49 protein-coding genes and 1 tRNA gene (2 of these 50 only partly in view) are annotated in these 57,221 nt (G+C 72.9%); 18 read left to right on the top strand and 32 right to left on the bottom strand.

Annotated features, from left to right (window positions below; translation table 11 throughout):
- On the top strand, positions 1 to 411 hold the 3' portion of the coding sequence (locus tag ABZS77_RS05700; RefSeq protein WP_074316962.1) for a metallopeptidase family protein. It extends 39 nt beyond the left edge of the window; the window shows 411 of its 450 coding nt (coding positions 40–450); its start codon lies off the left edge, out of view; it ends in the stop codon at positions 409 to 411.
- A gap of 35 nt (positions 412 to 446) precedes the next feature.
- On the opposite strand, the gene ABZS77_RS05695 is transcribed toward ABZS77_RS05700, so the two are convergent.
- The 6 genes from ABZS77_RS05695 to ABZS77_RS05670 all read right to left on the bottom strand — a co-directional run bounded on the left by ABZS77_RS05695 (position 447) and on the right by ABZS77_RS05670 (position 7,055).
- Positions 447 to 704, bottom strand: a complete 258-nt coding sequence (locus ABZS77_RS05695) for a WhiB family transcriptional regulator (RefSeq protein WP_007455784.1) — start codon at positions 702 to 704, stop codon at positions 447 to 449.
- Positions 705 to 1,173: 469 nt separating this feature from the next.
- On the bottom strand, positions 1,174 to 1,524 hold the full coding sequence (locus tag ABZS77_RS05690) for a phospholipase (RefSeq protein ID WP_354817771.1): 351 nt from the start codon (positions 1,522 to 1,524) through the stop codon (positions 1,174 to 1,176).
- Positions 1,524 to 2,918, bottom strand: a complete 1,395-nt coding sequence (locus ABZS77_RS05685) for a DUF4331 domain-containing protein (RefSeq protein ID WP_354817768.1) — start codon at positions 2,916 to 2,918, stop codon at positions 1,524 to 1,526. The genes ABZS77_RS05690 and ABZS77_RS05685 overlap by 1 nt, the downstream gene beginning before the upstream one ends.
- Before the next feature lie 52 nt (positions 2,919 to 2,970).
- Positions 2,971 to 3,249 carry a hypothetical protein gene (locus ABZS77_RS05680; protein WP_354817765.1) on the bottom strand — a complete coding sequence of 93 codons (279 nt, stop codon included), beginning with the start codon at positions 3,247 to 3,249 and terminating at the stop codon, positions 2,971 to 2,973.
- Positions 3,250 to 3,410: 161 nt separating this feature from the next.
- Positions 3,411 to 5,954 carry a bifunctional FO biosynthesis protein CofGH gene (locus ABZS77_RS05675; RefSeq protein WP_354817762.1) on the bottom strand — a complete coding sequence of 848 codons (2,544 nt, stop codon included), beginning with the start codon at positions 5,952 to 5,954 and terminating at the stop codon, positions 3,411 to 3,413.
- A 147-nt stretch (positions 5,955 to 6,101) separates the two neighbouring features.
- Positions 6,102 to 7,055 (bottom strand): hypothetical protein, encoded by a 954-nt coding sequence (locus ABZS77_RS05670; RefSeq protein WP_354817759.1) that lies wholly within the window; start codon positions 7,053 to 7,055, stop codon positions 6,102 to 6,104.
- A gap of 98 nt (positions 7,056 to 7,153) precedes the next feature.
- Here ABZS77_RS05670 and cofD point away from each other — a divergent pair, with 98 nt between their 5' ends.
- Complete coding sequence (gene cofD / locus ABZS77_RS05665; protein WP_354817756.1) at positions 7,154 to 8,101, top strand: 2-phospho-L-lactate transferase; 948 nt, start codon at positions 7,154 to 7,156, stop codon at positions 8,099 to 8,101.
- Positions 8,098 to 9,186, top strand: a complete 1,089-nt coding sequence (locus ABZS77_RS05660; RefSeq protein WP_354817753.1) for a coenzyme F420-0:L-glutamate ligase — start codon at positions 8,098 to 8,100, stop codon at positions 9,184 to 9,186. Before cofD ends, ABZS77_RS05660 begins: the two co-directional genes overlap by 4 nt.
- A 32-nt stretch (positions 9,187 to 9,218) precedes the next feature.
- Here the strand turns inward: ABZS77_RS05660 and ABZS77_RS05655 are convergent, their stop codons facing one another.
- Both ABZS77_RS05655 and ABZS77_RS05650 read right to left on the bottom strand, forming a co-directional pair.
- Positions 9,219 to 10,217, bottom strand: a complete 999-nt coding sequence (locus ABZS77_RS05655) for a winged helix-turn-helix domain-containing protein (protein ID WP_354817750.1) — start codon at positions 10,215 to 10,217, stop codon at positions 9,219 to 9,221.
- A gap of 276 nt (positions 10,218 to 10,493) precedes the next feature.
- Complete coding sequence (locus ABZS77_RS05650) at positions 10,494 to 11,540, bottom strand: hypothetical protein (protein ID WP_354817747.1); 1,047 nt, start codon at positions 11,538 to 11,540, stop codon at positions 10,494 to 10,496.
- A gap of 39 nt (positions 11,541 to 11,579) precedes the next feature.
- Between ABZS77_RS05650 and ABZS77_RS05645 the strand changes: the two genes are divergently transcribed.
- Positions 11,580 to 12,197, top strand: a complete 618-nt coding sequence (locus tag ABZS77_RS05645) for an NUDIX hydrolase (protein ID WP_354817744.1) — start codon at positions 11,580 to 11,582, stop codon at positions 12,195 to 12,197.
- On the opposite strand, the gene ABZS77_RS05640 is transcribed toward ABZS77_RS05645, so the two are convergent.
- The gene (locus ABZS77_RS05640) at positions 12,166 to 13,260 is read right to left on the bottom strand and encodes a sugar phosphate nucleotidyltransferase (protein WP_354819546.1); all 1,095 of its coding nucleotides are present in this window, start codon (positions 13,258 to 13,260) and stop codon (positions 12,166 to 12,168) included. The two genes, ABZS77_RS05645 and ABZS77_RS05640, sit on opposite strands and share 32 nt — an antisense overlap.
- A gap of 62 nt (positions 13,261 to 13,322) precedes the next feature.
- Positions 13,323 to 14,468 carry a glycosyltransferase family 1 protein gene (locus ABZS77_RS05635; protein WP_354817741.1) on the bottom strand — a complete coding sequence of 382 codons (1,146 nt, stop codon included), beginning with the start codon at positions 14,466 to 14,468 and terminating at the stop codon, positions 13,323 to 13,325.
- A 154-nt stretch (positions 14,469 to 14,622) separates the two neighbouring features.
- Here ABZS77_RS05635 and ABZS77_RS05630 point away from each other — a divergent pair, with 154 nt between their 5' ends.
- Positions 14,623 to 15,312: a TIGR03089 family protein gene (locus tag ABZS77_RS05630; RefSeq protein WP_354817738.1), complete on the top strand. Its 690-nt coding sequence runs from the start codon at positions 14,623 to 14,625 to the stop codon at positions 15,310 to 15,312.
- Positions 15,313 to 15,398: 86 nt separating this feature from the next.
- On the opposite strand, the gene ABZS77_RS05625 is transcribed toward ABZS77_RS05630, so the two are convergent.
- Together ABZS77_RS05625 and ABZS77_RS05620 are read right to left on the bottom strand one after the other, a co-directional pair.
- A complete protein-coding gene (locus tag ABZS77_RS05625) occupies positions 15,399 to 17,369 on the bottom strand; it encodes an acetoacetate--CoA ligase (protein WP_354817735.1) in 1,971 nt (656 codons plus the stop codon).
- A 143-nt stretch (positions 17,370 to 17,512) separates the two neighbouring features.
- Entirely contained in the window at positions 17,513 to 18,031 is a 519-nt protein-coding gene (locus tag ABZS77_RS05620) for an acyl-CoA thioesterase (protein WP_354817732.1), read from the bottom strand.
- A gap of 23 nt (positions 18,032 to 18,054) precedes the next feature.
- On the opposite strand from ABZS77_RS05620, the gene ABZS77_RS05615 reads away from it, so the two are divergent.
- Complete coding sequence (locus tag ABZS77_RS05615) at positions 18,055 to 18,726, top strand: hypothetical protein (protein WP_354817729.1); 672 nt, start codon at positions 18,055 to 18,057, stop codon at positions 18,724 to 18,726.
- A 31-nt stretch (positions 18,727 to 18,757) separates the two neighbouring features.
- On the opposite strand, the gene ABZS77_RS05610 is transcribed toward ABZS77_RS05615, so the two are convergent.
- Positions 18,758 to 20,038: a multidrug effflux MFS transporter gene (locus ABZS77_RS05610; protein WP_354817726.1), complete on the bottom strand. Its 1,281-nt coding sequence runs from the start codon at positions 20,036 to 20,038 to the stop codon at positions 18,758 to 18,760.
- A gap of 187 nt (positions 20,039 to 20,225) precedes the next feature.
- A complete protein-coding gene (locus ABZS77_RS05605; protein WP_354817723.1) occupies positions 20,226 to 21,395 on the bottom strand; it encodes an acyl-CoA dehydrogenase family protein in 1,170 nt (389 codons plus the stop codon).
- Positions 21,396 to 21,645: 250 nt separating this feature from the next.
- Here ABZS77_RS05605 and ABZS77_RS05600 point away from each other — a divergent pair, with 250 nt between their 5' ends.
- The gene (locus ABZS77_RS05600; protein WP_354817720.1) at positions 21,646 to 23,073 is read left to right on the top strand and encodes a UDP-glucose/GDP-mannose dehydrogenase family protein; all 1,428 of its coding nucleotides are present in this window, start codon (positions 21,646 to 21,648) and stop codon (positions 23,071 to 23,073) included.
- Between the two features lie 150 nt (positions 23,074 to 23,223).
- Positions 23,224 to 28,110 carry a permease gene (locus tag ABZS77_RS05595; protein ID WP_354817717.1) on the top strand — a complete coding sequence of 1,629 codons (4,887 nt, stop codon included), beginning with the start codon at positions 23,224 to 23,226 and terminating at the stop codon, positions 28,108 to 28,110.
- Between the two features lie 84 nt (positions 28,111 to 28,194).
- On the opposite strand, the gene purE is transcribed toward ABZS77_RS05595, so the two are convergent.
- From purE to mca, 6 genes are all read right to left on the bottom strand, one after another.
- Positions 28,195 to 28,686, bottom strand: a complete 492-nt coding sequence (purE, locus tag ABZS77_RS05590) for a 5-(carboxyamino)imidazole ribonucleotide mutase (protein WP_354817714.1) — start codon at positions 28,684 to 28,686, stop codon at positions 28,195 to 28,197.
- A complete protein-coding gene (locus ABZS77_RS05585) occupies positions 28,683 to 29,858 on the bottom strand; it encodes a 5-(carboxyamino)imidazole ribonucleotide synthase (RefSeq protein WP_354817711.1) in 1,176 nt (391 codons plus the stop codon). The genes purE and ABZS77_RS05585 overlap by 4 nt, the downstream gene beginning before the upstream one ends.
- 101 nt (positions 29,859 to 29,959) lie before the next feature.
- A complete protein-coding gene (locus tag ABZS77_RS05580; protein ID WP_354817708.1) occupies positions 29,960 to 32,005 on the bottom strand; it encodes a thioredoxin domain-containing protein in 2,046 nt (681 codons plus the stop codon).
- Positions 32,006 to 32,045: 40 nt separating this feature from the next.
- Positions 32,046 to 34,568 carry a bifunctional diguanylate cyclase/phosphodiesterase gene (locus tag ABZS77_RS05575; protein ID WP_354817705.1) on the bottom strand — a complete coding sequence of 841 codons (2,523 nt, stop codon included), beginning with the start codon at positions 34,566 to 34,568 and terminating at the stop codon, positions 32,046 to 32,048.
- A 179-nt stretch (positions 34,569 to 34,747) separates the two neighbouring features.
- Positions 34,748 to 35,041, bottom strand: a complete 294-nt coding sequence (locus tag ABZS77_RS05570; protein ID WP_354817702.1) for a hypothetical protein — start codon at positions 35,039 to 35,041, stop codon at positions 34,748 to 34,750.
- A 48-nt stretch (positions 35,042 to 35,089) separates the two neighbouring features.
- Positions 35,090 to 35,971 carry a mycothiol conjugate amidase Mca gene (gene mca / locus ABZS77_RS05565; RefSeq protein ID WP_354817699.1) on the bottom strand — a complete coding sequence of 294 codons (882 nt, stop codon included), beginning with the start codon at positions 35,969 to 35,971 and terminating at the stop codon, positions 35,090 to 35,092.
- 201 nt (positions 35,972 to 36,172) lie between these two features.
- Here mca and ABZS77_RS05560 point away from each other — a divergent pair, with 201 nt between their 5' ends.
- Together ABZS77_RS05560 and greA are read left to right on the top strand one after the other, a co-directional pair.
- Entirely contained in the window at positions 36,173 to 36,613 is a 441-nt protein-coding gene (locus tag ABZS77_RS05560) for a DUF4307 domain-containing protein (protein ID WP_354817696.1), read from the top strand.
- Between the two features lie 156 nt (positions 36,614 to 36,769).
- On the top strand, positions 36,770 to 37,267 hold the full coding sequence (gene greA, locus ABZS77_RS05555; RefSeq protein ID WP_354817693.1) for a transcription elongation factor GreA: 498 nt from the start codon (positions 36,770 to 36,772) through the stop codon (positions 37,265 to 37,267).
- Between the two features lie 49 nt (positions 37,268 to 37,316).
- Here the strand turns inward: greA and ilvA are convergent, their stop codons facing one another.
- From ilvA to ABZS77_RS05540, 3 genes are read right to left on the bottom strand one after another with little or no spacing between them, the layout of a single operon-like run.
- Positions 37,317 to 38,537 (bottom strand): threonine ammonia-lyase, encoded by a 1,221-nt coding sequence (gene ilvA / locus ABZS77_RS05550; RefSeq protein WP_354817690.1) that lies wholly within the window; start codon positions 38,535 to 38,537, stop codon positions 37,317 to 37,319.
- A 53-nt stretch (positions 38,538 to 38,590) separates the two neighbouring features.
- Entirely contained in the window at positions 38,591 to 40,000 is a 1,410-nt protein-coding gene (locus ABZS77_RS05545; protein WP_354817687.1) for an amidase family protein, read from the bottom strand.
- A 12-nt stretch (positions 40,001 to 40,012) separates the two neighbouring features.
- Positions 40,013 to 41,155, bottom strand: a complete 1,143-nt coding sequence (locus ABZS77_RS05540) for a cystathionine gamma-synthase (RefSeq protein WP_354817684.1) — start codon at positions 41,153 to 41,155, stop codon at positions 40,013 to 40,015.
- A 67-nt stretch (positions 41,156 to 41,222) separates the two neighbouring features.
- Between ABZS77_RS05540 and ABZS77_RS05535 the strand changes: the two genes are divergently transcribed.
- The 4 genes from ABZS77_RS05535 to ABZS77_RS05520 all read left to right on the top strand — a co-directional run bounded on the left by ABZS77_RS05535 (position 41,223) and on the right by ABZS77_RS05520 (position 44,191).
- Positions 41,223 to 41,645 (top strand): HIT family protein, encoded by a 423-nt coding sequence (locus ABZS77_RS05535; RefSeq protein WP_354817681.1) that lies wholly within the window; start codon positions 41,223 to 41,225, stop codon positions 41,643 to 41,645.
- Between the two features lie 74 nt (positions 41,646 to 41,719).
- Positions 41,720 to 42,382, top strand: a complete 663-nt coding sequence (msrA, locus tag ABZS77_RS05530; RefSeq protein WP_354817679.1) for a peptide-methionine (S)-S-oxide reductase MsrA — start codon at positions 41,720 to 41,722, stop codon at positions 42,380 to 42,382.
- Positions 42,383 to 42,755: 373 nt separating this feature from the next.
- Positions 42,756 to 43,685: a ribonuclease Z gene (locus ABZS77_RS05525; RefSeq protein ID WP_354817676.1), complete on the top strand. Its 930-nt coding sequence runs from the start codon at positions 42,756 to 42,758 to the stop codon at positions 43,683 to 43,685.
- A complete protein-coding gene (locus ABZS77_RS05520; RefSeq protein WP_354817673.1) occupies positions 43,682 to 44,191 on the top strand; it encodes a GNAT family N-acetyltransferase in 510 nt (169 codons plus the stop codon). Before ABZS77_RS05525 ends, ABZS77_RS05520 begins: the two co-directional genes overlap by 4 nt.
- Positions 44,192 to 44,347: 156 nt before the next feature.
- On the opposite strand, the gene ABZS77_RS05515 is transcribed toward ABZS77_RS05520, so the two are convergent.
- Positions 44,348 to 45,718 carry a cystathionine beta-synthase gene (locus ABZS77_RS05515; RefSeq protein ID WP_354817670.1) on the bottom strand — a complete coding sequence of 457 codons (1,371 nt, stop codon included), beginning with the start codon at positions 45,716 to 45,718 and terminating at the stop codon, positions 44,348 to 44,350.
- A gap of 71 nt (positions 45,719 to 45,789) precedes the next feature.
- Positions 45,790 to 46,146, bottom strand: coding sequence for a YkvA family protein (locus ABZS77_RS05510; protein ID WP_139584153.1), 357 nt, complete (start codon positions 46,144 to 46,146; stop codon positions 45,790 to 45,792).
- A gap of 150 nt (positions 46,147 to 46,296) precedes the next feature.
- Between ABZS77_RS05510 and ABZS77_RS05505 the strand changes: the two genes are divergently transcribed.
- The 3 genes from ABZS77_RS05505 to ABZS77_RS05495 all read left to right on the top strand — a co-directional run bounded on the left by ABZS77_RS05505 (position 46,297) and on the right by ABZS77_RS05495 (position 49,494).
- On the top strand, positions 46,297 to 47,349 hold the full coding sequence (locus tag ABZS77_RS05505; protein ID WP_354817667.1) for an SGNH/GDSL hydrolase family protein: 1,053 nt from the start codon (positions 46,297 to 46,299) through the stop codon (positions 47,347 to 47,349).
- On the top strand, positions 47,346 to 48,158 hold the full coding sequence (locus ABZS77_RS05500; protein ID WP_354817664.1) for an SGNH/GDSL hydrolase family protein: 813 nt from the start codon (positions 47,346 to 47,348) through the stop codon (positions 48,156 to 48,158). The genes ABZS77_RS05505 and ABZS77_RS05500 overlap by 4 nt, the downstream gene beginning before the upstream one ends.
- A 73-nt stretch (positions 48,159 to 48,231) precedes the next feature.
- Positions 48,232 to 49,494 (top strand): acetyl-CoA C-acetyltransferase, encoded by a 1,263-nt coding sequence (locus ABZS77_RS05495; RefSeq protein WP_354817661.1) that lies wholly within the window; start codon positions 48,232 to 48,234, stop codon positions 49,492 to 49,494.
- Between the two features lie 2 nt (positions 49,495 to 49,496).
- Here the strand turns inward: ABZS77_RS05495 and ABZS77_RS05490 are convergent, their stop codons facing one another.
- The 4 genes from ABZS77_RS05490 to ABZS77_RS05475 all read right to left on the bottom strand — a co-directional run bounded on the left by ABZS77_RS05490 (position 49,497) and on the right by ABZS77_RS05475 (position 51,782).
- The gene (locus tag ABZS77_RS05490) at positions 49,497 to 49,817 is read right to left on the bottom strand and encodes a hypothetical protein (RefSeq protein WP_354817658.1); all 321 of its coding nucleotides are present in this window, start codon (positions 49,815 to 49,817) and stop codon (positions 49,497 to 49,499) included.
- Between the two features lie 65 nt (positions 49,818 to 49,882).
- The gene (locus ABZS77_RS05485; RefSeq protein ID WP_354817655.1) at positions 49,883 to 50,641 is read right to left on the bottom strand and encodes a Bax inhibitor-1/YccA family protein; all 759 of its coding nucleotides are present in this window, start codon (positions 50,639 to 50,641) and stop codon (positions 49,883 to 49,885) included.
- Positions 50,642 to 50,776: 135 nt separating this feature from the next.
- Complete coding sequence (locus ABZS77_RS05480; protein WP_354817652.1) at positions 50,777 to 51,592, bottom strand: Bax inhibitor-1/YccA family protein; 816 nt, start codon at positions 51,590 to 51,592, stop codon at positions 50,777 to 50,779.
- Positions 51,593 to 51,698: 106 nt separating this feature from the next.
- Positions 51,699 to 51,782: transfer RNA gene (locus ABZS77_RS05475), tRNA-Leu, on the bottom strand.
- Positions 51,783 to 51,884: 102 nt separating this feature from the next.
- Between ABZS77_RS05475 and ABZS77_RS05470 the strand changes: the two genes are divergently transcribed.
- Positions 51,885 to 53,720, top strand: coding sequence for a hypothetical protein (locus ABZS77_RS05470; RefSeq protein ID WP_354817649.1), 1,836 nt, complete (start codon positions 51,885 to 51,887; stop codon positions 53,718 to 53,720).
- Between the two features lie 105 nt (positions 53,721 to 53,825).
- On the opposite strand, the gene ABZS77_RS05465 is transcribed toward ABZS77_RS05470, so the two are convergent.
- The 3 genes from ABZS77_RS05465 to ABZS77_RS05455 form a co-directional block, all read right to left on the bottom strand.
- Positions 53,826 to 55,157 (bottom strand): NAD(P)/FAD-dependent oxidoreductase, encoded by a 1,332-nt coding sequence (locus tag ABZS77_RS05465; protein ID WP_354817646.1) that lies wholly within the window; start codon positions 55,155 to 55,157, stop codon positions 53,826 to 53,828.
- Positions 55,158 to 55,260: 103 nt separating this feature from the next.
- Positions 55,261 to 55,821: a hypothetical protein gene (locus ABZS77_RS05460; RefSeq protein ID WP_354817643.1), complete on the bottom strand. Its 561-nt coding sequence runs from the start codon at positions 55,819 to 55,821 to the stop codon at positions 55,261 to 55,263.
- Positions 55,818 to 57,221, bottom strand: partial view of a DUF58 domain-containing protein gene (locus ABZS77_RS05455; protein WP_354817640.1) — the 3' portion only. The gene runs 15 nt beyond the window's last position; 1,404 of the gene's 1,419 nt are visible here — the last part of the coding sequence; its start codon lies off the right edge, out of view; the stop codon is at positions 55,818 to 55,820. The genes ABZS77_RS05460 and ABZS77_RS05455 overlap by 4 nt, the downstream gene beginning before the upstream one ends.

The following is a 57,221-nucleotide window of genomic DNA, read 5'->3' as shown; positions in this document are numbered from 1 at the left end:
CGTGCGCACCGCGACCGGCACGGGCGCGGCCTGCGCGGACGGCTGGTGCCGGCGACGGTGCCACTGGCCCGCACCAAGGCGGAGGTCTTCGACGATCTGGTCCTGGACACCGTCGAGACGCTGGAGCGGCGGTTCGCCAAGGAGCTGGCCGGTGTCGAGTTCGCCGTCGAGGACGTCCCGCCGGATCTGAACGTCTACGACTCCGACGTCCTGGAGGACGGCGAGGTCCCGTTGGCCCGGCTGCTCCCCGGCCGGCCGGGCCGGCAGGAGGTGCCGCCGCGGATCGTGCTGTACCGGCGGCCTCTGGAGTTCCGGGCGATGGACCGTGAGGACCTCGCCGACCTCGTCCACGATGTGATCATCGAACAGGTGGCGAACCTGCTCGGGGTCGACCCCGACGAGCTGGCCTGAGCCGGGCGGCCCCCACCGCCCCGACCCCGCACCGCTCAGGCGGCCCGCCGCTTCAACTTGCGCCGCTCCCGCTCCGAGAGCCCACCCCAGATGCCGAACCGCTCGTCGTGCCCGAGAGCGTATTCGAGGCATTCGGTCTTGACCTCGCAGCGCGAGCAGATTCGCTTCGCCTCGCGGGTCGAGCCGCCCTTCTCGGGAAAGAACGCCTCGGGGTCGGTCTGCGAGCACAGCGCCCGCTCCTGCCACTCCGGCGCGTTTCCGAGCAGGTCGGCCACCTCAAGCTGGCCGTCCATCAAATGCCTCCTTGTCGCGCACCGGCGTCATCGCCGCTGCAACCCCCCACGCGAAAGGCGTGCTTGTCCGTCCGGTCCCGTTTTGTTGCGTTCCGTGCGAACAACCCCATTCAAATTACACGCGTGTAATGCGTGCGCCGTCAAGCCAAACTTGATAATGGAGTCGCCCTCCCGACACCCCCGGCCGACCACTCAGGTCGTCCAGCCTCGCAACCTGCCCTATCGATTCAGACCCCGGCCGAGTAACGCCCTCTCCGGCGAGTTGCCCGACTTTTCTGCCGTGGCGCGCCTCCGACGAGCCGCCGCCAGAACGGCGCCAGACACATCGGACGCCCCCTCCCGTCAAGCTGATCTTGGTGGGGGACAGGTTAACGCGGCGCGGCGCAGACCGCCCGTCGAGCCCGGCACAGCATTCACGTCCCGCCCACGATGTGGACGGGACGTGATGGTGAACACAGCGCGGTGAGGTTCAGTCGGCCGTCCCGAAACCGCTGGTGGGAAAGACAAACTCGGCAATCGATCCACCATGGACGGACACCGTCCCGGCAGACGTGTCATCGTCCCACCAGACGGTATACATGCCGGCGGGCAGATCCGGATAGACCGCACTGTGGAACGACCCGTCCCGCACCCGGCGTTCGCGCACCGCCGAGTGGACGCGCCGGTCGTCGCCCCGGCTGATCTCGATCTCCCGCCCGTGCAGATCCGGGCCGGTGTAGAGGATCAACGCGCCGGTCTCGCCGCCCAGTTCGAGGACGACGGTCCCGGTCTCCGACGGCCCGTACGTGTGCTCGTGCATCGGCCGCTCCCCCGCCGCCATCAGTGCGCCGCCGGCGGGTTGTTGAACCCGTCGTACGGCGTACCCAGGTAGGGGAAGTTTCCGAAAAACGGCGCGGTCACGTCGGCGGCGCTCAACCCGGGCGTCACCGCCGCGGCGGCCGCGTCCGGGCGGAACGTCCGGTCCACCAACGGGACGGTCAGCCCGGCGATGGCCCGCAACGCGATGCTGACCACGTCGTCGCCGACGCGCCGCCCGTTCGGGAAGCCGGCCAGGTCACCACCGAGCACCCCGAAGCGGTCCGGCCGACGCGTCGGCGGGATCGCCGTGTTCAGCCGCAGCATGTCGGCCTGGACGTCGCCGGTGGCGTTGGTGAAGCCGTCGATCAGCCCGGCCGGCACACCGGTGAGAAGGATCGCCACCAGGTCGGCGCGGGCCTTCTTCGACTTGGTGAGCCGGTCCAGGTTGGGAAAGACGTCCGGGTAGAGCGCCGGCAGCAACGCGGCCAGCTCCGGCTGCTCGACGAACTGGGCGAACCGCTTGTCCTCCGACGGTGGCAACGAGTTCCACAGGTCCTTCTTGGACATCGGCACGATGACCTCGTTGAACAGGGGATTGCCCAACCGGGAGACCTGGGTGAACGGGCCGGTGGCGGTGTCCGCCCCACCCCGGTCGCCGAGCACCCGCACCTGCCGACGCGACGCCGACGTCCACACCCCGATCACCGACGCCCGGTCACCGGCGCCGTACCGGTTGGCACGCCGGCGCACCCGGTTCAGCGGCACCTGCACGGCGAGGCTGTGCACGTTCATCCGGTCGGTGGCGTTTACCGGTTCCCCCTCGGCCTTGAAGATCTTCTTACCGGCCACGTGCAGCTGCTGGAACGGCCGCAGCGTGCCGAGGTCGAAGATCGCCCCCAGGTCGACGAAGAAGCCGTCCGCGCGCTGCCCGGCGAAGACCCGCTCCCCGGTGGAGAGCGAGTAGGTGGCCTGCCGGACCAGGTCGGCGTACTTCGGGGTGGACAGCGGGCCGACGTTGCACGGCGGGCAGGGCAACTTGTGCGCCAGGCGGTGCTCCCGGCCGTCGGCCACCCGGGTCAGGCTGTAGAACTGCCGCCGGTTCCAGGTCTCGCTGTCGAGCGAGTCGATCGGACCGGTGTTGTAGAGAAAGCTGTTCGGATTGGTGATCTCGGTGGTGAATTCGAACCGGTAGGTGACATCCGGACGGCCGTCGCCGTCGTTGTCTATATGGATCTCGTAGCGCACGTCGTCACCGAACTCGAAGAAGTTCGGCCCCCCGGAGGGGAGTTGCAACGGCACGTAGTTGGCGATCAGCGTGACCGTGTCGGGCTTGTCCGGGCTGACGAACGCGTACAGGTCGGAGCTGTCGGCGACCGGATCCTTGGCGATCTCCGGTGCCTCGCGGTGGGAAGACATGGCGGACCAACCTCACTGGGCGGGAGCGGATGGCGGGGTGGGACGCGTCGGGTCAGCGCCGGGCGGCGCGCCGCAGCCGGTCCGCCAGGCCACGGTCACGTACCTCGATCCGGGACTCGCCGACGAAGACGTCGAGCGTTCCGGAGGCGGCGTCCCGCAGGTGCACGACGATCGGCTCGTCGGCACCGGCGCTCGCGCCCGGGGCGTTCTGGGCGGCCGACAGACCCGGCACGGTGAGCGCGGCGGCGCCGAGGGTGGCGCTGGCCGCGGCGGTCAACGTCTGCCTGCGGGTCAGTCGCGGCCACTGCCGCTTCCGCTGATCACTGGTCATGGGCAACCTTTCCGGCTGCGGCGCGAACGCGCCCGCGGTGACGGACGGGTCCGGTGCCGTCTACCGACGCCGCCGGCCCCTCGGGGGACACCGGCGGCGATCCTCGCCGCGACCGCCGCCGGCACCGCTTGGTACGGGTGCCGGCGGGAAAAGGTTCGACCTCAGGGCCGGACGTGACCGTACGCGGTCGACCGCTTGCGCGCCGGTCGCCCGGCTGCCAGGGCGATGGCCCGCAACTGCTCCTCGGTACGCGCCGACCCGTTGTCGGAGCCGGCCATCCGCGAGATGGTCTCCTCCATCAGCGTGCCGCCCAGGTCGTTGCAGCCGCCCTGGAGCATCGCGACAGTGCCCTCGTCGCCCAACTTCACCCAGGAGCACTGGATGTTGTCGATGCGACCGTGCAGCAGCAGCCGGGCCATGGCGTGCGCCACCCGGTTCTCCCGCCAGGTCGGGCCGGGGCGGGCGATGCCGGCCAGGTAGATCGGGGCGTTGGTGTGCACGAACGGCAGCGCCACGAACTCGGTGAACCCGCCGGTGCGGTCCTGCACCCCGGCCAGCACCCGGAAGTGCGCCAGCCACTGCCCGGGATGGTCGACGTGGCCGTACATCATGGTGGAGCTGGACCGGATGCCCAGCTCGTGGGCCGTGCTGACCACGTCGACCCAGGCGGCGGCCGGCAGTTTGCCCTTGGTCAACACCCAGCGCACGTCGTCGTCGAGGATCTCGGCGGCGGTGCCCGGGATGGTGTCCAGCCCGGCCTCGCGCAGCTGGGTCAGCCAGTCGCGGACCGGCACGCCGGCCTTCGCGGCGGCGGTGACGATCTCCATCGGGGAGAACGCGTGCACGTGCATCTCCGGCACGCGGGCCTTGATCGCGCGCACGATGTCCGCGTACCCGGTGACCGGCATCTTCGGATCGATGCCGCCCTGGAGGCACACCTCGCTGGCACCGGCGGCCCACGCCTCCTCGGCCCGGTCGGCGACCTGGTCGACGGAGAGCCGGTAAGCGTCGGCGTCCCGCTCACGCTGGGCGAACGCGCAGAACCGGCAGCCCACGTAGCAGACGTTGCTGAAGTTGATGTTGCGGTTGACCACGTAGGTGACGTCGTCGCCGACCGCGTCGCGGCGCACGTCGTCGGCGAGCCGGCACAACTCGTCCAGCGCCGGCCCGTCCGCCCCGAACAGCGCCAGCGCCGCGTCGGTGTTGCCGGGCTCCAGAAGCGCCGCCGGGTCGTCGGCCGCGAGCCGCAGCCCGGCCGCCAGGTCGCGGTCCGCGCCACCGCCGACCGACACCGGGGGTACGCCGTCGCGGCGCGCCGCCGCCTCGGGCGTGACCTTGCCGGCGACCTCGGACCAGTCACCGTAGACGCTGTCGAAGTCGCCCCGCCGGTCGTCGGTCCGGCCGGTGGTGTCGATGGTGGCGTGCAGGTCCGTCCGCCCGCCGAACACCTCCTCCGGCTCCTGCCAGGGGTGGCCCTGCGGCATCGCCGACTCGACCGCCATGCCGGTTGCCGGGTCGGCGAGGGCGTTCACGTGCGGCGACAGCCGAGGGTCCAGCCACGGGTCGCCGGCCAGCACGTACTCGGGGTAGATCGTCAACCGCTCCCGCAGCGTGAACCCGGCCAGCTCGGTGTGCCGGGCCAACTCCTCGATCTGCGGCCAGGGACGCTCCGGGTTGACGTGGTCCGGGGTGAGCGGCGAGACACCACCCCAGTCGTCGATCCCGGCGCGCAGCAACAGGTCGTACTCGCCGGCGATGAGGTTCGGTGGGGCCTGGATGCGGGCCTTCGGGCCGAGCAGCAGTCGGGCCACCGCCACCGTGGCGGCCAGGTCGTGCAGCTCCGCGTCGGGCATGCCGCGCATCGCCGTGTCCGGCTTGGCGCGGAAGTTCTGCACGATCACCTCCTGGAGGTGGCCGTACTCCCGGTGGGCGCGGCGGATCGCGAAGAGCGCGTCCACCCGCTCGGCCGGGGTCTCGCCGATGCCGATCAGGATGCCAGTGGTGAACGGCACCCCGACCCGGCCCGCGTCATCGAGCACCCGCAACCGGACGGCGGGCTCCTTGTCGGGTGAGCCGAAGTGCGGGCCGCCCGGCTCGGACCAGAGCCGGGTGGCGGTGGTCTCCAGCATCATGCCCATGCTCGGCGCGACCGGCTTGAGCCGTTGCAGCTCCGACCAGGACAGCACACCCGGGTTGAGGTGCGGCAACAGTCCGGTCTCCTCCAGCACCGCCACCGCGCAGGCGCGCAGGTAGTCAAGTGTGGAGTCGTACCCGCGCTCGTCCAGCCAGCTCCGCGCCGCCGGCCAGCGCTCCTCGGGCCGGTCGCCGAGGGTGAACAGCGCCTCCTTGCAGCCCTGCGCCGCGCCCTCGCGGGCGATCGCGAGGACCTCGTCACGGTCGAGGAACGGCGCCGGCAGCCGGTGCGGCACGGTGGCGAACGTGCAGTAGTGGCAGCGGTCCCGGCAGAGCCGGGTCAGCGGGATGAAGACCTTCTTCGAGTACGTGACGACGCCCGGCCGCCCGGCCTCACGCAGCCCGGCGTCGCGGATCCCACCGGCCACCCGGAGCAGCTCGTCGAGGGCGTCACCGCGGGCGGAGAGCAACGCGGTCGCCTCGTCGACGTCGAGGGCCCGTCCGGTCGCGGCCCGGCCCAGCGCCCGCCGCACACTCGCCTCGCTGGGACCGGAGTGGGTGCGATCAACCATCCACTCAGCCTATGCGCAACAGGTCCCCACCCGCCCCGGCCCCGCCCCCGCCCTACCGATCTTGCACTTTCGGTCGCGGCAAAAGCGGTATACCGCTCATGTCGACAACCGAAAGTGCAAGATCGGCGCGGGATGGTCGGTGCTGGCTCAGCGCGGGCCGTCGGGGTTGATGTGCTGGGTACGGTCGCCGTCCGTGTTGGCGGGACGGATGGTTTGGGTCGGGTCGGCGGCGCCCGGCTCGGCGGACTGGCGCGGGATGGCCTGGGTCGGGTCCGCCGACGGCGGCTGCCCGAACGGCGGAGCGGGCGGCCCGGACTGCGGCGCCTGGTTCACCGGTGGGGCCGACTGCGGGAACGGCGGCGCGGACTGCGGAGCCGACTGGAACGGCGGGGCCGACTGCGGGTGGGCCGACTGCGGGGCCTGGAACGGCGGCGAGGACTGCCCGTACTGGGCCGGCGGGTATCCGCCCGGCTGACCGGCCTGGGGGTAGCCACCCGGCTGACCGGGAGCGGGCCACCCGCCCTGCGGCTGACCACCGGGCTGACCCGGCCACCCTCCCTGCTGCTGCGGCCAACCCGGCTGGGGCTGGCCGTACACGCCCGGCTGCGCCTTCGGCTTGGGCACGTAGTAGAGGGTGCGCCACAGCGTGAAGACCACCCAGGCGGCGACCGCGAAGATCACCAACCAGGCGAACCGGGTGAGTACGCCCAGCAGCGCGTCGAGGACCTCGGTCTCGGCCAGCCGGCCCACCGTCCAGACCAGCAGGGTCAACGTGCCGAACAGCGCGCTGACCGCGTACTCGCCGAGAGCCACCTGCGTGATCAGCTTGGCCTTCGGCAGCACCGGGGAGATGTGGGTGGCCAGCAGCACGGCCAGCAGCGGCAGGACCACCGCCTCGATCCCGACGAACGCGAAGAAGGCGCTGCCCGCGCGGTCGGTGAAGTCGCTGTAGTCGTTCGGCGCGATCAGTCGGAGCAGGCCCACGAAGAGGAACACGGCGTTCGCGCCGAGCAGGGCGAGCGCACCCAGTTCGCGTAGTGGCTTGGTCAGCTGGCGGGCCTGCGTCGCGTCGGTGGACGCGGGCTCGGCGGGGCTGGTCACGAGCTCCCCCTCGGGGCGTGGACGGACAGGGCGCACGTGAGCCTAGTCTCCCCGGGCACCGGCGGACCGGAGGCGTCTCGTGCGCGAGGATGGTCGACATGCGCATCGTGGTTCTGGCCGGCGGCATCGGCGGCGCCCGGTTCCTGCTCGGCGTCCGGGCGTACGCCCGCGAGGTCGGCGCCGAGGTGACCGCCGTCGTCAACGTCGGCGACGACCTGTGGCTGCACGGGTTGAAGATCTGTCCCGACCTGGACAGCGTCATGTACACCCTCGGCGGCGGCGCCGACCCCGAGCGGGGCTGGGGCCGGGTCGGGGAGAGCTGGACGGTCAAGACGGAGCTGGCCGCGTACGGGGCGGAGCCGACCTGGTTCGGCCTCGGCGACAAGGACATCGCCACCCACCTGGTCCGCAGCACCATGCTCAACGGCGGTTACCCGCTCAGCGCGGTCACCGAGGCGCTGGCGACCCGCTGGGAGCCGGGCGTACGCCTGCTGCCGGCGACCGACGACCGGCTGGAGACCCACGCGGTGGTCGAGGACGACCAGGGTCAGCGGGCCATCCACTTCCAGGAGTGGTGGGTGCGGTACCGGGCGGACATTCCGACGCACCGTTTCGTCTTCGTGGGCGCGGAGACGGCGAAGCCGGCACCGGGGGTGCTGGACGCCATCGGCACGGCCGATCTGGTGCTGGTCGCACCGAGCAACCCGGTGGTGAGCGTCGCGCCGGTGCTGGCCGTACCCGGTCTGCGTGAGGCGGTGGCCGACGGCCCGGCGCCGGTGGTGGGTGTTTCGCCGATCATCGGCGGCGCGCCGGTGCGGGGCATGGCCGACCGGTGCCTGGCCGTGCTCGGTGCCGAGTGCAGCGCGGCGGGGGTGGGCCGGCTCTACGGGGGCCGCGCGGCCGGTGGCCTGCTGGACGGCTGGCTGGTCGCCGAGGAGGACGCGGGCACGGTGGTGCCGGAGGTGACGGTCCGCGCGGTGCCGTTGCGGATGACCGACGAGGCGGCGACGGCGGCGATGGTCCGCGCCGCGGTGGAGTTGACGTGAGGCTGGAGATCCTGCCGGTGCTGGGCATCGGCCACGTGACCGAGGGCGACGACCTGGCGGCGTTGATCGCGACCGCCGCGCCCTGGCTGCGCGACGGTGACGTGCTGGTGGTCACCAGCAAGATCGTCTCGAAGGCCGAGGGGCGGCTGGTCGACGTTCCGGCGGACGGGCCCGAGCGGCTCGCCGCGCGCGACGAGGTGCTGGCGGCGGAGACCGCGCGGGTGGTCGCCAGCCGGGGAGCGACCCGGATCGTGCAGACCCACCACGGCTTCGTGATGGCCTCCGCGGGCATCGACGCGTCGAACGTGGACAAGACCCGGCTGGTGCTGCTTCCGGTGGACCCGGACGCGTCGGCCCGCGCCCTGCGCGCCGCGCTGCGCGAGCAGTACGGGCTGGACGTCGCCGTGATCGTCACCGACACGATGGGGCGGCCCTGGCGCAACGGGCTCACCGACGTGGCGCTCGGCGTGGCGGGGATGCCGGCCATCCGCGACCACCGGGGCGAGGTCGACCCGTACGGCAACGAGCTGCAACTGACGCAGATGGCCGTGGTGGACGAACTGGCCGCCGCCGGCGAGCTGATCAAGGGCAAGTGTGACCAGGTCCCGGTCGCCGTGGTCCGGGGCTATCTCTCGGCCGCCGACGCCCCGGACGGCGATGGCGCGAAGGTGCTGGTGCGCGACGCCGCACAGGACCTCTTCTCCCTCGGCACCGCCGAGGCCCGGGCGGCCGGCCTGGCCGACGCCGTCACGCTGGCCGACGGTCCCGGCCGGACGCCTGCCGATCCGGCGGCGACGCGACGGGCGCTCGAGTCGGTCGCCGGCGTGGTCGCGCCCGGCACGGTCTTCACCCTGGTCGACGAATCCGAGGTACGCGCCGGACTGATCGCCGAGGTGCCGGGGTGGCCGGACGGCGCCACCGCCCTGGTGCTCGGCTCGCCGCCGGCCCCGGTCGACCCGATGGACCTGGTCCGCTTCGGCGCCGACCTGCACCGGCTGCGCGTCGCCCTGGCCGCCGAGGGCATCGGATCGGCCCTGCTCCCCCCGCCGTCCGGCAGTACGGCGAGCGCCGCGCTGGCCCTGTGATCCGCCCCGGCCGCGCTCAGGCGCCGCCGCGCTCAGGCGTCGAGCATGGCCCGGCCGAGTGGGGTCAGCGTGTGCAGCACCCGGTTGCGGTCACGGTGGCTGACGAGCAGGCCGGCGTTGCGCAGCACGGTGGCGTGCTGACTCGCCGCCGCCGGTGAGATGTTGAGCTGCCGGGCCACCTCACCGGTGGTGCAGCCGTCGTCGGTGGCCTGCAACACCGCCGCCCTGGTCCGCCCGAGCAGCGCGGCGAGCGAGTCCCGGCCGGCGCCGGCCGCACCGGGTGCGGTGCCGTCGGTCGGGGCCAACCCGCCCAGCCGGTCCACCGGATAGACGAGCACCGGCGGCAACGCCGGATCGAGCAGGGCGACCGGGGTGCTCGCGCAGAAGAACGACGGCACCAGCAGCAACCCCCGGCCGTCCAGGTGCAGCTCGCGGTGGTGCGGGTAGTCGCGCACCTCGAGGACGCCGCCCTCCCAGCGCATCGCCGGCCGCAGGCTGGTGAGGAGCCCCTCCACACCGTCGTCGAGCAGCGCCCGCGCCCGGCGGGACCGGTCCGCAGCCACCGCCGCCTGGATCCGGTGCCAGTACGGGCCGATCGCCAACGACCGGTACTGCTCCATCGACTCGGCGAGGTGGTGCAGCACCGCCACGTCGCCACGGGCCAGCGCGGCGGCCGAGGACGGCAGCGGCGTCTCGGCGGCCAGCACACCCAGGTCCCGGCGCAGCAGCTCGATCGGGGTGCTGCGGACCGCGTCCAGTCCGGCCTCGAAACCGTCGACACTCGCGTACGGGGTGAGGAAGTCGGGGAAGTACCCACGCGGCGGGTTCAGCGCGAAGAGCAGTTTGAGCTGCTCGGAGGCGGCGTCCTGGCGTAGCTCCCGGCTCACTGTGCGTCGCCAGGCAGACGTCAGTGGGTCGCGGTTGCGACCCTGCAACGTGTGCAGGCTCAGGACCAGCTCCCAGACCGGGTCCGCCGCCGGGGCCACCCGGGTCCGGAGGATGTCCTCGCCCGAAAAGTGGATCTTCAGCATGGAGCACTCCCGTGTCGCCGGCAGGGGGATACCGGGTGACCGTTCGACTCTACCTGCCCGGCAGTTATCTCCATCTTTAAGCCTGGGATGAAAAACCTCGACGCCTCCCGGAACAGTTCGGCATGCTTCCAGTGCCCGAACACGGCACCGATGCGTCATGGACGTCTCGACGCCTGGGCACCGGGACCGGGAGGTCCGGTGATCGGGCGGCACCACGAGGGTCTGCGGCCCTTGCTCCGCAGAGGTGCCGTCCGATCATTTCGCCTCCGCGCCCGCTCACCCCACCCAGAGCGCGACCCGGTGGTCCTCGTCGGTGACGTAGAAGACCCGCCCGTCGAGCGTGGCCAGCCCCTCGACGTGGTGGAACGGCGCCAGCTCCGCCACCACCTCCCCGTCGAGCCGGTACGCGTCCGACACTCCACCGGCCGGCAGCCGGAACCGGACGTGCCGCGACGTGACGTCACCCCCACCCGGATGGTCGTCGAGCAGCACCGAGCCCTTGCCCAGCGCGTCGATCGACCCGATCACCGCGTCGTACCCGCCGTCGGCGCTCGGCGTGATGGCCCGGAACCCGGTCAACGCCCCCGGAGGCGTCACCCCGCTCACCGCGTACGCCCCCACCGCCCGGGGCCACACCGGCTCCGCCGCGAACATGCCAGGCACGTCGGCCACCTCCACCACGATCGGCTCACCGGCCGAGGTGACCGGGAAGCGCAGCCCCAGCAGCACCGTCCCGGCCCGGGTGAACGCCGCCGCCTCCACGTTCAGCGGCAGGTCGTCCGGGGCCAGTCGGGCCACCCAGCTCTTCGCCCGGGCGGTCCCCCGGGCCAGGGTCTCCACGATGAACCGGTCCCGCACCCGCTCCCCCGGTGGCAGCAGGCTCAACGGCGCCACGGCGAGAGCGTCGTTGACCGCCCGGTGCAGCCGGAACCGGTTCCGGACCACCTGCACCCGCAGCGGACCGCCCGCCGCGTCGTCCTCCCGGAACCGGGCCACGAAGGCACGCCGAGGGCGCAGCGGGCCGCCCTTGGACCCGAAGTGGGAGCCGAAGACGTACACCCAGCCGTCGTGGTGGGCGAGCGCCTCACCGTCCTCGGTGCGGCCGTTCTCACCCCCGGCGTCCGCCACCACGTGCCGGGCAGTCCACTCGCCGTCCTCCAGCTCCAGCAGCAGCGCCAGGCAGCGCTCCACCGGTCCCTCGTCCAGCACCGTCCAGAAGCCCCGCCGGGCGCCGTACGCGCGCAGCAGCGCCGCCGAACGCACCGGCAGCAGATCACTGGCCTCGTTGCCGGCCACCACGAATTCGACGAGCCGCAGGGTCACCGAGCCAGGGTACGGAGCGGACGCTCGTACAGTGACGAGGTGCCCGACACCGTGCTCACCGGACCCGCCGCCCACCCGACCGACCCCGAGGCGTACGCCGCGCTGCACGCCGACGCCGCCGCGCTGCTCGGCGGCTGGCAGCCCACCAGCCCGGACGCCGCCGCCGCGCGCGATAGGACCCTCGCGGCACTGGCCGCCGGCCCGGTCGCGATGAGCCGACAACACCGTCCCGGGCACCTCACCGCCAGCGCGCTGATCCTCGACCCGACCGGCTCGCGGGTGCTGCTCTGCCTGCACGGCAAGTTCGGCATGTGGGTGCAGCTCGGCGGGCACTGCGAACCCACCGACGAGACCCTGGTGGGCACCGCGCTGCGGGAGGCCACCGAGGAGTCCGGGATCGACGGCCTGCGCATCGACCCCGTGCCGATCGACGTGGACGTCCACGAGGTCGGCTGCCAGGGCGGCTCACTGCACTTCGACGTCCGGTTCGCCGTACTCGCGCCGCCCGGCGCGGTGGAACAGGTCAGCGACGAGGCCGAGGCGCTGGGGTGGTTCCCGCCGGACGCGCTGCCCGACCCGCTGGCCGGCGGGACCGCGCAGCTCGTCGCTCCGGGCCTCGCGGCCCTCAGACGTAACCCTCTTCGCCTCGTTCCTTGAGCTCGTCGACCAGGGCCTTGACGTCCTGCGCCCGGTCGCGCGGGCAGACGAGCACCGCGTCCGGAGTGTCCACCACGATCAGATCGCGAAGCCCGAGAACGGCCACCATCCGGCCGGACTGCGGGACCACCACCAGGTCCGCGGTGTCGTGCAGCAGTACGGCAGGCTTGGCGTCGGCGCCACCGAGCACCACGTTGCCCGCCTCGTCGGCCGGCAGCACCTCACCGAGGGTGTGGAAGTCGCCGACGTCGTTCCAGCCGAAGTCGCCAGGCACCGTGGCCACCCGACCCGCGGTGGCGGCGCCCTCCATGACCGCGTAGTCGACGGAGATCTTCGGCAGGGTCGGCCAGACTGCCCCGAGCACCTCGTCCTGCTCGGGGGTGCCCCAGGCGGCGGCGATCGCGGTGACACCCGCGTGCAGCGCCGGCTGCTGGCGGGCCAGCTCGGCGAGGAAGACGTCCACCCGCCACACGAACATGCTGGCGTTCCACAGGTGGCGTCCGGAGCGGACGTACGCCTCGGCGACGTCGACGGCCGGCTTCTCCTTGAACTCGGTGACGACCCGCCACGGCGTGCCGGGGGTCTCCTCGCCGGTCTCCAGGTAGCCGTAGCCGGTCTCCGGTCGGGTCGGGGTGATCCCGACGGTCATCAACAGACCTCGCTCGGCACCGAGGGCGGCCTCCTGAACCGTGCGCACCCAGCTCTCCGGGTCGCCGATCAGGTGGTCGGCGGCGAAGCTGCCCATCACCGCCTCCGGCTCGCGCAACGCGATCACCGCCGCGGCCAGCGCGATCGCCGCGCAGGAGTCCCGTGGGGACGGCTCGACGAGGATGTTCTCCTCGGGCAGGCCGGCCAGTTGCCGGGCCACCGCCGTGACGTGCGCGGCGCCGGTGACCACAAGGGTGCGTTCGGGGGTGGTCAACGGCGCGAGCCGGGTCACCGTCGCCTGGAGCAGCGAAGCGTTGGTGCCGGTCAGCGGGTGGAGGAACTTGGGGTGGCCGGCGCGGGACAACGGCCACAACCTCGTGCCGCTGCCACCCGCCGGGATGACCGCATAGAGCATCCGCACATCATGCCCGACGGACGTCGGGCCGGTGGCCGGGTCGCCCACCGCGCCCTCGACGCTCACGAGCGGGCGCGACTCCAGGCGGCGATGTGCACCTCGGCGCTGGACTCCCAGGTGAACTCCTTGGCCCGGTCGAAACCGGCCTTCGCCAGCGTCAACCGGCGCTGCTCGTCGTCGAGCAGGGCGGCCAGGTCGGTGCCGATCTGCTCGGCGTCCTCAGAGGTGTACGCGACCGCGTCGCCACCCACCTCGGGCAGCGACAGTCGGGGGGTGGTGAGCACCGGCGCGGCGCACGCCATCGCCTCGAGGATCGGCAGGCCGAACCCCTCCCCGTACGACGGGTAGGCGGCGACCAGCGCGCCACCGAGGAAGCCGGGCAGGTCCCCGTAGCGCAGGTAGCCGGGGCGCAGCAGGCGCAGGTGCGAGGGGACCTCGGCCACGGCGCGGTCGATGTCGTCGTCGTGGCCCTGCCCGCCGGCGATCACCAGGGCCGGCGGGTCGTCCCGGTCGGCCACCGCACGCGCCCAACCACGGATCAGGTTCGGCACGTTCTTGCGCGGCTCCTTGGCGCCGAGGAAGGCGACGTAGCTGCTGTTGCCGAGCCCCAGCCGGGCGCGTACCCGGGCCTTCTCCTCCTCGCTCGGCGCGTGGAAGGCGGCGTGGTCGACCCCGTGGTAGGCCACGTCGATGCGGGTCGGGTCGGCGTCGAGCAGCCGGATCAGCTCGTCCCGGGTGGCCTTGCTGGGCACGATCACCCGGTTGGCGCGCCGCATCGAGGTCTTGATGGCGCTGCGGAAGAACGTCCGGCGCGACTTGTCGTAGTGCTCCGGCTCGGTGAAGAACGTCGCGTCGTGCACGGTGACCGTGACCGGACAGCCAGCGCGCAGCGGGCAGGTGTAGAAGGGCGAGTGGAGCACGTGCGCGCCCACCTGCTGGGCCAGCAGCGGCAGGCCGGTCTGCTCCCAGGCGAGGCGCGCCGGGCGGTGCGCCACGGCGGCCGGCGCCGGGATGATCTCGGCGCCGGGCAGCATCCGCGTGTACCGCTCCAGGTCGGTGCGGAGGCTGACCACGGCCAGCTCCACCCCCGACCCGCAGACCTTGCCGAGGGCACCGAGCAGACCGTCGACGTATCGACCGACACCACCGCGGTCGGCGGGGACACTCGTGGCGTCGATGAGCACGCGGGGCGGGCGACCGGCGGTCACGGGGCGACTCCTTGCACTGGCGGGTCTGTGGGGAACAACACTCCGGGGGTAAAGCCTACGCCGGAGTACGGGGCCGACGCTGACTGCGACCCGACGGTACGCCGACTTGTCATCGTCTTCGAGTACGGCTCCCGGGGGCGTATCGTTCGCGCCGATGGCCGACAACATTGCCCGGGTGTTCGCCGACGCGATCGCGACCGACCCGACCCGACCGCTACTGACCTGGTACGACGACGCCAGCGGCGACCGCACCGAGCTGTCCGGCGCCACACTGGCGAACTGGGTGGCGAAGACCGCGAACCTGCTCGTCGACGAGGTTGGTCTCGCGCCGGGCACACCGGCCGGGGTGCTGCTGCCGCCGCACTGGCAGACGGCGGCTGTGCTGCTGGGCTGCTGGTCGGCCAAGTTGATCGTCACCGACACGCCGGGTGACGTGGACGTGCTGTTCGCGGCGGCCGACCGGTTCGACGAGGCTCAGTCCTGGTCGGCCGACGAGCGGTACGCCCTGGGCCTGTCCCCGCTCGCCGCCCCGCTGCGGCAGGTGCCGGCCGGGTTCGCCGACTACGTGGTCGAGGTACGCCGGCACGGCGACCACTTCACCCCGCAGTCCGGCGCGGGCCCCGCCGACGCGACCCTGCTGGCCCGCGCCGAGGCACGGGCCGTTGAACTGGGCGTCGAGCCCGGCGCCCGGGTCCTGATCGACGCCGACCGCTACACCGACCCGGTCGACTGGCTGCTGGCCCCGCTCACCCGCGCCGCGACCGTGGTCCTCTGCGCCAACCTGGACCCGGCCCGCGTGACCGCCCGCCAGTCCACCGAGAAGACCACCCACACCCTCCCCTGACCCCACCGCCCCGCCGTGGTGGGCGACGAGTGGTGCCGCGCACCTTTCGCGCGGCACCACAACTCCGTGACCGAGGCCAGCGGGGGTCAGGTTCGAGGGCGGGACTGGGCGAAGGTGGCGAACGCGGTCAGGGACTCGGGGTTGGCCAGGGCACCCTTGGCCGCCGCGCGGTCGACCGGGGTGCCGGTGAGGATCTTCTTGACCGGGACCTCCAGCTTCTTCGCCGACAGGGTGCGGGGGACGGCGCGTACCTGGTGGATCTCGTCGGGCACGTGCCGGGGCGAGAGCGCGGTCCGCAACTCCCGGCAGATCTTCTTGCGCAGCGCGTCGTCCAGCTCGAGGCCGTCGGTCAGCACCACGAAGAGCAGCAGCTCACCGGCGCCGCCCTCGTCGTCCTCCAGGTGCACGACGACCGAGTCGACGACCTCGTCGAGGCCCTCGACCACCGAGTAGAACTCGGCGGTGCCCAGCCGCACCCCGCCTCGGTTGAGGGTGGCGTCGGAGCGTCCGGTGATCACGCAGCCGCCACGGGAGTTGATGGTGATCCAGTCGCCGTGCCGCCAGACGCCCTGGTAGACGTCGAAGTAGGCCTCGCGGTAGCGGGTGCCGTCCGGGTCGTTCCAGAAGCCCACCGGCATGCTCGGCATCGGCTCGGTGATCACCAGCTCGCCCAGTTCGCCGATCACCGGGGTGCCGTCGGCGGACCGGGCCTCCACCTTGGCGCCCAGCGCCCGGCAGGCGATCTCACCGGCGTACACCGGTAGCAGCGGCACCCCGCCGACGAAGCCTGTGCACACGTCGGTGCCGCCGGAGAGGGACTGGAGCTGCACGCGGTCGCTGACGGTGTCGTACACCCATCCGAAGCCCTCGGCGGGCAGGGGCGCTCCGGTCGAACCGACGCCGCGCAGCGCGGACAGGTCGGCGATGTCCCGGGGCACCAGGCCGGCCTTGCGGCAGGCCAGCAGGAACGGCGCGGAGGTGCCGAAGTACGTGGTGCCGGTCTCGGCCGCCAGCCGCCACAGCCCACCCAGGTCGGGGTGGCCCGGGTTGCCGTCGAACAGCACGATGGCCGCCCCCACCGCCGGCCCGGACACCAGGAAGTTCCACATCATCCAGCCGGTGGTGGTGAACCAGAAGAACCGGTCGGACGGGCCCAGGTCGTGGTGCAGGGCGAGCATCTTCAGATGCTCCAGCAGGATGCCGCCGTGACCGTGCACGATCGGCTTGGGCAGCCCGGTGGTGCCCGAGGAGTACAGCACGTACAGCGGGTGGTCGAACGGCACCGGCGTGAACGTCGACGGCTCGTCGGTGGGGGCGGCCAACTCCGCCCAGCTCAGCACGCCGTCCTCGGGGGTGGCAGCCGGATCGAGGTACGCGATGCCGACGGTGTGCCGCAGCGACGGCAGGGCCGCGCGGATCGCGGCGACCTCGGCGCGCCGGTCCACCGGCTTGTCGCCGTACCGGTAGCCGTCCACGGCGACCAGGACTGTCGGCTCGATCTGCTGCCAGCGGTCGGTGACACTGCGGGTGCCGAACTCGGGCGCGCAGGACGAGAAGACCGCGCCCAGGCTGGCGGTGGCGAGCAGCAGGACGTACGTCTCCGGGATGTTCGGGGCGTACGCCGCCACCCGGTCCCCGACGGTGACGCCGAGCCGGCGCAGCCCGGCCGACACCCGACGGACCTGCTCGCGCAGTTCCCCGGCGGTCAGGGTGACCGGCGCGCGGGTCTGACCGTGCGCGACGACCACCGGGTCGTCGTCGGCGCGGCCGGGCATCCGCAGCACGTTCTGCGCGTAGTTGAGCGTTGCCCCGGGGAACCAGCGCGCCCCGGGCATGCCCCGCTCGGCGAGGGTGGCGGTCGGCGGGGTGTGCGCGATCACCTCGAAGTGGTCCCAGATCGAACGCCAGAAGCCGTCCAGGTCGGTGACCGACCACTGCCACAGCGCGTCGTAGTCGGCGAAGTCCAGTCCGCGGTGCTCCCGCAGCCAGCGCAGGTACTCGCCGATCCGGGACCGTTCGCGTACGTCCGCCGGCGGCGCCCACAGCATGTCACCCACTGCTCCACCCTCCCCCTGGCCCGGCACGACACTGTGAATGGGCCGTGGCGCCATCTTGCCCTACCTCGAAGCGCCATTCTGCGCACCGGGTACGCCGATCGACGCGTGCGCGGCCCACACTCCACCTGGCCGACCCATGTGGTTCAGCCCGCGCGGTGGGCCTGGATGGCGCGGCGGCGGGCCAGCCGGTGCGCCCGACGGATCTCCGCCTCCCGGTACCGGCGCTCGTCCTCCGGTGTCTCGGGCAGCACCGGGCGGACCACCCGGGGCGCCCCGCCCACGTCCACGCCGACGAAGACCAGGTAAGCGGTGGCCACCCGCACCGGCTCGTCCTCGGCCGAGTCCCAGCGTTCCGCGACGACCCGTACGCCCACCTCCATCGAGGTCTGCCCGGTCCAGTTCACCTGGGCGTGCGCGTGCACCAGGTCGCCGACCCGTACCGCCTCGGAGAAGACGATCTCGTCGATCGCCGCGGTGACGGCCGTACCGCCGCTGTGCCGGGCGGCTGAGGCTCCCGCCACGTCATCGACGAACTTCATCAGAACTCCACCGTGCACGGTGCCGTAGAGGTTCACGTCGACCGCGGTCATGATCTTACTCAGGGTGACGCGGGAGTACGACGTCGGCTTGCCGGTCGGAGCGGCGGAGAGGTGCTCGGTCATGCCGGAAACGGTACGGTGCGCGGATGCGACATCTCTGGAGCTTCCTCGCCGGGCTGGTGGTGGCGCCCATCACCTGGGTGCTCGTCACACTGGGGCAGGACGGGTCGAGCCGGACGGTCGACCGCTGGGTGGAGATCGGCACCTTCAACACCGCCAACCTGATCGAGCCGGCCGTCTACCTCGGCGTCGGCGGTGTCCTGCTGGGTCTGCTCGGCACGCTGCGGCTCTCGCCGCTGGGCCCGCTGGTTGCCGGGCTGCTGCTGGTCATCCCGTACGTCGGGATGTTCGTGGCGCCGTTCGAGGTGCGCGACGCGGTCCCGCAGGACTGGAAGGTGTTCGGCGACCCGCTGCCGCTTCGGCTGCCGGTGGAGAACGGCACACTCTTCCTGATCGGCATGCTGCTGCTGATGGCGACGTTCAGCCGGCAGCGTTGGCGGCAGTGGCCTCAGCCGGCGGCCACACCGGTCGAGGCGGCCGTGACCACGCCGTCGGACGGCCCGCGTAGCGACAACTTCACCCTGACCGACTGGCCGCCCGCGGAGCCCGCCGACCGCGACGCCGCTCCGCTCACCCTCGGTTACCCGGCCGAACCGACGCCCACCGAGCCGCTGCCGCGCCGGGTCGGCGGCGAATCACCGTGGTCTGCCCCGCCGCGCGGCCAACCGCGCCCCGAGGACACCACCGAGATCCGTTGATCGTCGGGCGGGCCGGGCAACCGGCCCGCCCCTAGTGCATGGCGACTGCCAGGTCCGGGTCGACCGTGCCGAGGTCGGCGCGAGGAACGACCAGGACCATGACCGCCAGCGCCGCGGCCATACCGCCCGCGACGACGATCGCCATCGGTACGCTCCCCGTGCCGAACAGGCCGGCGAGGGGCGCCGACAACGCGCCGACGCCGAACTGCACGGCCCCGAGCAGCGCAGCGGCGGTCCCGGCGGCCTCGCTGTGCCGGCTCATGGCCAGCGCCGGGGCGTTCGGCAGGGCCAGGCCGGCGGCGGCCAGGACGAGCCACAGCGACGCGAGCAGGGTGCCCAGGCCACCGATGCCGGTGACGGCGAACAGGACCAGCAGCAGCCCGGCGACCGTACCGGCGACCAGGGCGCTCATGAGGATCTGCTGCGGGGTGTAGCGGCGCAGCAGCCGCACGTTGAACTGGGTGGCCGCGATGAGGCCCACGGCGCCGGCCCCGAAGGCCAGGCCGAACTGCTGCTCGTCGAGGCCGTACTGGTCCTGCAGGACGAAGGACGACCCGGACACGTACGCGAACAGGGACGCCATGGCCAGCCCGGCGACCAGCACCAGACCGACGAAGGCCCGGTCGTTGAGCAGCCCCCGGTAGTCGCGCACGGTCGCCGCCACCCCGCCGTGGCGGCGTCGCGTCACCGGAAGGGTCTCCGGCAGTCGCAGCGCGGCGACGACGATCAGCAGGGCGCCCAGCACCGCGAGCGCCGCGAAGACGCCCCGCCACTCGGTCCAGCGCAGCAGGCCGCTGCCAAGCGTCGGCGCGAGGATCGGCGCCAGCCCCATCACCAGCATCAGGCGGGAGAAGATCCGCGCGAAGGACGCGCCGCTGAACAGGTCGCGGACGACGGCCGTGGCGACCACGGTGGCGGCGGCCACGCCGAGACCCTGGAGCACCCGCAGCGCGCCGAGCACGGCGATGTCGGGTGCGAAGACGCACAGCACGGACGCCACGATGTGCACGGCCAGGCCGGCGAGCAGTGGCAGGCGCCGGCCGACGACGTCGGAGACCGGCCCGATCAGCAGCTGGCCGAGCGCGAGGCCGAGCAGCGTGCCCGTCAACGTCAACTGCACCGCGGTCTCGGTGGTCTGCAGACCGGCGGTGATGGCGGGCAGCGCCGGCAGGTACATGTCGATGGTCAGTGGGCCGATCGCGATCAACGCGCCGAGCACCAGGACGAGCTGGACGCGTTGACGGTTAGTCATCAGGTCGCCGGGCAGCGCCTCCACGTCGGGGGCGGTCTTCTCCACCAACTGCTTCGTCATCTCGATCTCTCTGGGTTAGGTCGTGCGTCGTCGGGCGAGCAGTGGTGGGGATCGGTTTCGGTGATTCTCACGTGCTGACAACGTCACAGACCCGTATGACATCCCCACTGTGGGGGGACTCACGGACGCACGACGACCGCCCCACCGCCGGCGTGGCGGTGGGGCCGGGGACGCGAGCGGGTGGCGGCTAGGCGATGCCGGCCAGCAGTTGACGTGCCATGACGATGCGCTGCACCTGGTTGGTGCCCTCGTAGATCTGGGTGATCTTGGCGTCCCGCATCATCCGCTCCACCGGGTAGTCCCGCGTGTAGCCGTAGCCACCGAGCAGCTGCACCGCATCGGTGGTGATCTCCATGGCGGCGTCCGAGGCGAAGCACTTGGCCGCCGCGCCGAAGTAGGTGAGGTCCGCGTCACCACGCTCGGACCTCCCGGCGGCCGCGTACGTCAACTGCCGGGCCGCCTCCAGCTTCATGCCCATGTCGGCGAGCATGAACTGGACGCCCTGGAACTCGGCGACCGCCTTGCCGAACTGCTTGCGCTCGGCCACGTACCCCTTGGCGTAGTCGAGCGCGCCCTGCGCGATCCCGACGGCCTGCGCGGCGATGGTGACCCGGGTGTGGTCCAGGGTCTTCATGGCGGTGGCGAAGCCGGTGCCCTCCGCGCCGATCATGCGGTCGGCGGGGATGCGCACGTTGTCCAGGTAGACCTCGCGGGTCGGCGAGCCCTTGATGCCGAGCTTCTTCTCCGGGGCACCGAAGCTCACACCGGGATCGGACTTCTCGACGACGAAGGCCGAGATGCCCCGGGACCGGGCGGCCGGGTCGGTGACGGCGAAGACGGTGTAGAACTCGGACACGCCGGCGTTGGTGATCCAGCGCTTCACGCCGTTGAGCACCCAGTGATCCCCGTCACGCACCGCCCGGGTGGTCATCGACGCGGCGTCGCTGCCCGCCTCGGGCTCGGAGAGGCAGTACGAGAACATGGCCTCGCCGGCCGCGACGGGCGTCAGGTAGCGGCGCTTGAGGTCCTCGGAACCGGACAACAGCAGCGGCATCGTGCCGAGCTTGTTCACCGCCGGGATCAACGACGAGGACGCGCAGGCGCGGGCCACCTCCTCGATCACGATGGCGGTGGCCAGCGCGTCCGCGCCCGCCCCGCCGTACTCCTCGGGGATGTGCGGCGCGTGGAAGTCGGCTGCCCGCAGGGCGTCGTAGGACGCCTTGGGGAACTCGGCGGTCTCGTCGGCCTCGGCGGCGTGCGGGGCCACCTTCGCCGCGCAGACCTCACGGACCGCCTCCCGGATCGCCTGGTGCTCCTCGGGCAACTGGTAGACGTCGAACGACTCGCCTGCGGCCATGTCGGCCCCTCCCCTTCACCGCTATCATGCGCAGTCTGTGACGTCTCCTGACCGCCGAACGCGCAGACTGAAGACTAGCGACTGCAGTTCAGGTGATGTTACCGGCGCGTAGGTATGGGCATGACGGAGCACCCACGCGGCTGGGCGATGATGGAAGACAGACAAGTGAGCCACCCTCCGGTGCCCGCCCAGGCGCCGCAGCAGAATGCGACGCGACGACGCGCCGCCAGTGCGAGCGGAGAAGACAGGCGTGACGATCCCCTACCCCACCACCCAGCCGACCCCCGCCATCGCCGCGGTGTCGCCGCCCTCGGGTGCGCCTCGGCCCCGGGTGACGTTCCTGGGGACCGGATACCTCGGTGCGACGTACGCCATCTGCTACGCCGAGCTGGGCTACGAGGTGCTCGGGTTCGACGTCGACGCCGACAAGATCGCGATGCTGAACGCCGGTCAGGTGCCGATCCACGAGCCCGGCCTGGACGAGCTGCTCAAGCGCAACCTCGCCGCCGGGCGGCTGCGGTTCAGCACCGACATCGCCGAGACCGCCGAATTCGGTGACGTGCACTTCATCTGCGTCGGCACCCCGCAGCGGGCCGGCGGGATGGGCGCCGACCTGTCGTACGTCGAGGCGTCCGTCACCAGCCTCGCGCAGCACCTGACCCGCAAGGCGCTGATCGTCGGCAAGTCCACCGTGCCGGTCGGCACCGCCGAGTGGGTGGAGCAGCTGGTCGGCAAGCACACCCCCGGCGACCTGGGCGTCGAGGTGGCGTGGAGCCCCGAGTTCCTCCAGGAGGGCTTCGCCGTCGACGACGTGCTGCGCCCCAACCGGATCGTGGTCGGCGTGAAGAGCGAGTGGGCCAACAGCATGCTCTACGCCGCGCACAAGGGCGTCTTCGACCTGGCCGCCACCGAGGACCGCGAGGTGCCCCTGGTGGTCACCGACTTCGCGACCGCCGAACTGGTCAAGGTCGCCGCGAACGCCTTCCTCGCCACCAAGATCTCCTTCATCAACGCGATGGCCGAGGTCTGCGAGGCCTCCGGCGGGGACGTCACCCAGCTGGCCCGGGCCATCGGGTACGACCCGCGCATCGGCAACCGGTTCCTCCAGGCCGGCCTCGGCTTCGGCGGCGCGTGCCTGCCCAAGGACATCCGCGCCTTCCAGGCCCGCGCCCAGGAGCTGGGCGCCGGCGAGGCGCTGCGGTTCCTGCACGAGGTCGACCTGATCAACCTGCGCCGCCGCACCCGGGTCCTCCAGCTCGCCGCGGACCTGCTCGGCCGCCGCTCCGGGCCGGCCGGTCCGGACTTCTCCGGCACCCGGATCGCCGTGCTCGGCGCCACCTTCAAGCCGAACACCGACGACGTCCGCGACGCCCCGGCGCTCGCCGTCGCCGCACTGTTGCAGAAGGCCGGCGCCGATGTGCACGTGTACGACCCGCAGGGCACCGAGAACGCCAGGCGCGCCGTGCCCGAGCTGACCTACGAGGTCGGCATCAACGAGGCGGTCGCCGACGCCGACCTGGTCTGCGTCCTCACCGAGTGGGCCGACTTCCGCAACGCCGACCCGGTCGCCCTCGGCGAGTTGGTCGCCGGCCGCAAGGTCGTCGACGGCCGCAACTGCCTCGACTCGACACTGTGGACACAGGCCGGCTGGGAGTACCGGGGCATGGGCCGCCCCTGACGGACCCGACGTCAACGGCCGGTCACGGAGCACTCTCCGCGACCGGCCGTTGACGTTGTTTGCCCCGGACCCGCCGACAAGTGTCGAAATCCGCGCCAGCTTTGGGCATGCTGCGACAGTGGGAGTCCACAGTGCGAGCGGAGGGGTGTCGTGGCGACCTTTCAGTGCACCTCGTGCGGTCGGGAGATCAAGCCGGCCGTGCGCTGCCCGCACTGCGGCGCCGACCAGCCGCAGTGGGTCGAGCACCTGGCCGACATCGAGCGTTCGATCGCGGAGATGAAGGCGCGGGACGCCGCCATCGCCCGCGAACAGCGGCAGATCGCCGCCAAGATGCAGGCCGCGCTCTTCCAGCGGGACATCCTCGCGCACGCCGGCGAGGAACGGATCAAACAGGCCACCCGGCCCCGCCGGGTGTTGCGTCGCCGCCCCGGCCGCCGCCCACCGACCGCCACCACCGGCGCCCCGCCACGCGTGCCCCGCCAGGGCACACCGCACACGCCGGAGGACCCGCCGCCACCCCCGCCCCGACCGTCCTGGCTGGACGCAGACGACCCGGAGCACCCGCCGGAGGCGTCGTCGCGGGAGGTACAGAACATCCCCCTCGGGTTGGGCGCGCTGCTGCTCGGCGTGGCCGCCGTGGTGTTCGCCGCGGTGGCGACCAGCTCGATGGACGCGCTGGCCCGACTCGGCATCCTGCTCCTGGCGACCGCGCTGATGCTGCTCGCCCCACCGGCGCTGGCCCGGCGCGGCCTCACGTCGACCGCCGAGACGATCTCCGCGGTCGGCCTGCTGCTGGTGCCGTTGGCCGGCAACGCGCTCTGGGCGGTCGACCGGGTCGGCGTCACCGGCGCGATCTTCGCCGGGGTGATCTTCGCGGTCACGGCCGCCGTCGCATTCGGGTACGCCAGGTGGACAGGTCTGCGCGTACCCCGCTTCGCCACCGTCCTCGCCGCGCAGCCGGTGCTGCCCCTGCTCGCGTACGACCGGGTCACCGGTCCGGCCGGCTGGGCCCTGGTGCTGACCCTGGTCGCCCTGTTCGACCTGTGGCTGACCCGCTCCGGCGTGGCGCTCGAACGACCCGTCCGGCAGGACCTGCCGGACCCGGCCACACCCCCGGCACCCCGCCAACGCGACACCGAGAGCCGACCGGAGGCCGACCCGGAGGAAGCCGCCGAGGTGGTCGACGCCACCCCCGCGCGCCCCGACATCCGACCGACCCGCCCGGTGCCCGGGCTGCGCGAGCTGATCTGGCTGCTGCACGCTGCGGCGGTCGCGGTCGCCCTGGCGTACGCGGTCACCGCCCTGCTGCGCGCACAGACCGTACCGACGGCGGTCAGCGCCGGAGCGGCGCTGCTGCTGGCCGCCACCGTGGGGCTGGCCGGCTCGCTGGTGCTGCGGCGCCCGCCCCTGCCGGACGTGGGGGCCGGCATCCTCACCCTGGCCATCATCGGCGCGCTCGGCCGGGTCGTCTCGGTGGCGCTGCCCGGTCGGTCGCTGCTGCTGATCGCGGCGGTCATCACGGTCACCGGGCTGGCCGTACGCGCCGTCCCCGAGGCCGCCCGGCGCGGCCCACAGATCGCCTCGGCGGTGGCGCTCACCGTCAGCGGGCTGGTGGTCGCCGGAGGCGCGCTGCGCGCCGGGGTGGCACCCGTCCGGGCGTCACTCCCCGCCTGGGCCGCCGACCTGGACCGCCACCCGGCCGAGCTGGCGGCCGCCGTCGGCCCCACGACCTGGCAGCTCGCCGCCGCCGCGTTCCTGCTCACCATCGCCGCCGTCCTGGCCCTGCCACCGGAGATCCGCCGCGAGTTCGCGGTCGCCGGCGCCGCGCTGACCGCGCTCGCCGTACCTGCCTCCTTCGGCCTCGGTTGGGCGTCCGCGCCCTGGCCGATGGTCCTCACCGCGGTCGGCATCGGGGTGACCGGTCTCTCCGCGCGTACCAGCCGGGCCGCTCTGGCCCACGGTGTCGGCGCGGCCGTGGTGGGCCTGTTCGGCGCGGGCGCCAGCCTCGCGCGGCCGACGCTCACCGCGGCGGTCCTGCTCACCCTCTTCGCGGCCGGCGCGTTGGTAGCGCTGGCACCCCGGGTCCGACTCGCCTCCGAGGCCGCCGACACGGTCAGCGCCTGGGCCGCCGGCGGCGCCGCCTTCGCGCTGCCCGGCGCGGTGGCCGCGTTCGTGGCGTCCACCGTGCCGGTCGATCCCACCCCCACCCCGGCCAGCCTCCGTGAGGCGACCGTCCCGGTGCTCGCGGCGAGCTTCCTCGCCGTGTGCGTGACCCTCGGGTACGCCGCCGTCGTGCAGGTCTCCCAGCGGCGCATCCCCCCGCCGCTGTCGGTCGGCACCGGGCTCGGCGCGCTGGTGGTCACCGCCGCCGCCTTCGGCGCGCCCGGCGCGACAGTCGCCGACGCCTGGGTCGGCGCGCTGCTGCTGGTCGCCGCCGTGCTGCTCTTCCTGGCGCCGTCCATCGACGCCGGCCGCCGCTCCGACCTCACCCTGGACGGCTCCGACCTGGCCGCCGCGGCGGTGACCACCGCGCTGATCGCGACACTGGTACGCATCGCCGCGGTGCTCACACCGGGCGGGCAGTTGGCGGTGGCCGCCGGCCTGGTGCTCGTGGTCGCCGTGGGCGCCCGCGCCATGCCTGAGGAGTGGCGGCGGGGGCCGATCCTCGGCATCGCCGTCGGCGGCGTACTCATCGGTGTGCTCGCCGGTTGGTCGGCGCTGCGCGGCGGGGTGGGCGTGCTGGCGACCCCCGGTCCGATCTGGGACGGCGACCTGAGCGGCTGGCCGGCCGCGCCGACCGGCGGCTCCACCTGGCAGGCCCCGGTCGCGCTGGCGCTGTTGGCCGTCGCCGCGGGCATCCTGCTCCCGCCGCCGTGGCGGTGGGACGTCTCCGGCGCGGCCGTGGTGCTCGCCACCATCGGCGCGCCGGCCGCCTTCGACCTGCCCTGGTGGTCACCGGTCCTGGTCGGCGGAATGGTCGCCACCGTCTTCGGGATGGCCTCGGTGGCGACCGAGGAGGCCCGCGCCGCGCTGTCCCGGGCCACCGTCGCCGGGGTGGTGGCGCTGCACGCCGCCGGGGCGGGCCTGGTCCGGCCGTGGACAACCGCGCTGGCGCTCGGCAGCATCGCGCTGATCGGCATGGTGGTGGCCTCGCTGGCCCGCGTCCTGGCCGGGCCACAGGTGACCGACATCGAGACCGAAGGGATGCCACCGCACCTGGCGCAGATTGGCGGCGCGGCGACCGGTGCCGCCCTGCTGGCCCTGCCGGGCGCGGTGGCGGCCCTGTCCGCCGAGTTCGACCACTCCGCGCAGGTGGTGCTCACCGCCGCGCTGGCCGCCACCAGCCTCGGCCTGGCCGCCGCGGCGGCGGTCCGCCGACACGTCCCGCAGTACCTGCCCTGGGTCAGCGTGGCAGTGGTCGGCGGGGCCACCATCAGCGCACTCGCGGCGATCCCCACCGGTCTCGCCGCGGGCGTCTACGCGGCCGCCGCCGCCCTGCTGGGCGTGCTCGCCGAGCTGATCCGGGCCGCGACCGTGCCGCCGACCGCCTCGGCCCAGCCGGTACGCCGGTGGTCGGTGCTGCTCAACGGCGCGCTGCGCCGGCTGCCCGACGACCCGGACAACCGGCGGTGGCGGGTCAGCCCGTCCGCCGGCGCGCTGGCGGCAGCGGCCCTGCCGACCGTCCTGGCACTCGTGTCGATCGCGCCCGCCCTGTTCACCGCCCTGGTCGAGCCGCACCGCACGCTGACCCGGATCTGGCAGGGACCACCACCGGAACTGCTCACCCCGCCCCCGGACGTGATCAACCCCACCCACGTGCTGACCGCGTTGCTGCTCACGGCGACCGCGGCGCTGGCCGCCACCGGTTTCAGCGGCGGACGACGGTCCCGGGCCGTTCCGGTGGTGCTGCCCGGCGCCGCCGTCACGCTGCTGATCACGCCCATCGCGCTGGGTCGGGGCTGGCCGGCGAGCACCGTCGCCGCGCTCTCCGTCTTCACCATCGCGATGCTCGGCCTCGCCCTGACCCCGCCGCCGCCGCTCGTCGACCCGGCCCGCTCGCTGCGACTCGCCCGGGTGCTGGTGTTCGTCATCGGCCTGACCGCCGGCAGCGCCGGTCTGGCCGGCAGCCTGGCCACCCGGAACATGACCCTGTTCACCCTCGGCAGCGCGGTCGGTGTGGGCGCGGTGGCGGCGTTCTACGGCACCACCCAGCGGGCCCGCATCCTCGGCTGGCTCTTCGCCTCACTGATGGCGCAGCTCTTCGTGCTCACCGCCGGCCTCGTCGCCGGGCTGGCCGCCGTCTGGTCCGCGTTCGGGGTGCTCGCCGTCGGGGCGGCACTCCAGGTGTGCGCGGCGACCCTGCCCCGCCTGCGCCGGCCGGAAGCCCAGCGCGAGGCCTCCACAGTGGAGTGGAGCGGGTACGCGGCGGCACTTATCGCCCTGGCCCTCGCCTTCGACTCGCCCCGGCACATCGCCGCCCTGCTGGCCGCCTGGGGTGCGGTCCTCGGCGTGGCCGCCACCCGACCCGGCCGCCGGCCGGTGGAACGCCGGATCCTGTTCTGGTCGGTGGTGGCCTGCGAGATCACCGCCTGGTGGATCCTGATGCGGGTCGCCGACGTGGCGCTGCCCGAGGCGTACACGCTGCCGTTCGCCGCGCTGGCCCTGCTGGTCGGCGTCCTGGAGCTGCGCCACCGACCGGACCTCAGCAGCTGGGTGGCGTACGGGCCGGCGCTGGTCGCCGCCTTCGTGCCGACCCTGGCGATCGTGCTGGCCACCGAGTCGAGCACCCTGCGGCAGATGCTCCTGCTGCTCGGCGCCGTCGCGGTGCTGATCTTCGGCTCGTCCAGCCGTCAGCAGGCACCGGTGATCGTCGGCGCGTCGGTCACCGCGATCGCCGCCATCCACGCCCTGTTCAATCTCGGCCCGTGGCTGGCGCTGATCCCCGTCGGCATCCTGCTGCTGGTGCTCGGCGCCAGCAACGAACGCCGCCGCCGCGCCCAGGAACGCCTCCAGACAGCCCTGAGAGGCATGAGATGAAACCGGAGGGTCACGGCAGCGTGGATGAGTGGGGACGGTGAGTCGGCCGGGCTCGTGGGCCGCTGCGACCCTGCCCTGCGGGGGTCAGGGCAGGGTGGCGTGGAGGGTTGCTTCCTTCTCTGCCACCAGCTTCTCCAGATCCTGCTGGTAGGTCACCATGCGGGCGCGCAGCGCCTCGTCGGCCGCCCCGAGGATCCGTACGGCGAGCAGGCCGGCGTTGCGGGCGTTGCCGATCGACACCGTGGCCACCGGCACACCGGCCGGCATCTGCACGATCGACAGCAGCGAGTCCATGCCGTCGAGGTGCTTCAGCGGCACCGGCACACCGATCACCGGCAGCGGCGTCACCGAGGCGACCATGCCGGGCAGCGCGGCGGCCCCACCCGCGCCCGCGATGATCACCTTGAGGCCCCGGTCGGCGGCGTCGCGGCCGTACTCGATCATCGCCACCGGGGTCCGGTGCGCCGAGATCACCCGGACCTCGTACGGCACACCGAAGTCGTCGAGCACCTCGGCCGCCGCCCGCATGGTCGGCCAGTCCGAGTCGCTGCCCATGATCAGCCCGACGGTGCTCACTCGTGCCCCTCCCGCAGCCAGCGCACGGCACGCGCCGCCCGCGCCCGTACGTCGTCCAGGTCGTCGCCGAGCACCGTCACGTGCCCGACCTTGCGGCCGGGCCGCACCTGCTTGCCGTACAGGTGCACCTTCGCACCCGGCTCGGCGGCGAAGAGGTGGTGCAGCCGCTCGTCGATCGACATGCCGCCCGGCTCGCCACCGAGCACGTTCGCCATCACGACGACCGGCGCGGTCAGCGCGGTGTCGCCCATCGGGTAGTCCAGCACCGCCCGCAGGTGCTGCTCGAACTGGGAGGTCCGGGCACCCTCGATCGTCCAGTGCCCCGAGTTGTGCGGGCGCATGGCCAGTTCGTTGACCACGATCGCGGGGCGGCCGGCCGCGTCGCGCACCTCGAACAGCTCCACGGCGAGCAGTCCGACCACGCCGAGCGCGGTGGCCAGGTCGATGGCGAGCTGCTGGGCGGCGACCGCCAGGTCCTCGTCGAGGCCGGGGGCCGGGGCCAGCACCTCGACGTTGATGCCGTCGCGCTGGACGGTCTCGACGACCGGGTACGCGGCCACCTGACCGAACGGCGATCGCGCCACCTGCACGGCCAACTCCCGACGCAGCGGCACCCGCTCCTCGACGATCAGTCGAGTCCCGCCGGCGAGCAGCGTGGTCGCCAGCTCGGTGGCCTGGGCTGCGTCGTCGACCATCCAGACGCCCCGGCCGTCGTAGCCACCCCGGGCGGCCTTGAGCACCACCGGCCAGCCGCGCCGCGTGCCGAAGTCCACCAGGTCGGCCGGCTCGCCGACCGGCCGCCACGCGGGGTTCGGTGCGCCCAGCTCGGTCAGGCGTTCCCGCATGACCTGCTTGTCCTGGGCGTGCAGCAGCGCGTCCGCCGGCGGGTACAGGGACACGCCCTCCGCGGCGAGTGTGCGGATGTGCTCGTTGGGCACGTGCTCGTGGTCGAAGGTGACCACGTCGCAGCTCTTGGCGAAGGTGCGCAGCGCGGCGAGGTCGGTGTGATCCCCGTACTGGACGTCGGCGGCGACCAGCGCCGCGCCGTCGTCGGGGGCCGCCGCGAGCACGCGCAGTGACTGGCCGAGGGCGATCGCGGCCTGGTGGGTCATCCGGGCCAGCTGGCCGCCACCCACCATGCCGACAACGGGTAGTCCGGTACGGGAATCCATAGCGCGGCCAGCCTATCCGGGCCACCGGCGTGGCCACCCGCAGGGCCGGCGGCGCCGGTGCGGGCGACCACGTGTCGGCACCGCCGTGGCAGGGGCGGCGGCTACCCGGCGCTACCGAGTTCGGCGACCAGCTCCTCGACCGAGGTGACCGGTCGCTGGCAGACGAAACCCCGGCAGACGTACGCGGCGGAACGCCCGTCGACAAGCGGCCGGTCGGCGAGCAGCGGCACGCCGGGCTGGTCCGGGAGCCCGGCCACCACCACCGCGCCGGGCGGGGCGTACCGGCGGGCGGCGGCCACCAGCGGGTCGCCGACCGGGTCGTCGGTCACCACTGCGATCTCGTACGGCCCGGACAGCAGCGCCTCGCCGACCGTGGCGGCGTACCCGGTGAACCGGGCGTGCCGCCCGACGATCGGCGCGACGGTGGCGAGGGCCTCCTCGGCGGCCTCCCGGTAGCGGGTCTCCCCGGTCAGGGCCGCGTACGCGACGAGCCCGGCGACCAACGCGGACCGGCCGGACGGGGTGGCGTTGTCGGTGGGGTCGGCCGGCCGGGCGACCAGCCGCTCCGCGTCGTCGGCCGTGTCGTAGTAGGCGCCGCCGGACGCCGCGAAGTGCTCCAGCGCGGCGTCCAGCAGCTGACCGGCCAGGGTGAGCCAGCGGCCCTCGCCGGTGAGCTGGTGCAGCGCGCAGAACGCCTCGGCCACGCAGCCGTAGTCCTCCAGGACGCCGGCCGGCTCGCCGACCCTGCCGTCGCGGGAGACCCGGCGCAGCCGACCGTCCACCAGGTGCACGGTGGCCAGGTGTTCGGCGGCGTCGCGCATCGCGCCGTCGGCGACGATGGTGACGCCCTCCATCAGGTTCACGTCGTCGTCCTGCGGCGACGCGTACAGCGCGGCGACCTGGAGGAACTCGGCGATGGCGGTGATCGCCAGGCCGTTCCAGGCGGCCACCACCTTGTCGTCGCGGGCCGGCTGGGGGCGGGTGTCGCGGGCCGCGAGCAACTGCCCGACGATCCGCTGCCAGCGGGCGCGGATCTCCGGCGCCACGTCGTCGACGTCCCGGGCGAGCTTGAGCACGCTCATACCGTGCTCGAAGGTGCCGGCCTCGGTCACGGTGAACAGGTCGGCGGCGAAGCGGCCGTCGTCCTCCCCCAGCGCCTCGACGAGCTGGGCGGGCGTCCAGGCGTAGGTGAGCCCCTCTACGCCCTCGGTGTCGGCGTCCAGCGCGGACGCGAACCCCTCCCCCGGCCGGTGCAGTTCGTCGGCGAGGAACCGGGCGGTGTCCCGGGCGATCCGGCGGGCCAGACGGTCGCCGGTGAGCCGCCACAGCTGGGTGTAGACGCGCAGCAGCAGCGCGTTGTCGTAGAGCATCTTCTCGAAGTGCGGCACCGTCCAGTGCGCGTCCACCGAGTACCTGGCGAAACCGCCGGCGAGCTGGTCGTAGATGCCGCCCCGGGCCATCGCCTCGGCGGTGTGCCTGGCGATCTCCAGGCTGCGCGGGTCGGCGGTGCGCTGGTGGTGGCGCAGCAGGAAGAGCAGGTTCATGTGCGGCGGGAACTTCGGGGCGCCCCCGAAGCCACCGTTCGTCGCGTCGTACTCGCCGGCCAGCGTGGCGGCCGCGGCGTCGAGCAGCGCGGCGTTTAGCGGCGCGGTGGGACCACTCACGGCCTGCGCACCGCCGATCGCCTCGACCACCGCCGCGCCCTGGCGCAGCACCTCCTGGCGCTGGTCCGTCCAGGCGGTGGTCACCGACTGGAGCAGCCGGACGAAGTTGGCGCGCGGGAAGTAGGTGCCGCAGAAGAACGGGGTGCCGTCGGGGGTGGCGAAGACCGTCATCGGCCAGCCGCCCTGCCCGGTCATCGCCTGGGTGGCGGTCATGTAGACCGCGTCCACGTCCGGACGCTCCTCGCGGTCCACCTTGATCGACACGAAGTTGTCGTTCATCAGCGCGCCGACCTGCTCGTTCTCGAACGACTCGTGCGCCATCACGTGGCACCAGTGGCAGGCGGCGTAGCCCACCGAGATGAGCACCGGAACGTCGCGCCGCTTCGCCTCGGCGAACGCCTCGTCGCACCACGGCCACCAGTCGACCGGGTTGTCGGCGTGCTGGAGCAGGTACGGACTGGTGGCGTCGGCGAGTCGGTTCACCCGACGACCATAACCACACCCGCCCGGGCGTGCCCGGCGGTCAGGAGGCGCCGTCGGCGCGGAGCCGGAAGACGTTCGACTCGGCGGAGTCGCGCAGCGACCCGAGCACCGCGCCGATCTTGTCCGCCGGCATCGGCTTGAAGAAGTGGTAGCCCTGCGCGGAGGTGCAGCCCAGCTCGGCCAACGCCATCCGCTGCTCGGCGGTCTCCACGCCCTCGGCGACCACCCGCAGGCCCAGCTCGTGAGCGAGACCCACGGTGGTGCGGACGATCGCCGCCGCCTCCGGCGAGTCGGCCATCCGGATCACGAACGAGCGGTCCACCTTCAACTCGTCCACGGCGATCCGGGTGAGGAAGGTCAACGAGGAGAACCCGGTGCCGAAGTCGTCCACGGCGAGCTGTACGCCCATCGACCGGAGGGTGGCCAGTACCTCGTCGATGACCTCCAGTTCGCTCATCACCACGGTCTCGGTGATCTCCAACACGAGCCGGTGCGGTGGCACCTGGTGTCGGCGCAAGGCGTCCGCGATCTCCGCCGGCAGCCGGGGGTCCAGGAGGCTGCGCGCCGACAGGTTCACCGAGATCGGTACGTCCAGCCCGTCCCGCGCCCAGCCGGCGGCCACCCCGAGGGCCTTGTCCACCACGTACCGGGTGAAAGTGCCGAGCTGCTCGCTGTTCTCCACCGGACGGATGAAGTCGGACGGGCCCAACCAGCCCCGCCGGGGATGCTGCCAGCGGATCAGCGCCTCCACACCGGTGGGCGCGCCGGTGGCCAGGTCCACCGCCGGCTGCAACGCCAACACCAGCTGGTCGTCGACCTTCAACGCCTCACGCAGCTCGGCCAGCAGGGCGAGCTGGTCGGTGCTCGCCGCGTCCCGGCTGCCGTCGTACGCGGCGACGCTGCCCCCGCCCTCCTTGGCCTGGTACATCGCGATGTCGGCCCGGCGCAGCAGCTCGGTCATGTCGGCCGTTCCGGCGTCGGCGACGACCACCCCGACCGACACCTCGATCGACATCCGCACCCCGGCCACCTCGGTCGGGGAGGCCAGCCGCTCGGCGATCTCCCGGGCCTGGCGCAGCGCGTGTGCCAGCGGCGCTGCCCGGTCGCCGAGCACCGGCACGGACGTGAGCAGCAACGCGAACTCGTCGCCACCGAGCCGGCCGAGCAGGTCGCCGGACCGGGCCATCGCGCTGAGCCGGTTCGCGGTCAGCCGCAGCAGCTGATCACCCGCGGCGTGCCCGAGGGTGTCGTTGACTTCCTTGAACTGGTTGATGTCCAGCAGCAGCAGCGCCACCGGATGGTCGTGGGCGAGTTGACGCAACGACTGGTCGCCCTTGCCGAGCATGGCCGCCCGGTTGGCCAGCCCGGTGAGCGGGTCGTGCACCGCCTCGTACGACGACCGTGCGGTCACCAGCCGCAGCTCGCGGTGGGTCGCGGCGTCGTGCAGCGCGGCGGCCAGCGCGTCGCCGAACGCGGCCACGGCGTCGCGTTCCCGGTTGCTGGGCGGGGCGGAGCGCGGGAACCGGACCCGGAGCCGGCCGACCGGCGCGGCGCCGACCGAGAGGGCCCGGACCAGCTCGTGCTCGTCCGGCTCCGACAGGTCCGGTGGGCCCACCTCCCGGTCGACCATCTGGCCGCCCGCGTCACCCCGGTAGCGGCGCCACCGGCCGTCCGCACGCGCCACGTCGACGTCCACCAGTTCGGCGTTGAACAGCGCCAGCGCGCCGGTGACCGCCGCGCTGGCCGCGCCCCGCTCGTCGAGCTGGTTGAGGGCCGCGGTGGCCTCGGCGAAGGCCCGCCACGTCCGGCGTTCCTGGTCGGCCCGCAGCCGGTAGCGGTAGGTCTGCTGGAGCAGCCAGAGCAGCGGCGGAAGCAGGAGCAGCCAGCGCGCGTCCAACTCCAGCAGAGCGACCACCACCAGGCCGACCGCCACGTTGCCGACGAACATCAGCAGTTTGCCGCGCAGCGCCGCGAGCAGGGGCGGGCCGATCGGCAGACCGTGCCGCAGGCCCAGCGTCACCCCACCGAGCCAGGCCGTCACCAGCAGGTAGGTCACCGAGCCGGCGATCACGGCCAGCGCCAGCATCGGCGTGGGCGCGGCGAGCAGCGGCTCCCCCAGCGCGGTGGCCACGGACACGGCCAGCGCCGTGGCGGCGGCCAGCGACGCCGCGATCCGGACGATCTCCAGCGCCGGGCGGCGGTCGTTGTGCAGCGAGAGCACCGTCCAGGACAGGCCGGCGCCGAGCAGGGTGGCGGACGGCAGCCAGCCGGCGGGCGCCAGGTAGAGGCAGACGATCAACGCCGCCTCGCCCCACGTGATGCTGACCATGCCGGCGGGCGAACGGAACCGCAGCCGGGCGAGCTGGGCGACGGCGACGACGCCGACGACGATGCCGAAGCGCGCCGGACCACCGAGTGGGTCGTCCGACGGCAGGCTGGCCGGCAGGGTCAACCCCACCGTGGCGGCGGCGACGGCGGTCAACGTGACCGCGGCGGTGAGCACGAGCAGGCGTACCGGCGTGCCGCGCAGACCGAGCCGGTCGCCGACCGGGCCGGAGGTCATCGACCTCCCCCGTCAGGCGACCGCGTGAGGGTACGACGGGCGGCCGGTGCTGTGACTCTCATCGGCGCCCCCTCCCGCGCACGGCTCGGGGACTTTTGGTCCCCCCGGCGGAAGGCTAAGCCAAACCGGGTGGTCGCAACAGGGGGCGACCACCCGGTTGGGCGTGAATCATGCGGGGACTACCCGTTCCGGTGCTGCTGGTGCCCGTTGGGAGCGGGCGTGGATGAATCACGGCCGCCGGTCCCGTCTGTCGGATCAGCGACTGCCGCGTCGGCCCTGGTCGGGTCGGTCGGCCGCCCCTGCTGGGGGAACCGGTCGGGCAGCCGGCGGAGCCGGGCGTTCATGTTGCGGATCAGCAGGATGGTCGCGGTGGCCAGCAGCAGGATGAGGAAGAGGCCCATCGGGCCGGCCAGCCCACCCGTGCGGGTGTCCCCGAAGTTGTTCTCCGCGAGCACCTGGGCAGCGGTCAGCATGGCGTTCCTCCGATGTGCGGTGTGTTACCAGGGTAGCGCTGCGGTTTGTCAGCGCGCGTGCACCGTCTCCCGGACACCGGCGAAGAGGTCGGACTCGGGCAGCGGGGTGTCCACCATCGATCGGGCCAGCTGGAAATCCTCGGTCGGCCAGGCCCGCTGCTGCAACTCCATCGGTGCCTGGAACCAGAAGCCGTCCGGGTCGACCTGGGTGGCGTGGGCGAGCAACGCGGCGTCACGGACCGGGAAGTAGTCGGCGCAGTCCACCCGGGTGGTGATCCGCTGGCCCTTGTCCGGCCTGTCCTCCAGGCGCTTGACCCAGTCGTCGTACGGCGACTCCCGACCGGCGGCGAGCATGCCCTCGTGCAGGGCCAGGATCTTGGCCCGGGAGAAGCCCACGTCGTAGTAGAGCTTCAGTGGCTGCCACGGCGCGCCCAGGTCGGGGTAGCGCTCCGGGTCGCCGGCGGCCTCGAAGGCGGCCACGCTGACCTTGTGGCACATGATGTGGTCGGGGTGCGGGTAGCCACCCTCCTCGTCGTACGTGGTGACCACGTGCGGCCGGAACTCACGCATCAGCCGTACCAGCGGACCGGCGGCCACCTCGACGTCCTGGAGGGCGAAGCAGCCCTCGGGCAGCGGTGGCAGCGGGTCACCCTCGGGCAGCCCCGAGTCGACGAAACCGAGCCAGGCCTGGTCGATGCCGAGGATCGCGCGTGCGGCGTCCATCTCGGCACGCCGGATCTCGGCGATGTTGGCCCACACGTCGGGCCTGTCGAGTTTGGGGTTGAGCACGCTGCCGCGCTCACCGCCGGTGCACGTCACCACCAGGACGTCCACCCCTTCGGCGATGTACTTCGCCATGGTCGCCGCACCCTTGCTCGACTCGTCGTCGGGGTGCGCGTGGACGGCCATGAGACGCAGTTGCTCTGCCAACTTCGGCGCTCCTCGTCTGTGCCGGACGGGTGGACCCGACCGGACTCGACCGGCTTGACCTGCCGGGGATCCTCCCGCCCCCGCCCGCCTGTCGCACCGAGCGGGGCCCGACCTGCCGATCCTGCCGTTGAGCCGGGTGGGAGGATGGACTCTGTCATTCTTGCCGATGCCGCCGACAACAACGCCAGGAGATGCCCCCCGGTGACCGAGACGCACGCCACACTTTCCCCGGGCGCGCCACCATTCCCCGCCGGGCGCTACGGCCGCCGCCGCGAACCGGGCGGCAGGACCCGTCGTACGCTGCTGGCCGCGCTGGCCCTGCTGGTGCTGGTGGCCGCGCTGACGCTGATCTCGGTACGGCTCTACAAGCAGTACGGCGACCCGGCGTACGACGCACAGGTGATCACGTACACCGACATCACCGAAAGTCAGGTGCTCCTCGACTTCCGGGTGACAGTGCCGCCGGGCGGCTCGGCGGTGTGTGTGCTGCGCGCCCGCGACCGCGCGGGTGTCGAGGTGGCCCGCGAGGAGGTCACCGTCACCGCGGCCCCGGGCGACCGGCACGTCACCACCCGACACCGGCTCGCCACCACCGCACGGCCGTTCATCGGCGAGGTGCTGCGCTGCCGACCCCCGGCCTGAGCTGGGCAGACGTCGCTTCCGGGGCGGGCCGGAGGTCGGCTACCCGTGGTGGTGCGGACGGGCACCGCCGGTGATGGCCGACACGCTGTGTCGTACCGCACTGGTAACTTGGTAGTTCACCTGTCAGCCAGCCACGCACAACTGAGGAGACCGCCTGTGTCCACTGGCAACGAGGCGCCCGCCACCTGGCTGTCCCAGGACGCGTACGACCGCCTCCAGGCCGAGCTCGACGAGCACATCGCCAACCGCCCGGCGATCGCAGCCGAGATCAACGCTCGCCGCGAGGAGGGCGACCTTCGGGAGAACGGCGGCTACCACGCCGCCCGCGAGGAGCAGGGCAAGGCCGAGGGTCGCATCCGCTACCTCCAGGAGCTGCTGCGTACCGCGAAGGTCGGCGAGGCCCCGACGGCGGACGCGGTGTCGCCCGGCATGGTCGTGACGATCTACTTCGACGACGACACCGACGACACCGAGACGTTCCTGCTCGGCTCCCGGGAAATCGCGGCTACCACCGACCTGACCGTCTACAGCCCCGAGTCCGCGCTCGGCAAGGCGATCCTGGGCGGTCGGTCCGGGCAGACCTGCACCTACACGGCGCCCAGCGGCGCCGACATCAAGGTGACCGTGGTCAGTTTCGAGCCCTTCTCCGGCTGAGGCCGCTCGCTGACGCACACCGCTTCCGAGGCGTGACACCGAACAGGTGTCACGCCTCGGCTGCGAAGTCCACCTGGTAGCCGCTGGCCCGCAACGCGCAGATCAGCGTGTCGGAGTGCTCGACACCCCGGGTCTCCACCGACAGCGCCACCTGCACCTCGCCGAGGCTCAGGTGCGGGTTGGCGCGCTGGTGCTCGACGTCCACCACGTTGGCCCGGTGTTCGGCGATCTGGCTGAGCAGCGAGGCGAGCTGCCCCGGCCGGTCCGAGCAGCGCACCGTCACCCGCAGGTAGCGACCCGCGGCGGCCAGTCCGTGCTCGATCACCCGCATCATCAGCAGCGGGTCGATGTTGCCGCCGGAGAGCACCGCGACCACCGGTGTCCGTACCTCCACCACGCCGGCCAGCAGCGCGGCCACACCGACCGCGCCGGCCGGCTCGACGACCTGCTTGCCCCGCTCCAGCAGGGACAGCAGCGCCCGGGAGATGTCCTCCTCGGTGACCGTGACGATCTCGTCGACCAGCTCGCGGACGTGGTTGAAGGTGATCTCACCGGGCCGGCCGACCGCGATGCCGTCCGCGATCGTGGCGAAGGCGGGCAGCCGGACGGGCTCCCCGGCCACCAGGGAGGGCGGGAAGGCCGCCGCACCCGCCGCCTGCACACCGATGATCCGGATGTCCGGCCGCAACGCCTTCGCCGCCACCGCCATCCCGGAGATCAGCCCGCCGCCACCCACCCCGGTGATGATCGTCTGCACGTCCGGGCACTGTTCGAGGATCTCCAGCGCCACCGTGCCCTGCCCGGCGATCACGTCCGGGTGGTCGAACGGATGGATCAGCACCGCGCCGGTCCGCTCGGCGTACGTCTGGGCGGCCACCAGCGCCTCGTCGACGGTGTTGCCGGCCAACTCGACCTGCGCCCCGTACCCCTTGGTCGCGGCGACCTTCGGCAGCGGCGCGTTGACCGGCATGAAGACCGTCGCGTGCGTACCGACCAGGCCGGCCGCGAGGGCCACGCCCTGCGCGTGGTTGCCGGCGCTCGCCGCGACGACGCCGCGCTCCCGCTCGTCCGCCGACAGGCGGGAGATCCGCACGTACGCACCGCGCACCTTGTACGAGCCGGCGCGCTGCACGTTCTCGCACTTGAGCCACGTCGGCCCACCCAGTTGCGCGCTCAGCGGCCGGGAGGGCTCCAGCGGGGTGGTCCGGATGACGCCGTCGAGCAGTTTCCGCGCAGCCCGCACGTCGTCGAGGCCGACCAGTTCCGTCATGCCCCGATCGTGCCACCCGGCCACTGGGCTGCCCGCGCCGACCGGCCCGACGATCACGCGGCGGCCGGTGACCCCGTTCCGACGCGGGGATAGCCGGGGGCGTGACGCGACCAGGGCGCGGCCATCTCGAACTGACCGGCCACGCCGAGCAGCAGCAGCTCCGAGCCGGGCGGGCCGACGAGTTGCACGGCCACCGGCAGGCCGTCCGGGCGGCGGCCCACCGGCACGACGATCGCCGGCAGGCCGGCGATGTTCCACGGCGCCGCGTACGGGGCGTACCTGATGTTTGCCGTCATGTTCGCCCGCCAGGACCGGTCGGACCAGCGTGCCGCCTCCGGCGGGGCGGAGGCCAGCGCCGGGGTGAGCAGCAGGTCGACCGAGTGGTCGGTGAAGAAGTCCACGGACCGCTGCCGCCACGCGGCCCGTTCGGCCTCCCGCACGTACCCCCGACGCTGGGCCCACTCGCCGAGCGCGACGTGCCGTCGGGTACGCCGTTGCAGGCCGCGCCGGTCCAGGCCGGCGGCCCGTACGTCGGTGGCGGCGGCGGCGAGCCAGGTGGCGATGCCCTGGAGGCCGAGCGCGGTGGGGTAGACCGGGTCGGCGGGCACGGTGTCGTGCCCGGCGGCGGCGAGGAGCCGACCGGCGGCGGCGACCGCGTCGCGGTTCGGCGCGTCCGGCGACACGCCCCGCACGGGTGAGCGCAGCGAGACGCCCACCCGCAGCCGCTGCGGGGGGACCAGCTTCTCCGGTCGCCGTCCGGCGAGCACCGAGAAGCCGACCGCCGCGTCGGCGACCGTGCTGGTCAGCATGCCGTGCTCGGTGAGACCGAACCAGTCGTCCGCGCCGAGCTGGCAGGGGACCACGCCCCGGCCGGGCTTGAGCCCGACCAGACCGCAGCAGGCGGCGGGGATCCGGATCGAGCCGAGCCCGTCGTTGCCGTGGGCGATCGGCACCAGGCCAGCCGCCACCGCGGCGGCCGCGCCGCCGGAGGAGCCACCGGGGGTACGCGAGCTGTCCCACGGGTTGCGGGTGACCGCGCTGCCGTCGTCGGTGAGCGCCCAGAGGCCCAGCTCCGGCATCCTCGTCACGCCCAGGATCACGGCGCCGGCGCCGCGCAGCCGACGGACCACCTCGTGGTCGGCCTCCGCGACGTCGGTACGCGCGGCCGCCGACCCGTTCCAGGTGGGCAGCCCCGCGACCGGCGTGTTCTCCTTGACCGCCACCGGCACCCCGGCGAGGGGCAGGTTGGCCAGGTCCTCCTGCTCGTCGACCTTCTCCGCCTCGGTGATCGCCTCGCCGCCGCGAACGGCGCGGAACGCGGCCAGTTCGCGGTCGGCCGAGGCGATGTGCTCAAGGTGGTCGGCGACGACCTGGGTGGCCGAGACGTCACCTCGGCGTACGCCCCGGGCGATCTGCTTGGCGGTCGTCCCGACCCAGGTCGCCTTGATGTCCTGCACGGCCATCCTCCCCAGCGGTCAGCCCAGTGCCTGCTCCAGATCGGCGAGCAGGTCGTCGACCGTCTCGATGCCGACAGACAGTCGCACGAGATCGCCGGGAACTTCAAGCGGCGAGCCGGCAGCACTTGCGTGTGTCATCCGGCCCGGGTGCTCGATCAGGGATTCCACGCCGCCGAGCGACTCGGCGAGCACGAAGAGCTTGGTGCGGTTGCAGATCTCCACGGCATGGTCCTCGCCGCCGGAGGCGCGGAACGAGATCATGCCACCGAAGCGGCGCATCTGCTTCGCGGCGACCTCGTGACCGGGGTGCGAGGGCAGCCCCGGATAGATCACTTCGGACACCTTGGCGTGCCCGTCGAGGTAGCTGGCGAGGCGCTCGGCGTTGTCGCAGTGGCGGTCCATCCGTACCCCGAGGGTCTTGATGCCGCGCAGGGTGAGCCAGGCGTCGAACGGCCCGTTGATCGCGCCCATCGCGTTCTGGTGGTAGCGCAGTTCCTCACCGAGCGCGGCGTCGGCGACGACGAGGGCGCCGCCCACCACGTCGGAGTGCCCGCCGATGTACTTGGTGGTGGAGTGCACGACGACGTCGGCGCCGTGCGCGATCGGCTGTTGCAGGTACGGCGAGGCGAATGTGTTGTCGACGACGAGCAGCGCGCCCGCGTCGTGCGCGACACCGGCCAGGGCGGCGATGTCGGCGATGCCGAGCAGCGGGTTGGTGGGCGTCTCCACCCAGACGACCTTCGTTCGGCCGGGCTGTACGGCGGCCCGGATCGCGGCCGGGTCGGAGACCTTGGCCGGGGTGAACTCCAGGCCCCAACGCTGGGCGACCCGGGCGAAGAGCCGGTACGTGCCGCCGTACGCGTCGTCCGGGATGATCACGTGGTCGCCGGGTTGGCAGACGGCCCGCAGCAGGGTGTCCTCGGCGGCCAGTCCGCTGGCGAAGGCGAGCCCGACCGGGCCGCCCTCCAGCGCCGCCAGGCACTCCTGGAGGGCGTCGCGGGTCGGGTTGCCGGAGCGGCTGTACTCGTAGCCGAGCCGGGGCGCGCCGACGGCGTCCTGGGCGTACGTGCTGGTCAGATAGATCGGTGGAATCACCGCGCCGGTGCGGGCCTCAGGGTCCTGACCGGCGTGGATGGCGAGCGTCTCGAAGCCGTGACTCATTCTGGTGAGGCTAGTGCCCCGCCCGGCGGGGCGTGGCGGAGCCGGGTGGCCGGCATAGCCTGGACCGATGAGCGGGTGCGTGTTCTGCGGGATCGTGGCGGGTGCGGTGCCGGCGTTCCGGGTCGCCGACGAGCCGGACGGGGTGGCGTTCCTCGACACCCGGCCGGTGTTCCGGGGGCACGTGCTGGTGGTGCCACGGGTGCACCTGGTGACCCTGGCCGAGCTCCCGGCCGACCTGCTGCCCGGCTACTTCGCGCTGGTCCGACGGCTGGCCGTGGCGGTGGAGACCGGTCTGGGCGCCGGTGGGACGTTCGTGGCGATGAACAACAAGGTGTCCCAGTCGGTGCCGCACCTGCACACCCACGTGGTGCCGAGGACCAAGGGCGACGGGCTGCGTGGCTTCTTCTGGCCGCGGACCCGCTACGACGACGACACCGAGGCCCGGGCGTACGCCGAGCGGGTCGCCGCCGCCCTGCCGGCAGGGGCCTGAGTCACACCGACGCGGGTAAGGAAGGGGTACCCACCGGTGTTACACGCTGGGAGAGGTACGAGAGGAGTCCCACCGTGTTCCTGCGCCGTATGAACGCCGAGATGGTCTCGCCCGACCAGGCCCTGCCGGGCCGCCCGATCGCCATGCCGGTCGCCGACCGGCACGAGGTGCTGGGCACCCCGCTCAAGGGTCCCTTCCCCGAGGGCCTTCAGGTGGCCGTGTTCGGGATGGGCTGTTTCTGGGGCGCCGAGCGGCTGTTCTGGACGCTGCCCGGCGTGTACACCACCTCCGCCGGCTACGCCGGTGGCATCACCAAGAACCCGACGTACGAGGAGACGTGTTCCGGCCGCACCGGGCACGCCGAGGTCGTCCAGGTGGTCTACGACCCCAGCAAGATCACGTACGAGGACCTGCTGAAGGTCTTCTGGGAGAACCACGACCCGACCCAGGGCATGCGCCAGGGCAACGACGTGGGCACCCAGTACCGGTCGGCGATCTACACGACGACCGACGAGCAGCGGGCCATCGCCGAGTCGTCCCGGGACGCGTTCCAGCCGATCGTGACGCGGGCCGGCAAGGGCGAGATCACCACGGAGATCGCCCCGCTCGGCAGCTACTACTTCGCAGAGGACTACCACCAGCAGTACCTGGCCCCGACGAAGAACCCGAACGGCTACTGCAACCACGGCCCGAACGGGCTGAGCTGCCCGGTCGGCGTGGCCCGCGTCGGCGGCTGACCACCGCCACCCGCACCGGCATGATGCCCGGCCGCCTATATGAGGCGGCCGGGCATTCCCATCTGACCCTGTGATCGAAATCCGTTGCCGAGCCCGCCGGGAACTCGATAACGTGGCCGTACACGTGAAGGGAGGTGGTCCAGACTTGTATAGCAATCGGACTCGTGAGGTGGCTGTCCGCTAGCCGCTGTCCTCGACAGTGAACGGTTCGCCGAAAGGCGGGCAACCAGCACCATCGTCGAGACCGTGTGGCAGCGGTGCGGCGAATTCCAGGCAGCCACCCGACCCCCGGGGCGCCGGCCCAGTCCAGCCGGCCCGCGCGACAGCGCGGAGCGCCCCGGGGGTCGCTTCATATCCGAAAGAGGGCCGGCCGATGTCGATGCGCGAGCTGGTGGTGCTGGGGACGGCCAGCCAGGCGCCGACCCGGCAGCGCAACCACAACGGGTACGTGTTGCGCTGGGACGACGAGGTGATCCTCTTCGACCCGGGAGAGGGCAGCCAGCGGCAGCTCCTGCACACCACGGTCACCGCCACGGACCTGACCCGGATCTGTGTCACGCACTTCCACGGCGACCACTGCCTGGGGCTGCCGGGCACCATCCAGCGACTCTCCCTGGACCGGGTGGCGCAGCCGGTGGCCGTGCACTTTCCGGCCGGCGGCGCCGAGTACTTCGCCCGGCTGCGGCACGCCACCTCGTTCTACGAGACCGCCGAGCTGGCGGTGACCCCGATCGAGACCGACGGGCAACGGATCGCGCTGAGCTGCGGCTTCCTGGAGGCACGCCGGCTGCGGCACCCCATCGAGACGTACGGGTACCGGCTGGTCGAGCCGGACGGTCACCGGATGCTGCCGGAGAAGCTCGCCGCGTACGACATCGCCGGGCCGGCCGTCGGCGAGCTGATCCGCGTCGGGCACCTCGACCTCGACGGACGCCGCGTCACCCGGGACGAGGTGAGCGTGCCCCGGCCGGGGCAGCGGTTCGCCTTCGTGATGGACACCGGCCTCTGCGACGGGGTGTACGCCCTCGCCGAGCACGCCGACCTGCTGGTCATCGAGTCGACGTTCCTGGAGTCGGAGGCCGCGCTCGCCGCCGAGGTCGGCCACCTGACCGCGGCGCAGGCCGCCCGGGTGGCAACGGAGTCCGGGGTACGCCGACTCGTGCTCACCCACTTCTCCCAGCGCTACCCCGACCCGCGCCGGTTCCACGACGAGGCGCGCGCCCACTTCGACGGTGAGCTGATCATCGCCGAGGACCTGACGACGGTGCAGGTTCCGCCGCGCCGGGTACCCTCGGCCGGGTGACCGTCACGCTCCGTCCCGCGACCGGTGACGACCTGATGGGGGTGGGTGCGCTGCACCAGCGTTCCCGGGTCGCCGCGTACTCCGCCTTCCTGCCGGCCGAGGCCCTGGCCGACCCGACGCCGGAGGCGATGGGGCGGTACTGGGTCGAGCGGTGGCAGTGGGAGCGGGACAACCACCGGATGACCGTGGCCGAGCGGGCCGGAACGGTGGTCGGGTTCAGTTACCTGGGCCCGGACGACGAGGACGACCCAGCGACCGGGCTGCTCAACGCGATCCACCTCGACCCCGGTGAGCAGGGCCGGGGCACCGGCCGCGCCCTGATGGTGGACGCGCTGGACGCCATGCGCGCGCTGGGCTGGCGCCGTGCGGTGCTCTGGGTGCTCAAGGACAATGCGCACGCCCGCGCCTTCTACGAGCGGGGCGGCTGGACACCGACCGGCGCGAAGCGCGAGGAGCACATCGGCACGGCCCGGACCCCGCAACTGCGCTACGCCCGTCCGCTCTGAGCAGCGCTCACCCACCGCCCTTTGCTCTGCCTACCTGTAGGCACCAGCGACGCGGATGGCTGCGATGGTGCATATACGTATGCAGAGCAAAGGGAGCGGCGGGCTCACCTGGTGTCCCGCCCACGGGCGGGACACCAGGTGGGACGCCGGGCGAACTCAGTGGGCGCCGAGGTGGGCCAGCAGGTCCTGGCGGGTCAGGACGCCCTTCGGCTTGCCGTCGACCAGCACCAGCGCCGCGTCGGACTTCTCCAGCAGGCCGACGGCCTCGCTCACCGGCTGCCCCCCACCGATCATCGGCAACGGATCGGCCATGTGCCGCTCGATGGTGTCGTGCAGGTGCGCCTGACCGGTGAACAACGCGTCGAGCAGGTCCCGCTCGGCGATCGACCCGGCGACCTCACCGGTCACCACGGGCGGCTCGGCCTTGAGCACCGGCAGCTGCGAGACGCCGTACTCACGCATGTAGTCGATCGCGTCGCGGACCGTCTCGGTCGGGTGCACGTGCACCAGCTCGGGCAGCCCACCCGGCTTGCTGGCCAGCGCGTCGGCCACCGTCGGCTCGGCGCCGGAGTTGTCGAGGAAGCCGTACCGGGCCATCCACGAGTCGTTGAAGATCTTCGACAGGTAACCTCGGCCGCCGTCCGGCAGCAGCACCACGATCACGTCGTCCGGCCCGGCCCTGCGGGCGACCTCCAGCGCGGCGACCACTGCCATCCCGCAGGAGCCGCCGACCAGCAGCCCCTCCTCGCGGGCCAGCCGCCGGGTCATCTCGAAGGACGCCTTGTCCGACACCTCGACGATCTCGTCGGCCACACCCCGGTCGTACGTCTCCGGCCAGAAGTCCTCGCCGACGCCCTCCACGAGGTACGGGCGACCGGTGCCGCCGGAGTAGACCGAACCCTCCGGGTCTGCCCCGATGATCTTCACTCGACCGTCGGAGGCCTCCTTCAGGTACCGCCCGATGCCGGAGATCGTGCCACCGGTGCCGACACCCGTCACGAAGTGGGTGAGCCCGCCCTCGGTCTGCTTCCACAGCTCCGGACCGGTGGTCTCGTAGTGCGAGCGCGGGTTGGCCGCGTTGCTGTACTGGTCGGGCTTCCAGGCGCCGGGGATCTCCCGGGTCAACCGGTCCGAGACGTTGTAGTACGAACGCGGGTCCTCCGGGGCGACGGCGGTCGGGCAGACCACCACCTCGGCCCCGTACGCCCGCAGCACGTCCTGCTTGTCCTGGCTGACCTTGTCCGGGCAGACGAAGACACACTTGTAGCCCTTGAGCTGGGCCACCAGGGCCAGCCCGACGCCGGTGTTGCCGCTGGTCGGCTCGACGATGGTGCCGCCGGGCTTGAGCAGGCCGGCGGCCTCGGCGTCCTCCACCATCCGCAGCGCGATCCGGTCCTTCACCGAGCCGCCCGGGTTCACGTACTCCACCTTGGCGAGCACGGTGGCCTGGATGCCCTCGGTGACGTTACGCAGACGTACCAGCGGGGTGTTGCCGATCATGTCGACGACGTTGTCGTAGTACTGCACGGTGTGCCCTTCGTTGCGGCGCCGGCGACGGCGGCCGGGCAGACGTTTCCTCCCGCCAAGCGTACGTGTCGTCAGGGCACCAGGCCCCCTGGGATGACCGAGCTGCGGCGGGCCTCCCACTCCAGGAAGCGGTCGGTCTCGGCGAGCACGCTGCCGGCCAACCAGGTGATCATGACCGCGTCGTCGGCCAGCCCGAAGATCGCCAGCGGGATCTCCGGCAGCAGGTCGATCGGCGAGACGATGTACGCCGTCGCCGCCGTCATCAGGGCCAGCCGGAGACCACCGTCGTACTCGCCCCTGGTGGTGGCCCTGATCATCCGGGGCAGCGCCGCCAACCGGGTGCCCAGCGACGGGCCCCCGCGCGCCCCGGCAGCAAGTGCCCGGGCCAGTGCCGTGAACGCCGCACTGCGCTTCAGTGTCTTACCCATCGTCGCGCTCCTCTCCGCCGGATCAGCGTGGCGGGTCGGCGCAAGTCGGCCGGCCTCCCCCGTACTGGTACCCCGTGGCGTCGGTTTCCAGGCACCCGGGTGGCGTCACGACGACAGCGGCGTGTCGGGCCGGCGCGATAATGTCGCTGTATGGGGGTGGCTGGTTTCGTCGTACCCGTAGGTCCGCGCTGGCGACAGGCCCGGCGGGTCGCCCGCCTGGCGGCCATCTGGACGGGCGCCACCGCGGCGGCCGCCATGGCGACCGGCGGGGTGCTGCTCGGCCAGGCCCGGCAGGCCCGGCGCACCATCCCGATGGCCGAGGCCCCGCCGCCGCGCTGCGACGGGGTGTACGGCGCGAAGTTCCCCGGCCCCGCGCTCACCATGGTCGTGCTCGGCGACTCGTCGGCGGCCGGCTACGGGGTGCACCGCCGCCGGGAGACCCCCGGGGCGCTGCTCGCCACCGGCCTGTCGCGCCGGCTGCACCGGCCGGTGCACCTGCACCGCTTCGCCGTGGTCGGCGCCATCTCGTCGGCGCTGCGGCACCAGGTGGAGGCGGCGTTGGAGCACCAGCCGGACATCGCGGTGATCCTCATCGGCGGCAACGACATCACCAACCGCACGCCGCGCGGGCTGGCCGTGCGGTACCTGGTCGAGGCGGTGCACACCCTGCGGGACGAGGGGTGCGAGGTGGTCGTCGGCACCTGCCCCGACCTGGGCGCGATCCGGCCGATCCAACCGCCGCTGCGCTGGCTGGCGCACCGCTGGAGCCGGCAGCTCGCCGCAGCCCAGACGGTGGCGGTCGTGGAGGCGGGCGGCTGGACTGTCTCCCTCGGTGACCTGCTCGGTCCCCGGTTCGCCGCCGAGCCGGCCCGGATGTTCGCCTGGGACCGGTTCCATCCCTCCGCCGAGGGGTACGCGATGGCCGCCGCCGCCCTCCTGCCGACGATGCTCTCGGCACTGGGCGCCGGGCAGGAAAGACGGGCTACACAGGCGCGCGGCGAGGGCGTACGGTCGCTGCCTGAGGCCGCGCAGGAGGCGGCCCGGCACCCCGGCACCGAGGTCAGTGGCACGCAGGTCCGGGGCCACGACCGAGGTCCGGCCGGCCGGTGGGCGCAGTTGCGCCGCCGGGCGTTCTTCGGTGTCGGCGCGGTGCCGCAGCGCGGCTCCGCCCCGGACGCCTCGACAGTGGAGGGACTGGCATGAACGAGCGCAGCGGGCGGGACGTGACCGCCGGCCTCCCCGGCCGACTGGGTCGGGCGGCGGCACTCTCGCTGCTCGCCGGCACGGTGGGCGGGGCCGCCGTCCTGGCCGGTGAGGCGTTCGCGGCCCGTCACCGGCGGTACGCCCAGCCGGAACTGGGGTTGGCGTTGCGCGCCACGGTCGGTCGGGCCGGTGCGGCGCCGCTGCGGCTGGTGCTGCTCGGCGACTCGTCGGCCCTGGGCGTGGGCGTGGAACGCCTGGAGGACACGATCGGCGGGCAGTTGGCCCACCTGCTCGCCGAGGGGCCGGCCGGCCGTCGGGTGCACCTGTCGAGCGTCGGTGTCTCCGGTTCCCGTTCGACTGACCTGGCCACCCAGGTGGCCCGCGCCCTGCTCGGCGAGCGGCCCGACGTGGCGTTGATCCTGATCGGCGCGAACGACGCCACCGCGCTGCGCCGGCCGGCCGACGCGGCGGCGTACCTGGGGGCGGCGGTGCACCGGCTCCGGGAGGCGCGGGTCGAGGTGGTGGTGGGCACGTGCCCCGATCTCGGGGCGGTACGGGCGATCGCTCCCCCGCTGCGCCAGGTGATCGGCTGGTCCGGCCGGCGGATGGCCCGCGCGCAGACCCTGGCCGTGCTGGACGCCGGTGGCACCGTGGTCGACCTGGCCACCGAGACCGGGCCGGTGTTCCGGGCCGACGCGGGGACGCTCTGCCACGACGGCTTCCACCCCTCGGCCGACGGCTACCGGGTGTGGGCGCACGCGCTGCTGCCCGCCATCGCGGCGGCCGCCGCGGTCGCCTCGCGGCGCTAGGCCCCGGGTGGGGTGACATTTCCCGCCGCGCTCGCTTCTTCCCGCCATGTTACCGGCGGGTTAACGTTGGTCCATGCCGATTGAGTCGTCCCGCGACGCCGTCATCGTCGCCACCGCCCGCTCCCCCATCGGCCGGGCGCACAAGGGGTCCCTGCGCGACGTCCGCTCCGACGACCTCGCCGCGACAATCGTCCAGGCCGCACTGGACAAGATCCCCCAGCTCGACCCGACCACCATCGACGACATCTACCTCGGGTGTGGCCTGCCCGGTGGCGAGCAGGGCTTCAACATGGCCCGCGTGGTGGCCACCCTGCTCGGGCTCGACACCGTGCCCGGCGCGACGCTGACCCGCTACTGCGCGTCCTCGTTGCAGACCACCCGGATGGCCCTGCACGCCATCCGCGCCGGAGAGGGCGACGTCTTCGTCTCCGCCGGTGTGGAGATGGTCTCCCGGTACGCCCGGGGCAGCTCCGACGGTTTGCCGCCGGAGGCGCAGGCCCTGGTCGGCGGCGGTTGGGAGAACCCGCGGTTCGCCGAGGCCGCCGAGCGCTCCAAGCGACGCGCGCAGGGCGGCGCCGAGGTGTGGACCGACCCGCGCGAGTCCGGTGAGCTGCCGGACATCTACCTGACCATGGGGCAGACCGCCGAGAACCTGGCCCAGGTGTACGACGTGACCCGCGCCGACATGGACGAGTTCGGCGTCCGCAGTCAGAACCTCGCCGAGAAGGCCATCGCCGACGGTTTCTGGGCCCGGGAGATCACCCCGGTCACCACGCCGAACGGCACGGTGGTGAGCACCGACGACGGTCCGCGCGCCGGCGTCACCCTGGACGCCGTCTCCGGCCTGAAGCCGGTGTTCCGCCCGGACGGCCGGATCACCGCCGGCAACTGCTGCCCGCTCAACGACGGCGCCGCCGCCGTGGTCGTGATGAGCGCCCAGCGGGCCGAGGAACTCGGGTTGACCCCGCTGGCCCGGATCGTCTCCACCGGCGTGACCGCGCTGTCGCCGGAGATCATGGGCCTCGGCCCGGTCGAGGCGTCCCGGCAGGCACTGCGCCGGGCCGGCATGACCATCGACGACGTCGACCTCGTCGAGATCAACGAGGCGTTCGCCGCGCAGGTCATCCCCTCCTACCGGCAGTTGGGCATCCCGCAGGAGAAGCTGAACGTGATGGGCGGCGCGATCGCCGTCGGCCACCCGTTCGGCATGACCGGCGCCCGGATCACCGGCACCCTGCTCAACGCGTTGGAATGGCACGACAAGACCATCGGCCTGGAGACCATGTGCGTCGGCGGCGGACAGGGCATGGCCATGGTGCTTGAGCGGCTGAGCTGAGCTCAGAGCGCTCCGCGGGTCGCCGTCACCTCGGCGGCGGCCCGCGCCAGCACCTCGTCAGCCGGCCCGGCGGCCACCAGGTCGGCCGTCACCACCCGTAGCTGGTCGGGCAGGGCCAGGTCGTTGTCGAGCCGGGGCACCACCCGGCGCGGCTGCCCCTCGACGTCGGCGCCCAGGTTGGCGATCTCCTGCACGAGACGGTGCACCAGGTCGGCGCGGGGCACGTTGCCGGTGGTCGCGGTCGCCGCCCAGCGCGGCTGCTCCCAGTGCCCGACCTGGCCGACCAGCCGCCGCACAGCCTGACCCAACTCCGTAGCGCTCATCGGCGCCGAGTCTACGGCCGGCACGGGTCACGACGGGCCTGGGCCGGTCAGGACGCAGGTACCGGTCAGCGACGCAGGTAGCTGAGCAGCCGCAGCAACTGCCAGTACAGGAACACCAACCCGGTGAGCAGGCCGAACGCGCTCAGCCAGGCGAACCGGCGGGGCCGACCGTCGCGTACCGACCGTTCGACGAGGTCGAAGTCGAGGATGAAACTGAACGCCCCGGCGATGATCGCCACCACCGAGAAGGCGTACGGCAGCCAGCCGACCTCCCCGCTGGCGCTGTAGACCTCCAGTCCGGGCCGTCCGGAGATCAGGTACGACACCAGGTTGACGACGCTGAGCACGACGATGCCGAGCAGCGTGCCGATCACCAGACGGGCAAGCCGGGGCGTCGCCCGGATGATCCGGGCCCGGTAGAGCGCCGCCATGCCGAAGAAGACACCGAACGTACCGGCGACCGCCTGCACCACGATGCCCGGGTAGATCTGCTCGAAAGCCCGGCTGGCCACCCCCAGCAGCAGCCCCTGGAGCAGGGCGTAACCGACGATCGGGACCGGGTTGGTGATCCGGCGCAGGGAGATGACCAGGACCAGCGCGATCGACGCCAGGGCGCTGCCGGCAAGCGCGGCACCCAGCCACACCGCGTCGGGGATCACCACCCAGGACACCGCGGCGGCCACCCCGGTGACGAGCAGCAACCCGACGGTACGGACCACCACGTCGTCGACGGTCATCGGCTCGACGTCGCGGGCGCCGAGCACCCGGGACTCCAACCGGCCGGTCTCGTCCAGCCGGTTGAGCACCGGGTTGTTGCTGCGCACCGCCGCCTCCTTCGCCCGCGTACCCCTCGCAGTCACTCTGCCCCGGGCGGGCCGGCGGCGGCGGGCAAACGGCGCGGACGACGGCGCCCGCCCCCACGAGAGCGGGAGCGGGCGCCGGTCGAGGTGCGGACGAGGTCAGTCGTCGCCCTGGAAGTAGCTCAGCAGGCGCAGGATCTCGATGTAGAGCCAGACCAGGCTGACCAGGATGCCGAACGCGGCCACCCAGGAGTAGCGCTGCGGCAGGCCCATCCGGACGCCGTCCTCGACCTCCTTGAAGCTGAGCACGAAGCTCAGCGAGGCGACCACGATGCAGACCAGGCTGAAGCCGATGGCCAGCGGGCTGCCGTCGCGCAGACCCGTGTTGACGCCGAACAGCGCCAGCACCAGGTTGATCATCATGACGGCGAAGAGGCCGACCATCGCCGCGATCATGCCCTTGACGAAGGCCGGGGTGGCGCGGATGACCTTCGCCTTGTAGAGCATGGCCATCAGGAAGAAGATGCCGAAGCTCGCCACGGCGGCCTGGAGCACGATGCCGTCGTAGCGCGTCTCGAACGCCTTGCTGACCATGCCGACGAAGACACCCTCGACGACCGCGTACGCGATGACCAGCGCCGGGTTCGCCATCCGGGAGAACGAAATGATCAAGCCGAGGACGAGGCCGACCACCGCCGCGCCGATCCAGGCGGTGCTGACCAGCGAGTCGGGCACGAGCACCCAGGCCGCCGCGGCGGTGATGCCGAGGATGCCGAGCAGGGCGACCGTCTTGACGACCACGTCGTCGATCGTCATGGGGGCGACGGTCGGCGGTGCGGCCGGGTAACCGGCCTGGGAGGGGTACTGCTGGGGAATGCCGGGCTGTCCGTACGGCCCGGCCGGGGCGTACCCGGCGGAGCGCTCCCGCTCGGCCGCCTGGCCGAGCCGGGCGAGCACCGGGTTCGAGGTCTTCACTGTCTGGCCTCCCTCAGGGGGTCGTTTGCACGTGAACGTGCCCTCCAAGAGTAAACGGCGCTGCCAAGTCCTGGTGATCACGAATGAGAAAGCGCACGAGGCCCACTGGTGCCCGGGGCGGGGGTCGAACCCGCACGCCTTGCGGCAGCCGCTTTTAAGGCGGCCGTGTCTGCCGTTCCACCACCCGGGCGGGGTGGCACCGGCGCGCCGACACGCACGGTGCAGTGTCACCGTAGCCGGTCTGCGGCGACCCGACGTACCCCGCCGGGCTTGCCACATTAGGGTCGATGCCGTGAGCAGCGCAGCCCCCACGGCCCCCGACGCCGCCCCTGAGCAGGCCTTGCGCCTCGCCGATCAGGGCAACCGGCGGCCTCTGGCCGTCCGGCTGCTGACCGCCGTGCGTCGCCGTCGGGGGGACCTGGTGGTCGCCCTGCTCTTCGTGGTGCTGGCCGGTTGGCTCACCCACGGGCTGTGGCCCGACCCGGGTGGCCGCACGCTGGCGCTCAACCCGGAGGACCAGGCCCTCTACGAGTGGTTCCTCGCCGTCGACGCGCGAGCGCTGCTGGGTGACTTCGGGCTGCTCACCGACCGGCTCAACGCCCCGGACGGGGTCAACCTCATGGCCAACACGACGGTCATCGCACTCGGCGTCGTCTGCGCACCGGTCACCCTTCTGCTCGGTGCTCCGGTCACCTTCGCGCTGCTGGCCGCCGCCAACCTGGCCGGCACCGCGCTCGCCTGGTACCTGCTGTTCCACCGGACGCTGCGCGCCCGCCGGCTCGCCGCCGCGCTCGGTGGCGGGCTGTGCGGCTTCGGCCCCGGGATGGTGTCGCAGACCAACAGTCACCTGCACATGACCGCCCAGTGGCTGGTACCCGTGATCGTCTGGCTGGTGGTCCGGCTGCTGCGGGCGTCCGACCCCGGGACGACGACGCTCGGCGGACCGGACCGGCGGCGCGTTCTCAGCTCCGCGGCCGGCCTGGCCGCCGCCGTCACCGTGCAGGTCTTCGTCGGCGAGGAGGTGCTCTTCCTCGCCGCCGTGGCCCTCTTCGTGATGGCGGTCAGCTACGCGCTCACCGACCGGGACCTGACGCGGCGGACGCTGCCCACCTTCGCCGCCGGGCTGGCCGTCGCCGCCGGGTTGGCGCTGCTCGTGCTCGGCTATCCGCTGTGGTTCCAGTTCGCCGGCCCGCAGGGCGTCGCCGACGGGATGTTCAGCCCCGCCTACTTCTCCGCCGACCTGAGCAGCTGGTGGACGGTCTCCCCGCTGTCGGTGCTCGGCAACGACGAGTCCGCGCGGCTCACCACCGGCCCGTCGGAGTACAACACCTTCCTCGGCTGGCCGCTGCTGCTGGCCGCCGTCGCCTGCGCCTTCTGGGCCGGTCGACGGCGACTGGTGCTGGCCTGCGTGGCCGCCGGGCTCGTGATGGGGGCCCTGTCGCTCGGCCCGGAGGTGGTGCTCGGCGGCACCCGCACCGCGCTGCCCGGCCCGTACGCCCTGCTCGCCGGGCTGCCCGTGGTGGACGGGGCGCTGCCCATGCGGTTCGGCCTGGCGCTCCTGCCGATCGTCGCGACGCTGCTCGTCCTGGCGGTCGACCGGGCGTTGCGCGGCACCGGTCGGGTCCGACGGTTCGTGCCGCTGGCCGTGATCGCCGCGCTGCTGCCGATCTTCCCGACGCCGCTGCCGACCGCCGAGCGGCCCCCCGTGCCGGAGTTCATCACCGGCGGAGGGTGGCGGCAGTGCGTCAAACCCGGCGGGGTGCTGGTCCCGGTGCCGTTGCCCACGCCGAAGGAGCCGTGGCCGATGCGCTGGGCGGTCGCCGCCGACGCCGAGTTCGGGATGCCGGAGGGTTTCTTCATCGGCCCGTACGGTCGGGGCGGCACCGCGGCGATGGGCACCTTCAAGCAGCCCACCTCGGCGCTGCTGGCGGACGTCGCGCGGCGTGGCGACCAGCCGGCCATCGGGGACGAACAGCGTCGACAGGCTGCCAAGGACGCCGACTTCTGGGGCGCGTCCTGCGTGGCCCTGCCCGACGGAGCCCCGCACGCGGAGAGCCTGAAGGCGACCCTGGAACAGCTCTACGGCAAGCCCACCAGAATCGCCGACGCCTGGACCTGGCGGGTCTGAAACCCCCCACAAACGCCGCCGATCTTGCACTTTTCGCCCCGGCAAGCCCCTACGGAAGGGGCATGACGGCGTACGAAAGTGCAAGATCGGCGGGGTGGTGCGGGGTTAGACGCGGGGGGCGCCTACCGGCTGGGACGCCTCCACGAACTCCTCGCGGGGATCGTGCAACTGGCCCAGGGCGACCACCTCACGCTTGAGGAAGAACGCCAGCGACCAGTCGACCACCACCCGGACCTTGCGGTTGAGCGACGGGATCCGGCTCATGTGGTACGTCCGGTGCATGAACCACGCCGGCCAGCCGGTCATCTTGATCCCGTACACCTGGGCGACGCCCTTGTGCAGGCCGAGGCTCGCCACGCTGCCGACGTGCTTGTGCTTGTAGTTGACCGGCTCGCGGCCCCGGATCACGTTCGCGATGTTGTCGGCCATCCGCGCCGCCTGGCGCACCGCGTGCTGGGCGCTCGGCGAGCAGAAGTTACCGGGCTCCTTGGTGAGGTCGGGCACCGCGGCGCAGTCGCCCGCGCTCCACGCGCCCTCGATCACCCGGTCGCCGTCGACCACCTGGAGGGTGGGGATGCAGGTGACCCGCCGGCGATCGTCGCGCGGGAAGTCCGTGGCGTCGAGCATCGGCGACGGCTTCACGCCCGCGGTCCAGACGATCGTGTCGGAACGGAAGCTGTCACCGTCGGACAGCTTGACCACGCCGTCGACGCAGGACTCCAGCCGGGTGTCCAGTCGGATGTCCATGTTCCGCTTGAGGAGCTGCTGCACCGTGTAGGCGCCCATGTCCCGGTCCACCTCGGGCAGCACCCGCTGGGTCGCCTCGACGAGCACCCAGCGCATGTCCTCCGGCTTCAGCTCCGGGTAGTAGCGCAGCGCGTCACGGGCCATGTCCTCCATCTCGGCGAGCGCCTCGATGCCGGCGTAACCACCGCCGACGAAGGTGAAGGTCAGCGCCGAGCGGCGGACGTCCGGGTCCGGGGTGACGGCGGCGACGTCCAGCCGGTCCAGGACGTGGTTGCGGAGGTAGATCGCCTCGCCGATGGTCTTGAACCCGATGCCCTGCTCGTGCAGGCCGGGGATCGGCAGCGTCCGGGACACCGAGCCCGGAGCCACGACCACGTGGTCGTACGCGATCTCCCGGGCCGGGCCGATGATCGGCTGCACGGTGGCCACCTTGCGGTCGTGCTCGATGCGGGTGACCGTGCCGGCCACCACCTTGCACCGGCGCAACTCCCGCCGCAGCGGCACCACGGAGTGCCGCGGGGAGATGTTGCCCGCCGCAGCCTCGGGCAGGAACGGCTGGTAGGTCATGTGCGGCTGGGGGTCCACGACGATGACCTCAGCCTCACGGGAGCTGAGCTTCTTCGACAGGCGCAGGGCGGCGTACAGACCGACGTGCCCGGCACCCACCACAAGGATCCGCTTCGGATTCACGTCATCTATCTTTCCCCGGCCTGCTCAGGTAATCCCGCTCGCGCCCCCCATCTGTGACGGAGCACAACCCCTGTGACCTGCGTAACCCTGCTGCCCCACCGGGCTACCTGCGGCGCAGCAGCCAGCCCAGCAACGCGGCGGTACCCACCGCGACCAGCAGTCCGAGCACCGTGACCCACTGGTGGCCGGTCTCGCCGCCCAGGCCGGCCACCTGCACCAGCAGCACCGCGAGCACCGCGGAACCCAGCAGCACCGCGCCGGCCCGCAGCAGCCAGCGGACGATCAGATCCGGGTCCACCACCGCGTCGTAGGGCAGCAGCGCGGCCAGCGCGCACAGGGTGTGCCCCAGGTAGAGCAGCGCGGCGATGGCGAGCAGCCGCCAGAGCGCCACCGGCCGGCCGTACCCGTCGGTGGCGAGCAGCCAGCCGCCCACCGTGACGAGAGCCGTGAAGGTCGACCAGACGCGGCGGGGCCCGACCGCGGGCAGCAGCGCGGCCACCGTCAGGAAGAGCAACGGCCGCCCGGGCAGCACCTCGGCGGGGAACGCCAGCGCGAACCCGGCCAGCACCGTGACGAAGATCCCGCCACGGACCAGCAGTGGTACCAGACTGATCCGGCCGAAGGCGGCCTGGGCCGCCCGGACCCGCTCGGCGACGGCGTTCACCGGCCACCCACCCTCGGAGCGGTGGCCAGCCGGGCCACGTCGCGCAACACCTGGTCCAGGCTGCCGGCGCCGGCCCACGGCACCACCGGTACGCCGTGCTCCCGCAACTGGCCGATCATGGTCTCCCGGTCCAGCCGCCATAGGCGGTACGCCACCTCCGCCCAGCCCCGGTCCTTCGGGGGCGCCAGGTCGGCCGGCAGCGTGTCGACGGCCACCACGAACCGTCCGGCGCGGGCCAGCCGGGCCAGCATCTGCGCGGACCGCTCGTCCAGCAGCGGCGTGAGCACCACCACCAGCGCGTCCGAGGAGAGCAGCTGCGGGCCAAACACCTGGTCGTACGGCTCGTGCGGGGACGAGTCGGCACGGACGTCGAGCAGCCACTCCAACACCGTCAGGTACTGCCGGCGGCCGGCGGCCGGGCGCAGCCGTCGCGCCCCCGGCCCGTACTCCAGCAACGACACCCGGTCGCCCCGGTGCAGGTAGTGCTCGGCGATCGCGGCGGTGGCCCGCACGGTGGTGTCCAGCACCGAGGCGGCACCGCCCACCCCGCCGGAGCGCCCGGCCTCGGCGAGCACGTCGAGCAGTACCACCACCTCGGCGTCCCGGTCCGAGAGGGTGGCCGCGACGTGCAGCTGCCGGGCGCGCAGGGACACCCGCCAGTCGATGCGGCGCAGCCGGTCGCCGGGAGCGAAGATCCGTACGCCGGCCAGCTCGCCGCCCTCGCCGGGCCGGCGGGAGTGGTGCGCTCCGACCAGGCCGGCCGCCCGGGGCATCGCCTCCACCGCCTCGAACGGCTCGGTGCGCGGGTAGACCCGCACCCCGACCGGCTCGGTGATCACCGCGCGGGAGACCAGCAGGCCGCCCGCCGTGGCGACCCGGGCGCCCGCCGGCCCGACCGGATGCCGGCCCCAGCGCAGGGCCCGGCCGGCGAGTTCCAGGTCCACGGCCGCGCCGGTGGGCACCGACGTCACGAACGGCCGGTCGGCGGCGGACCGGCCGGCCGGCGCCGCTTCCACCGCCGTCGGCGCGTCGTCGGCGGACGCCGTACCGGCGAAGCCCGCGCGGTCGATCCGCAGCCACGGCGACACCCGGGACCGCACCACCACCAGGTCGTAGTCGACCGTGTCCGGGTTGCCGACGCTCACCGCCGCCGCCACGTCGCCGCCCTCGACCAGCGGACCGTCGTCGCCGGGACTGATCCAGACCTGCGGCAGCGCGGTGGGCCGGCGGCGCAGCGCGTACGCGGTGCCGAGCGCGAACGGCGCCGCCAGCACGATCAGGTCGACCCGCCCCAGCAGCACCCCCGCCACCAGCAGCAGGCCGGCGAGCAGCACCGCCCGGCCGAGCGCCCGGGTGGGCGCCCAGCCGGCGGCCGGCTCCGGCTCGGCAGCGTGCGGCAC

It is taken from the genome of Micromonospora sp. NPDC005298 (assembly GCF_040607375.1).
Classification (GTDB): Bacteria; Actinomycetota; Actinomycetes; order Mycobacteriales; family Micromonosporaceae; genus Micromonospora.
This window is presented reverse-complemented; position numbering and strand designations above follow the sequence as displayed.

Bases quoted from the DNA above. Each gene is read 5' to 3' on its own strand.
- ABZS77_RS05695 (WP_007455784.1), bottom strand. From the start codon at position 704: ATGGACGGCCAGCTTGAGGTGGCCGACCTGCTCGGAAACGCGCCGGAG.
- ABZS77_RS05690 (WP_354817771.1), bottom strand. From the start codon at position 1,524: ATGGCGGCGGGGGAGCGGCCGATGCACGAGCACACGTACGGGCCGTCG.
- ABZS77_RS05685 (WP_354817768.1), bottom strand. From the start codon at position 2,918: ATGTCTTCCCACCGCGAGGCACCGGAGATCGCCAAGGATCCGGTCGCC.
- ABZS77_RS05680 (WP_354817765.1), bottom strand. From the start codon at position 3,249: ATGACCAGTGATCAGCGGAAGCGGCAGTGGCCGCGACTGACCCGCAGG.
- ABZS77_RS05675 (WP_354817762.1), bottom strand. From the start codon at position 5,954: ATGGTTGATCGCACCCACTCCGGTCCCAGCGAGGCGAGTGTGCGGCGG.
- cofD (WP_354817756.1), top strand. From the start codon at position 7,154: ATGCGCATCGTGGTTCTGGCCGGCGGCATCGGCGGCGCCCGGTTCCTG.
- ABZS77_RS05655 (WP_354817750.1), bottom strand. From the start codon at position 10,217: ATGCTGAAGATCCACTTTTCGGGCGAGGACATCCTCCGGACCCGGGTG.
- ABZS77_RS05640 (WP_354819546.1), bottom strand. From the start codon at position 13,260: ATGCTCTATGCGGTCATCCCGGCGGGTGGCAGCGGCACGAGGTTGTGG.
- ABZS77_RS05630 (WP_354817738.1), top strand. From the start codon at position 14,623: ATGGCCGACAACATTGCCCGGGTGTTCGCCGACGCGATCGCGACCGAC.
- ABZS77_RS05620 (WP_354817732.1), bottom strand. From the start codon at position 18,031: ATGACCGAGCACCTCTCCGCCGCTCCGACCGGCAAGCCGACGTCGTAC.
- ABZS77_RS05615 (WP_354817729.1), top strand. From the start codon at position 18,055: ATGCGACATCTCTGGAGCTTCCTCGCCGGGCTGGTGGTGGCGCCCATC.
- ABZS77_RS05610 (WP_354817726.1), bottom strand. From the start codon at position 20,038: ATGACGAAGCAGTTGGTGGAGAAGACCGCCCCCGACGTGGAGGCGCTG.
- ABZS77_RS05605 (WP_354817723.1), bottom strand. From the start codon at position 21,395: ATGGCCGCAGGCGAGTCGTTCGACGTCTACCAGTTGCCCGAGGAGCAC.
- ABZS77_RS05585 (WP_354817711.1), bottom strand. From the start codon at position 29,858: ATGGATTCCCGTACCGGACTACCCGTTGTCGGCATGGTGGGTGGCGGC.
- ABZS77_RS05575 (WP_354817705.1), bottom strand. From the start codon at position 34,568: ATGACCTCCGGCCCGGTCGGCGACCGGCTCGGTCTGCGCGGCACGCCG.
- ABZS77_RS05570 (WP_354817702.1), bottom strand. From the start codon at position 35,041: ATGCTGACCGCTGCCCAGGTGCTCGCGGAGAACAACTTCGGGGACACC.
- ilvA (WP_354817690.1), bottom strand. From the start codon at position 38,537: ATGACGGAACTGGTCGGCCTCGACGACGTGCGGGCTGCGCGGAAACTG.
- ABZS77_RS05545 (WP_354817687.1), bottom strand. From the start codon at position 40,000: ATGGCCGTGCAGGACATCAAGGCGACCTGGGTCGGGACGACCGCCAAG.
- ABZS77_RS05540 (WP_354817684.1), bottom strand. From the start codon at position 41,155: ATGAGTCACGGCTTCGAGACGCTCGCCATCCACGCCGGTCAGGACCCT.
- ABZS77_RS05535 (WP_354817681.1), top strand. From the start codon at position 41,223: ATGAGCGGGTGCGTGTTCTGCGGGATCGTGGCGGGTGCGGTGCCGGCG.
- ABZS77_RS05525 (WP_354817676.1), top strand. From the start codon at position 42,756: ATGTCGATGCGCGAGCTGGTGGTGCTGGGGACGGCCAGCCAGGCGCCG.
- ABZS77_RS05510 (WP_139584153.1), bottom strand. From the start codon at position 46,146: ATGGGTAAGACACTGAAGCGCAGTGCGGCGTTCACGGCACTGGCCCGG.
- ABZS77_RS05505 (WP_354817667.1), top strand. From the start codon at position 46,297: ATGGGGGTGGCTGGTTTCGTCGTACCCGTAGGTCCGCGCTGGCGACAG.
- ABZS77_RS05500 (WP_354817664.1), top strand. From the start codon at position 47,346: ATGAACGAGCGCAGCGGGCGGGACGTGACCGCCGGCCTCCCCGGCCGA.
- ABZS77_RS05495 (WP_354817661.1), top strand. From the start codon at position 48,232: ATGCCGATTGAGTCGTCCCGCGACGCCGTCATCGTCGCCACCGCCCGC.
- ABZS77_RS05490 (WP_354817658.1), bottom strand. From the start codon at position 49,817: ATGAGCGCTACGGAGTTGGGTCAGGCTGTGCGGCGGCTGGTCGGCCAG.